46 protein-coding genes and 1 pseudogene are annotated in these 57,671 nt (G+C 68.0%); 26 read left to right on the top strand and 21 right to left on the bottom strand.

All coding sequences use genetic code 11. The features are described from left to right. Positions 1-45: 45 nt before the first annotated feature. The 6 genes from NA4_RS00005 (at position 46) to NA4_RS00030 (ending at position 17,848) form a co-directional block, all read left to right on the top strand. On the top strand, positions 46-1,137 hold the full coding sequence (locus tag NA4_RS00005; RefSeq protein ID WP_084496625.1) for an ABC transporter substrate-binding protein: 1,092 nt from the start codon (positions 46-48) through the stop codon (positions 1,135-1,137). Positions 1,138-1,284: 147 nt separating this feature from the next. Further along, positions 1,285-1,734 carry an AMP-binding protein gene (locus NA4_RS00010; protein ID WP_245671009.1) on the top strand — a complete coding sequence of 150 codons (450 nt, stop codon included), beginning with the start codon at positions 1,285-1,287 and terminating at the stop codon, positions 1,732-1,734. Positions 1,735-1,933: 199 nt separating this feature from the next. Further along, on the top strand, positions 1,934-15,232 hold the full coding sequence (locus NA4_RS00015; RefSeq protein ID WP_067461823.1) for a non-ribosomal peptide synthetase: 13,299 nt from the start codon (positions 1,934-1,936) through the stop codon (positions 15,230-15,232). After that, positions 15,229-16,215 carry a daunorubicin/doxorubicin resistance ABC transporter ATP-binding protein DrrA gene (locus NA4_RS00020; protein WP_067461825.1) on the top strand — a complete coding sequence of 329 codons (987 nt, stop codon included), beginning with the start codon at positions 15,229-15,231 and terminating at the stop codon, positions 16,213-16,215. Before NA4_RS00015 ends, NA4_RS00020 begins: the two co-directional genes overlap by 4 nt. Continuing rightward, the gene (locus NA4_RS00025; protein WP_067461828.1) at positions 16,212-17,030 is read left to right on the top strand and encodes an ABC-2 transporter permease; all 819 of its coding nucleotides are present in this window, start codon (positions 16,212-16,214) and stop codon (positions 17,028-17,030) included. The genes NA4_RS00020 and NA4_RS00025 overlap by 4 nt, the downstream gene beginning before the upstream one ends. Then, positions 17,030-17,848 (top strand): ABC transporter permease, encoded by an 819-nt coding sequence (locus NA4_RS00030; protein ID WP_067461830.1) that lies wholly within the window; start codon positions 17,030-17,032, stop codon positions 17,846-17,848. The genes NA4_RS00025 and NA4_RS00030 overlap by 1 nt, the downstream gene beginning before the upstream one ends. A gap of 6 nt (positions 17,849-17,854) precedes the next feature. Here the strand turns inward: NA4_RS00030 and NA4_RS00035 are convergent, their stop codons facing one another. After that, positions 17,855-18,898 carry an alpha/beta hydrolase gene (locus tag NA4_RS00035; RefSeq protein ID WP_067461832.1) on the bottom strand — a complete coding sequence of 348 codons (1,044 nt, stop codon included), beginning with the start codon at positions 18,896-18,898 and terminating at the stop codon, positions 17,855-17,857. 211 nt (positions 18,899-19,109) lie between these two features. On the opposite strand from NA4_RS00035, the gene NA4_RS00040 reads away from it, so the two are divergent. From NA4_RS00040 to NA4_RS00060, 5 genes are all read left to right on the top strand, one after another. Beyond that, positions 19,110-19,685, top strand: coding sequence for an RNA-guided endonuclease InsQ/TnpB family protein (locus tag NA4_RS00040; protein WP_067461834.1), 576 nt, complete (start codon positions 19,110-19,112; stop codon positions 19,683-19,685). 334 nt (positions 19,686-20,019) lie between these two features. Continuing rightward, a complete protein-coding gene (nrdF, locus tag NA4_RS00045; protein WP_067461836.1) occupies positions 20,020-20,982 on the top strand; it encodes a class 1b ribonucleoside-diphosphate reductase subunit beta in 963 nt (320 codons plus the stop codon). Positions 20,983-21,057: 75 nt separating this feature from the next. Further along, positions 21,058-21,384 (top strand): divalent-cation tolerance protein CutA, encoded by a 327-nt coding sequence (cutA, locus tag NA4_RS00050; protein ID WP_067461839.1) that lies wholly within the window; start codon positions 21,058-21,060, stop codon positions 21,382-21,384. A 65-nt stretch (positions 21,385-21,449) separates the two neighbouring features. Beyond that, on the top strand, positions 21,450-21,887 hold the full coding sequence (locus tag NA4_RS39975; protein ID WP_157128718.1) for a hypothetical protein: 438 nt from the start codon (positions 21,450-21,452) through the stop codon (positions 21,885-21,887). A gap of 26 nt (positions 21,888-21,913) precedes the next feature. After that, a complete protein-coding gene (locus NA4_RS00060) occupies positions 21,914-22,867 on the top strand; it encodes an alpha/beta hydrolase family protein (RefSeq protein WP_067461844.1) in 954 nt (317 codons plus the stop codon). Positions 22,868-22,932: 65 nt separating this feature from the next. On the opposite strand, the gene mgtE is transcribed toward NA4_RS00060, so the two are convergent. Next, complete coding sequence (gene mgtE / locus NA4_RS00065; protein ID WP_067461845.1) at positions 22,933-24,297, bottom strand: magnesium transporter; 1,365 nt, start codon at positions 24,295-24,297, stop codon at positions 22,933-22,935. Between the two features lie 671 nt (positions 24,298-24,968). Here mgtE and NA4_RS00070 point away from each other — a divergent pair. The 4 genes from NA4_RS00070 to NA4_RS00085 all read left to right on the top strand — a co-directional run bounded on the left by NA4_RS00070 (position 24,969) and on the right by NA4_RS00085 (position 28,903). After that, the gene (locus tag NA4_RS00070; RefSeq protein ID WP_067461847.1) at positions 24,969-26,051 is read left to right on the top strand and encodes an ABC transporter substrate-binding protein; all 1,083 of its coding nucleotides are present in this window, start codon (positions 24,969-24,971) and stop codon (positions 26,049-26,051) included. Continuing rightward, complete coding sequence (locus NA4_RS00075; protein WP_067461850.1) at positions 26,048-26,908, top strand: ABC transporter ATP-binding protein; 861 nt, start codon at positions 26,048-26,050, stop codon at positions 26,906-26,908. The genes NA4_RS00070 and NA4_RS00075 overlap by 4 nt, the downstream gene beginning before the upstream one ends. Further along, entirely contained in the window at positions 26,901-27,791 is an 891-nt protein-coding gene (locus NA4_RS00080) for an ABC transporter permease (protein ID WP_067461853.1), read from the top strand. Before NA4_RS00075 ends, NA4_RS00080 begins: the two co-directional genes overlap by 8 nt. 167 nt (positions 27,792-27,958) lie before the next feature. After that, positions 27,959-28,903 (top strand): TauD/TfdA dioxygenase family protein, encoded by a 945-nt coding sequence (locus NA4_RS00085; protein ID WP_067461856.1) that lies wholly within the window; start codon positions 27,959-27,961, stop codon positions 28,901-28,903. 61 nt (positions 28,904-28,964) lie between these two features. Here the strand turns inward: NA4_RS00085 and NA4_RS00090 are convergent, their stop codons facing one another. After that, entirely contained in the window at positions 28,965-29,498 is a 534-nt protein-coding gene (locus tag NA4_RS00090; protein ID WP_067461857.1) for a hypothetical protein, read from the bottom strand. A gap of 88 nt (positions 29,499-29,586) precedes the next feature. Between NA4_RS00090 and NA4_RS00095 the strand changes: the two genes are divergently transcribed. The 3 genes and pseudogenes from NA4_RS00095 to NA4_RS42365 all read left to right on the top strand — a co-directional run. Beyond that, entirely contained in the window at positions 29,587-29,967 is a 381-nt protein-coding gene (locus tag NA4_RS00095; RefSeq protein WP_084496615.1) for a type II toxin-antitoxin system VapC family toxin, read from the top strand. Positions 29,968-30,102: 135 nt separating this feature from the next. Beyond that, entirely contained in the window at positions 30,103-31,461 is a 1,359-nt protein-coding gene (locus NA4_RS00100; RefSeq protein WP_067461859.1) for a cytochrome P450, read from the top strand. A gap of 24 nt (positions 31,462-31,485) precedes the next feature. Then, positions 31,486-31,764 (top strand): annotated as a pseudogene (locus NA4_RS42365) (LLM class F420-dependent oxidoreductase); the annotation flags it as partial. On the opposite strand, the gene NA4_RS39985 reads toward NA4_RS42365, so the two are convergent. The 5 genes from NA4_RS39985 to NA4_RS00130 all read right to left on the bottom strand — a co-directional run bounded on the left by NA4_RS39985 (position 31,653) and on the right by NA4_RS00130 (position 37,988). Next, positions 31,653-32,732 carry a hypothetical protein gene (locus tag NA4_RS39985; RefSeq protein WP_067461869.1) on the bottom strand — a complete coding sequence of 360 codons (1,080 nt, stop codon included), beginning with the start codon at positions 32,730-32,732 and terminating at the stop codon, positions 31,653-31,655. The pseudogene NA4_RS42365 and the gene NA4_RS39985 overlap by 112 nt on opposite strands. 184 nt (positions 32,733-32,916) lie before the next feature. After that, a complete protein-coding gene (locus NA4_RS00110; protein WP_067461964.1) occupies positions 32,917-34,539 on the bottom strand; it encodes a serine/threonine-protein kinase in 1,623 nt (540 codons plus the stop codon). After that, positions 34,536-36,191: a DUF6777 domain-containing protein gene (locus tag NA4_RS43550; RefSeq protein WP_373862745.1), complete on the bottom strand. Its 1,656-nt coding sequence runs from the start codon at positions 36,189-36,191 to the stop codon at positions 34,536-34,538. The genes NA4_RS00110 and NA4_RS43550 overlap by 4 nt, the downstream gene beginning before the upstream one ends. A 223-nt stretch (positions 36,192-36,414) precedes the next feature. After that, the gene (locus NA4_RS00125; protein ID WP_067461873.1) at positions 36,415-37,047 is read right to left on the bottom strand and encodes a DUF1579 family protein; all 633 of its coding nucleotides are present in this window, start codon (positions 37,045-37,047) and stop codon (positions 36,415-36,417) included. Between the two features lie 38 nt (positions 37,048-37,085). After that, complete coding sequence (locus NA4_RS00130; protein ID WP_067461875.1) at positions 37,086-37,988, bottom strand: alpha/beta hydrolase; 903 nt, start codon at positions 37,986-37,988, stop codon at positions 37,086-37,088. Between the two features lie 60 nt (positions 37,989-38,048). On the opposite strand from NA4_RS00130, the gene NA4_RS00135 reads away from it, so the two are divergent. Continuing rightward, entirely contained in the window at positions 38,049-38,933 is an 885-nt protein-coding gene (locus NA4_RS00135) for a LysR family transcriptional regulator (protein WP_067461878.1), read from the top strand. A gap of 198 nt (positions 38,934-39,131) precedes the next feature. Here NA4_RS00135 and nrdE read toward each other — a convergent pair whose 3' ends face one another. From nrdE to NA4_RS00155, 4 genes are all read right to left on the bottom strand, one after another. Beyond that, positions 39,132-41,213 (bottom strand): class 1b ribonucleoside-diphosphate reductase subunit alpha, encoded by a 2,082-nt coding sequence (nrdE, locus tag NA4_RS00140; protein WP_245671010.1) that lies wholly within the window; start codon positions 41,211-41,213, stop codon positions 39,132-39,134. A 62-nt stretch (positions 41,214-41,275) separates the two neighbouring features. Continuing rightward, positions 41,276-41,737: a class Ib ribonucleoside-diphosphate reductase assembly flavoprotein NrdI gene (gene nrdI, locus NA4_RS00145; protein WP_067461885.1), complete on the bottom strand. Its 462-nt coding sequence runs from the start codon at positions 41,735-41,737 to the stop codon at positions 41,276-41,278. Positions 41,738-41,806: 69 nt separating this feature from the next. Then, positions 41,807-42,040, bottom strand: a complete 234-nt coding sequence (locus NA4_RS00150; RefSeq protein WP_039799742.1) for a redoxin NrdH — start codon at positions 42,038-42,040, stop codon at positions 41,807-41,809. Between the two features lie 376 nt (positions 42,041-42,416). After that, the gene (locus NA4_RS00155; RefSeq protein ID WP_067461891.1) at positions 42,417-42,983 is read right to left on the bottom strand and encodes an NAD(P)H-dependent oxidoreductase; all 567 of its coding nucleotides are present in this window, start codon (positions 42,981-42,983) and stop codon (positions 42,417-42,419) included. 141 nt (positions 42,984-43,124) lie between these two features. On the opposite strand from NA4_RS00155, the gene NA4_RS00160 reads away from it, so the two are divergent. Further along, a complete protein-coding gene (locus tag NA4_RS00160) occupies positions 43,125-43,730 on the top strand; it encodes a TetR/AcrR family transcriptional regulator (RefSeq protein WP_067461967.1) in 606 nt (201 codons plus the stop codon). 22 nt (positions 43,731-43,752) lie between these two features. Next, on the top strand, positions 43,753-44,577 hold the full coding sequence (gene nadE, locus NA4_RS00165; protein WP_067461902.1) for an NAD(+) synthase: 825 nt from the start codon (positions 43,753-43,755) through the stop codon (positions 44,575-44,577). 4 nt (positions 44,578-44,581) lie between these two features. On the opposite strand, the gene NA4_RS00170 is transcribed toward nadE, so the two are convergent. The 5 genes from NA4_RS00170 to moaA all read right to left on the bottom strand — a co-directional run bounded on the left by NA4_RS00170 (position 44,582) and on the right by moaA (position 48,127). Continuing rightward, the gene (locus NA4_RS00170; protein WP_067461970.1) at positions 44,582-45,811 is read right to left on the bottom strand and encodes an RNA polymerase sigma factor; all 1,230 of its coding nucleotides are present in this window, start codon (positions 45,809-45,811) and stop codon (positions 44,582-44,584) included. Between the two features lie 7 nt (positions 45,812-45,818). Beyond that, the gene (locus NA4_RS00175; protein WP_067461905.1) at positions 45,819-46,532 is read right to left on the bottom strand and encodes a YciI family protein; all 714 of its coding nucleotides are present in this window, start codon (positions 46,530-46,532) and stop codon (positions 45,819-45,821) included. Positions 46,533-46,639: 107 nt separating this feature from the next. Next, complete coding sequence (locus NA4_RS39990) at positions 46,640-46,807, bottom strand: DUF1801 domain-containing protein (RefSeq protein WP_218022219.1); 168 nt, start codon at positions 46,805-46,807, stop codon at positions 46,640-46,642. Positions 46,808-46,833: 26 nt separating this feature from the next. Further along, positions 46,834-47,076, bottom strand: a complete 243-nt coding sequence (locus tag NA4_RS00180; protein WP_067461908.1) for a MoaD/ThiS family protein — start codon at positions 47,074-47,076, stop codon at positions 46,834-46,836. Continuing rightward, positions 47,069-48,127, bottom strand: a complete 1,059-nt coding sequence (gene moaA / locus NA4_RS00185) for a GTP 3',8-cyclase MoaA (protein WP_067461911.1) — start codon at positions 48,125-48,127, stop codon at positions 47,069-47,071. Before moaA ends, NA4_RS00180 begins: the two co-directional genes overlap by 8 nt. 362 nt (positions 48,128-48,489) lie before the next feature. Between moaA and NA4_RS00190 the strand changes: the two genes are divergently transcribed. From NA4_RS00190 to NA4_RS00200, 3 genes are all read left to right on the top strand, one after another. Next, a complete protein-coding gene (locus tag NA4_RS00190; protein WP_067461915.1) occupies positions 48,490-49,737 on the top strand; it encodes a molybdopterin molybdotransferase MoeA in 1,248 nt (415 codons plus the stop codon). Positions 49,738-49,964: 227 nt separating this feature from the next. Continuing rightward, a complete protein-coding gene (moaCB, locus tag NA4_RS00195; protein WP_067461920.1) occupies positions 49,965-51,023 on the top strand; it encodes a bifunctional molybdenum cofactor biosynthesis protein MoaC/MoaB in 1,059 nt (352 codons plus the stop codon). Next, on the top strand, positions 51,010-51,444 hold the full coding sequence (locus tag NA4_RS00200) for a molybdenum cofactor biosynthesis protein MoaE (RefSeq protein WP_067461923.1): 435 nt from the start codon (positions 51,010-51,012) through the stop codon (positions 51,442-51,444). The genes moaCB and NA4_RS00200 overlap by 14 nt, the downstream gene beginning before the upstream one ends. Positions 51,445-51,564: 120 nt before the next feature. Here NA4_RS00200 and NA4_RS00205 read toward each other — a convergent pair whose 3' ends face one another. Together NA4_RS00205 and NA4_RS43555 are read right to left on the bottom strand one after the other, a co-directional pair. Further along, the gene (locus NA4_RS00205) at positions 51,565-52,602 is read right to left on the bottom strand and encodes a CobW family GTP-binding protein (protein ID WP_067461926.1); all 1,038 of its coding nucleotides are present in this window, start codon (positions 52,600-52,602) and stop codon (positions 51,565-51,567) included. Between the two features lie 95 nt (positions 52,603-52,697). Then, the gene (locus NA4_RS43555; protein ID WP_067461932.1) at positions 52,698-54,041 is read right to left on the bottom strand and encodes an N-acetylmuramoyl-L-alanine amidase; all 1,344 of its coding nucleotides are present in this window, start codon (positions 54,039-54,041) and stop codon (positions 52,698-52,700) included. Positions 54,042-54,525: 484 nt separating this feature from the next. Between NA4_RS43555 and NA4_RS00215 the strand changes: the two genes are divergently transcribed. Beyond that, complete coding sequence (locus tag NA4_RS00215) at positions 54,526-54,897, top strand: Rv1352/Rv1906c domain-containing protein (RefSeq protein WP_067461935.1); 372 nt, start codon at positions 54,526-54,528, stop codon at positions 54,895-54,897. Between the two features lie 7 nt (positions 54,898-54,904). Here the strand turns inward: NA4_RS00215 and NA4_RS00220 are convergent, their stop codons facing one another. Beyond that, a complete protein-coding gene (locus NA4_RS00220) occupies positions 54,905-55,777 on the bottom strand; it encodes a cyclopropane mycolic acid synthase family methyltransferase (protein ID WP_157128719.1) in 873 nt (290 codons plus the stop codon). 180 nt (positions 55,778-55,957) lie between these two features. Between NA4_RS00220 and NA4_RS00225 the strand changes: the two genes are divergently transcribed. Then, positions 55,958-56,359: a PaaI family thioesterase gene (locus tag NA4_RS00225; RefSeq protein ID WP_067461941.1), complete on the top strand. Its 402-nt coding sequence runs from the start codon at positions 55,958-55,960 to the stop codon at positions 56,357-56,359. Here NA4_RS00225 and NA4_RS00230 read toward each other — a convergent pair. Then, entirely contained in the window at positions 56,334-57,455 is a 1,122-nt protein-coding gene (locus NA4_RS00230; protein WP_157128720.1) for an MAB_1171c family putative transporter, read from the bottom strand. The two genes, NA4_RS00225 and NA4_RS00230, sit on opposite strands and share 26 nt — an antisense overlap. Positions 57,456-57,671: the final 216 nt, after the last annotated feature.

Consider the following 57,671-nt stretch of genomic DNA (forward strand, 5'->3'; position numbering starts at 1 on the left):
GCAGCGCCGCAGGCGCTGCAAATCCAACGCTGTACCCTCACCGGCATGCTGCTGAGCGCCGTCGTTCGCCTCCGAAACCGCACAGCCTCTTCCGCACACGCCGCTTCGGCGGGCCGCCGGGTGGTGGCCGTCGCCGCGCTGTGCGCGACCGTTCTCGCGGCGGGTTGTGGCGGGCAGAGCGACGACGACGTCTCCATCGTGCGCACCACGACGAATATCGCGGGCGCGGGGGTGGTCGGGCTGGAGCGCGACACCACCCGGGCGTGCGCGCTGCCGAGTGCGCCGGACCCGGCGACCGGGGCAACCCGCAGTGTCACGCATGCCGCTGGCGTCTCGGAGGTACCCGCCGACCCGCAGCGCATCGTCGTGCTCACCACCTCCGCGCTGGACGCGGTCTGCGCGCTCGGTCTCTGGGAGCGGGTAGTGGGCACGGTGACCATCGAGGGGCCGAGTCCGCAGCCCGCCTATCTCGGCACCGGCGTGCTGAAGATCCCCGGTGTCGGAACCGCCGCGGCGCCGGATCCGGCGCAGATCGCCGCTCTGCAGCCCGACCTGATCCTCGGCGAGATCCACACCGCCGCGGCCGGTTTCGCCGCGCTGCAGGCCATCGCCCCCACTGTGCTGGTCGGCGCGAGCGACGGCTGGCAAGCCGAATTCGCCGCGTTCGCAGCGGGTTTGGGGCGTCGCGAGGCCGCGGATACCGCGCTGCGGAACTATCGCACCGAGGCAAAGGACACCGCTACCGCCTTGGCGGCGGGACAAACCCAGGCGTCGGTCCTCCGCTTCACCGCCGATGCCAACCAGGTGCAGGGCGGCGACAGCTTCGCAGGCCGAGTGCTCGGTGACGTGGGCGTGCAGCGTCCCACCGCCCAGCGGGGCGCCTCGTTCGAGGTGGGCGCGGACGAGTTCGCCACCAAGGTGGAGGGCGACGTGATCTACGTGATCCTCGCCGGCGCCGAGGGAAAGAAGCACGGCGAAGCCGTCATGCGCGGCGACGAATGGAAGGAACTCAGCGCCGCTACCGATCGCCGTGTGTTCGCCGTCGAGGACACCGTCTGGCACGGCGACGGCCTCACCGCTGCCCGCGCGATGCTCACCGATCTGCGCAACACCCTCAACGGCTACGTGAACGACTGAGCTCCGCACCCCACCCTGGGTGAGGTTTTGCCCACCCTGGGAGTGCGCGGACCAACGCTGGGGTTGCTGTCGGAAGCCCCGCTCGAGGACGAGATTGAGAAGTACGCGAAACACCTCTCAATCGACACCCGAGGACACGACATGCACATGCTGACCGCTTCCGACAACCTGTCCGTCCTGCCGCTGGCCCAGCCCGCCGCCGAGGTGGATCCGGACGCGGTTGTGGTGTCCACCGCCGATTGCGACCTCACCTACGCGGAACTGGACCGCTGGTCCAACCGGATGGCCCGCCTGCTGCTGGAACTCGGCGCCTGCCCGGGCACCCGGGTCGTGCTGGCGATCGACCACCCGATCGAGTCCATCGTGGCCGAGCGGGCCGCGACCAAGATCGGGGCGAGCACGATTCCGGCCACCGGCGACGGCTCCTTCGCCCTCGGCACCACGGTCGGGGTCACCACCAAGGACCAGCGGCCCGCATCGGCCGACGGGATCGCCTGGCTGGTGCTGGACGAGCGCTCCACCCTGCAGCGCTACCTCGCCGGTTCCGATGCCCCGCTCAGCCCTGCCGACCTGGATCTTCTTCCGGAGTGCGCCTGACCGGGCACACCTCTCCCCCCGCGGCCCGAACAGCGATGTTCGGGTCGCTCAGTGTGCGCAATACCCCCGCAGCGCTGACCGCACCGGTTCAGAATTGAGTTGCCGCGATCTGTGCGGCGGCAGGTACTACCGGTACCGCGGTTGGCTACTGGCGGTCACTCCTGGGTAGCCCGACCGCGGTCAGAACGTAGGACACGTCATGCAACAGCCTTCCCTTTCGGCGATAGAAACGGACACAGTTCTTCCCGACGGGGCCTTCGCCCTGTCGGCGGCGCAGCGCGGCATCTGGTTCGCCCAGCATGTCGCCGGTGACACTCCGATTTCCATCGCCCAGTACGTCGAACTGAACGGACCGATAGACGCCGACCTGCTCGAGCGTTCGGCGCGTCGAGCCGGGCGCGAATTCGGCACCGGTTACCTGCGCCTGATCGAGGTGGAGGGACATCCGTTCCAATTCGTCGACACCACCCTCGACGACAGCCTGGAAATCATCGACTTCCGCGCCGAACCCGACCCGGACGCCGCCGCCGACGCCTGGATGCGGGCGGAGTATGAGACCCCGCTGGAGCTGACCCGCGACCGGCTGGTGCGCATCGCCATGCTGCGCGTCGGACCCGAGCGCTGGTTCTGGTACTCGCGGATCCACCACATCGTGCTCGACGGTATGGGCGCGTTGACCGTGGTGCAGCGCACCGGCGAGCTCTACAACGCCGCCGTCGAGGGTCGCGAACCACCGCCCGCGAAAGCGGAGGACCTGCGCAAGATCGTCGAGGCGGATCTGGCCTACCGCAGCTCGGACCGGTTCACCGCCGACCGGGAGTACTGGCTCGACCATCTCGACGGCATGACCGACCCGGTGAACCTGGCCGGTCGCACCGCGGGTGTGGACGGGCATCCGCGCCGGGTCGAGGGCGACCTGCCCGCCGACACCGCGCGGATGCTGGACGCCGTCGCCGAGCAGGTGTCCTCCGGCGTCGCGCCCACCGTGGTGGCGGCCTTCGGCGCGTACCTGTCCGCGATGACCGGATCGCCGGAGGTGGTGCTGAGTCTTCCGGTGTCCGCGCGCACCACGGCGACGCTGCGGCGTTCCGGCGGCATGATCGCCAATGTGGTGCCGCTGCGGCTGCGCCTGGAGCCGGCCACGACCGTCGGCGACGTGATCCGGGCCGCCCAGGGCGAGCTGACCGGGGCGCTGCGCAGGCAGCGCTACCGCCAGGAGGACATCTTCCGTGACCTCGGCTGGCCGATGGACGAGACCGGGTCGTTCGGCCCCTCGGTGAACCTGATGATGGTCGACACCAGGATCCAGCTCGGCCAGGTGACCGGACGGCTGCACGTGCTGACCTCCGGGTTGATCGACGATATGTTCGTCAACCTCTATCCCGGTGTCGGCGGCGAGAGCACGCACATCGATTTCCAGGCCAACGGCCACCTCTACAGCGACACCGAACTGGCCGCGCAGCACCACCGGTTCCTGTCGTTCCTGCACCGCTTCCTCGCTGCCGGGCCGGACGCGCCGCTGACGACCATCTCGGTGCTGTCGGACGACGAGCTCGCCGAGTACGCCCCCGCGCGCGGCGCCGCCGGTGTTACACCCCGCACGCTGCCCGCGATCCTCGCCTCGGGCGCTGCCCGCGATCCGCAGGCGACAGCGCTGGTCGAAGGCGCGACCGCGCTGACCTACCGCGAGGTCGACGACTACACCAATCGCCTGGCCCGGGTGCTGATCGCCGCGGGCGCCGGACCCGAGCGCACCGTCGCGATCTCGATTCCGCGGTCGATCCGGTCGGTGCTGGCCACGATCGCGGTGGCCAAGACCGGCGCGGCGTTCGTGCCGATCGACCCGACCTACCCGGCCGACCGGATCGAGCACATGGTCGGCGACAGCGGGGTCGTCGCGGGGATCACGGTCGCGGCGGCGCGAAAGTCGTTGCCGGACCGGGTGTCCTGGTTGATCCTGGACGACGAGAGCACCGAGCGGAGCTTGGCCGAACAGGACGCCGCCGCGCTCATCGAGGCCGAGCGAACCGCGGCGACACACCCGGACCAGGTCGCGTACATCATCTACACTTCCGGCTCCACCGGTCTGCCCAAGGGCGTGCTCGTGCCGCATCGCGGGTTGGCGAATCTGGTCGCGAGTTCCGGCGCGGGATTCGGCATCGACGCGGATTCCGTTGTCGCCCATGCCGTGTCACCCAGCTTCGACATCTCGGTCGAGGAAATCCTGGTCACACTCGCCACGGGCGCGACCATGGCCGTGGTGCCGCCGTCGGCGTACGCGGGTGAGGAGCTCGCGCAGGTGCTGCGCGCACACCGCGTCACCCACCTGAATGTCACCCCGGCCGTCGTGGGATCGCTGGACCCGGCGACGCTGCCCGATCTGCGCACCGTGATCGTCGGCGGCGACGCGTGCCCGCCCGAGCTCGTCATGAAGTGGTCCGGCCGCACTTTGCTGAACGGCTACGGTCCCACCGAGACGACCGTGACCGTGACGCTCAGCGCCCCGCTGACCCCCGACGCACCGGTCACCATCGGCGGTCTCGCCCGCGATGTGTCGGCCGTGGTGCTCGACCCGTGGCTGCGGCCGCTGCCCCCTGGCACCACCGGTGAGCTCTACCTCGCCGGTCCCGGTGTCGCTCGCGGCTACCACCGGCGCAACGGGCTCACCGCCGACCGCTTCGTCGCCAACCCCTACGCGACGGGCGAGCGGATGTACCGCACCGGTGACCTGGTGCGCTGGGTCGAGAACGACGGACGGATCGAACTGGAGTACCAGGGCCGCAGCGATTTCCAGGTGAAGGTGCGCGGCTTCCGCATCGAACTGGGCGAGATCGACGCCGCCTTGCAGCGGCATCCCGACGTCGACTTCGCGCTGACCCTCGGCGTCGAAACCGGTGCGGGCGCCACCGCACTCGTGTCCTACGTGCTGCGCAAGCCCGGCGCCGAGGTGCACCCCGAAGCACTGAAAGCTGCTGCCGGAGAATCACTTCCGGCCTACATGGTGCCCGCCGTGGTCATGGTGCTCGACAGCCTCCCGCTGACGCCGCTTGGCAAGGTGGACCGCAAGGCGCTGCCCGCGCCGGACTTCGGCGCGCGCACGATCACCAGCAGGCCGCCGTCCACGCCCCGCGAGCAGGCGCTCGCCACACTGTTCGCAGAGGTGCTGGGCCTGGACGCAGTGGGCGTCGACGAGAGCTTCTTCGCGCTCGGCGGCGACAGCATCGTCTCGATCCAGCTGGTGTCGCGCGCCAAGGCCGCCGGTATCGGGTTCAGCGCGCGGGATGTCTTCGAGCGCAAGACCGTCGCGGCGCTGGCCGCGGTCGCCACCGACGTGCCGACCGCGGAGGTGCGCGAACTGCCCGGCGGCGGGGTCGGTGCGGTGGAGCTCACGCCGATCGTGCACGCGATGCTCGACCACGGCGACACCTGGCGGCGATTCGCCCAGGCCGTATTGATCGAGCTGCCTGCCGGTATCGAGCGCGAACCGCTGGTCGTCGCGCTGCAAGCACTGTTCGACCGGCACGACCTGCTGCGCTCGACATTGCGCCACACCGGTGACGGCTGGAGCTGGGTGGTCGCCGAACCCGGCTCGGTCGACACCGATGGCTTGCTCGAAATCGTCACCGCGGACGCGGATCTCGAGGCGACCTGCGAACGCGAGTTGCAGCGCGCCGCCGATCGACTCGACCCGGAGTCCGGCGTTCTCGCGCGCTTCGTGTGGATCGAGCGCCCGGACGCCGCGCCGCTGCTGTGGCTGGTGCTGCACCATCTGGTTACCGACGGCGTCTCCTGGCGCATCCTGCTGCCGGATCTGGCCACCGCCGCGCTGGGCGGCGAGCTCGCGCCGGTCGGCACCTCGTTCCGGCGCTGGGCGCACGGACAGCGCGAGCACGCCGCGACTCGGGTCGCGGAACTGCCGCTCTGGCAACGCATCCTGGCCACGCCCGACCCGGCGCTCGGCTCCGCACCGATGGACCCCGAACTCGACGTGGTGTCCACCATGGCACATCTGACGACGGTGGTGCCGCCGGAGATCGCGCGGATCGTGCTCACCACCGCACCCGACCGATTCCACTGCGGCGCCGACGACGTGCTGCTCGCCGCGCTCGCGCTGGCGGTGGCCCGCTGGCGCGGCCGGACCTCGGCGCTGTTCACGTTGGAAGGTCATGGCCGCGCCGAGTCGGTCCTGCCCGGCGCCGACATCGCGCGCACGGTGGGCTGGTTCACCAGCGTCTATCCGGTCGCCGTCGACCTGACCGGAATCGATGCGGCGGACGCGTTCGCGGGCGGCGACGCGGCGGGCGACGCGATCAAGGTAACCAAGGAACAGCTGCGGGCACTGCCGGACAAGGGCATCGGGTTCGGCATGCTGCGCTACCTCGTCCCCGAGACGGCCGTGGCGCTCGCGGACGCGCCGACCCCGCAGATCAGCTTCAACTACCTCGGCCGCGCGACCACCGGCGGCGACGCGGAGCCTTGGCTGCCGCGCCGCTTCGCCGCGACCCAGGACGACCGCCCCCCGTTGGCCGCCGCGGTGGACATCAACGCCGTCCACACCGATTCCGGCCTCGAAGTGACCTGGGCCTATGCCGCACGCCTGTTCGAGGAAGCCGACCTCGCGGAACTCGCCGCGCTGTGGACTCAGGCCCTGGGCGCCCTCGCCGAGCACGCCGAATCCCCCGGGGCCGGCGGACGCAGCCCCTCGGACTTCGATCTGGTCGCCGTCACTCAGGCGCAGATCGATACGTGGGAGCGCGACTACCCGAACCTCGTCGACGTGTGGCCGCTCTCGCCGTTGCAGTACGGCCTGCTCTTCCACGCGCTGTACGACTCCGACACCGCCGACGGCTACACCGTGCAGTCGCTGCTCACCCTGTCCGGCACTGTGGATTCGGCCCGATTGCGCCGCGCCGCACAGGCTTTGGTCACCCGGCACGAGAACCTGCGCGTCGCGTTCGCCGAGACCGAGGACGGTCCGCGCCAGCTGGTCCTGGCCGACGCCGAAGTCGAATGGCACGAAGCGGATCTCACCGGCATCGCCGACGAGAACGAGCGCGCCCGCGAGATCGATCGGCAGATCGCCTGCGACGCGCGCACCCGGTTCGATCTCACCCGCCCGCCGCTGCTGCGCTGCACGCTGCTGCGGATCGCCCCGGACACCTACCGTTTCCTGCTCACCAACCACCACCTGGTGCTGGACGGCTGGTCGACGCCGCTGCTGGTGCGCGAACTGCTCACCCTCTACGTCACCGACGGCGACACCTCCGCGTTGCCGCCCGCGCACTCCTATCGCGAGTTCCTGACCTGGCTGCAGACCAGAGACGACGCGGAATCCCTTGCGACATGGGCCGAATCGCTCGCAGGCGTGGACACCCCGACCCGCGCGGTGCCGACCCTGGCCGGAATCGAATCGACCGAGACCGGCATGCTGTCGGTCGATCTGTCCCGCGCCACCGTGGCCCGGCTGGAGTCCGCGGGCCGGGAAGCGGGCGCCACGGCGAACACCCTGGTGCAGGCCGCCTGGGCGATGCTGCTGGCCATGCTCACCGGCCGCACCGACGTGGTGTTCGGCGGCACTGTCTCGGGCAGGCCACCGGAGCTGGCCGGGGTCGAGGAGATGGTCGGCCTGTTCATCAACACGCTACCGGTGCGGGTGCGGCTGGATCCGGCGGAGAAGGTGACCGACCTGCTCGCCCGCGTGCAGTCCGAGCAGGCGCGTCTGCTGGATCATCAGCACATCGGCTTGGCCGCCATCCACCAGGCGGTCGGCCTGCCCGAACTGTTCGACACCCTGACCGTGTTCGAGTCCTACCCGATCGACCGCGAGGCGCTGTCGCAGGCGCTGGACATCGCCGGCATGCGGGTGCTGGACGTGGAGGGCACCGACGCGACGCCGTATCCGTTAAATCTCATGGTGATTCCGCTGCGCGGCGCCGACGGGCAGGACACGCTGCGGATCACGCTGAAATACCTGACCGGCCAGCTTCCGCCCGAATCGGCTCGGCCGCTGCTGGATCGCTTCGTCCGGTTGCTCACCCAGCTCGCCGACGACCCGCGCGCGCTGGTCTCCCAGTTGCAGTACTGCGACGACGCCGAGCGCGCCGCGCTGCTGCCGGTGCGCGGCACGGAATCGGCGTGGTCGGCCACCTTGCCCGAGTTGTTGACCGCGGGCGCGCGGATCAATCCCGACGCGATCGCGGTCACCGCGGGTGAGCTCACCATGTCCTACGGCGAACTCGACGCGTGGTCCAACCGCTTCGCCCGCGTGCTGCTGCGCCGGGGTGTCGGGCGCGAGGTGTTCGTGGTGCTGGCGCTGACCCGGTCGCTGGAGTCGGTGGTCGCGGTGTGGGCGCTGGCCAAGACCGGTGCCGCGTTCGCTCCGCTGGACCCGAACTACCCGGTGGAGCGCATCGAGCACATGCTCACCGACTCCAAGGCGCCGATCGGCGTGACGGTCACCGCGACCGGCGAGAGCTTGCCCGGCTCGATCGACTGGCTGCTGCTGGACGACCTCAACACCGTCCGCCGCGCGATGACCGTCTCGGACGCACCGATCACCGACGCCGAGCGCGGCGGACCCATCGACCTGGACCAGACCGCCTACCTGATCTACACTTCCGGCTCCACCGGCAAGCCGAAGGCCGTGCTGCTCAGCCATCGCGGTATCGCGAATCTGGTTGCCGCGCAACGCGAGACCCTCGATCTCGACAACACCGCCAGCGCGCTGCAGGTGGCCTCGCCCAGCTTCGACGCCTCGGTGTTCGAGCTGCTCATCGCGCACGGCGCGGGCGGCAGGCTCGTGGTGTCGCCGCCGGACGTCTACGGCGGTGCGGAACTCGAACAGCTGCTGCGCGACCAGCGGGTCACCCACGCGGTGATCACGCCGTCGGCGCTGGCCACCATGGAACCTGCCGACCTGGATCACCTGCGTGTGCTCGCGGTCGCGGGCGAGGCGGCGACGCCGGAACTGATCGAGCGGTGGGCGCCCGGCAGGCGCATGGTGAACCTGTACGGCCCCACCGAGTTCAGCATCTGGGCGACCGGTCCTGGCGAACTGGTCGCCGGCGAACCCATCACGATCGGCGGGCCCATCCGCGGCGCCGCCACCATGGTGCTGGACTCCTGGCTGCGGCCGGTGCCGGTGGGCGTGCCCGGTGAGCTCTATCTGGCGGGTCCCGCGCTCGCGCGCGGCTACTTCAACCGGTTCGAGATGACGGCGAGCCGTTTCGTCGCCGATCCGTTCGGCGAATCCGGCGGTCGGATGTACCGCACCGGCGACATGGTGCGTTGGGTGACCGGGCCCGACGGCGGTTACGAACTGGAATATCTGGGCCGCAGCGACTTCCAGGTCAAGATCCGCGGCCTGCGGATCGAGCTGGGCGAGATCGACGCGGTGCTCTCCCGCGACGACGAGGTCGAGTACGCGGTCACCATCGGGCGCACCGGCCCGGCCGGGACCACCGTTCTGGTGTCGTACGTCCTGCCCGCCGAAGATGTACTCCTGGATGTGGAGCGGCTGCGCGCCCAGGTGGCGGCCGAGCTGCCGGGCTACATGGTCCCCGGGTACCTGGTCGTGCTCGACTCGATTCCGCTCACGCCGGTCGGCAAGCTGGATCGCAAAGCCCTTCCGGTACCGGACTTCTCGGAGGCCCACCGCCCCTACCTCGCGCCGCGCACGCCGGTCGAGGAGGCGGTGGCCGCGGTGTTCGGCGACGTGCTCGGCCGCGAGCGGGTCGGTGCCGACCAGTCGTTCTTCGAGCTCGGCGGCAACTCGCTCAGCGCGACCAAGGTGGTCGCGCGGGTGAACGCGGCGCTCGGGTCGCGGATCGCGCTGCGCGATCTGTTCGACGCGCCGACGGTGGCCCAGCTGTCCGCCCGGGTCGTTCCCGCTTCCGGCGCGGCGCAGGGAAGGTTCGAACTCGCGCCGCGGATTCGCCCGGACCGCGTTCCGCTGTCGCCCGCGCAGCAGCGCATGTGGGTGCTCAACCGGATGGATCCGGCCTCGCCCGCCTACAACATCGCGGTGGCGCTGCGGCTCACCGGCGATCTGGATGTCACGGCTCTGCGCGCCGCGCTGGTCGACGTGGTGCAGCGGCACGAGAGCCTGCGGACGCTCTATCCCGCGGACGCGGAGGGGCCGCGCCAAGTGGTGGTCGGCGCTGATGTGGCCGTGCCCGCCATGCCGGTGCTCGGCACCGAGGACGGCGCTGCGCTGCGCGCACGAATCTCCGAGCTTGCGGGAACCGGATTCGACCTGGCTACGCAGCCGCCGCTGCGGGTCGGCCTGTTCCGGATCCACGGACCGGCGGAACCGTCCGCGAGTGCCGCGCCGGTGTCGTCGGGTCCCTCCACGGGAGACGCCCCGGTCGCGTCCACCGCTGCCGGGACCGCCCCGGTCTCGTCGAGTTACACGGTGGCCGAAAGCATGGTGGCGACTCCGCCGGTGCACGTCGTCGTGCTGGTCGTGCACCACATCAGCGCGGACGGCGCCTCCATGGCGCCGCTGGCCGCCGATCTGGCCGCCGCGTACGCGGAGCGGTCCAGCGGCGGGCACGCCATCCGCGTCCCGCTGCCGGTGCAGTACGCCGACTTCGCGCTCTGGCATCGCGAAGTGCTCGGCGACGAGGCGGACCCGGAATCGACCGCGGCACGCCAGATCCGGTTCTGGCGCGAAACCCTGGCGGGCGCACCCGACGTCCTCGAGCTGCCCTCCGATCGTCCGCGGCCCGCGGTGCAGACCATGCACAGTGCCGACGCCGGCTTCATTGTCGACGCCGAAATGCACGCCGAACTGGTGGATTTCGCCGCGGCGCAGCAGGTCAGCCCGTTCATGGTGGTGCACGCCGCGCTCGCGGTGCTGCTCGCCCGGCTCGGCGGCACCGATGACGTGCTGATCGGCACCCCGGTCGCCGGTCGCGGGGAGGAGGCGCTCGACCAGCTGGTCGGCATGTTCGTCAACACCCTGGCGCTGCGCACGCCGGTCGATCCCGGAGTCGGCTTCGCGGCGTTCCTGGACACCGTCCGCTCCACGGATCTGGACGCCTTCGCCAACGCGGACGTTCCGTTCGAGCGGCTGGTCCAGGTGCTGGACCCGCCCCGCTCGACCGCGCACCATCCGCTGTTCCAAGTGTCGCTGTCGTTGCAGAATTTCGTCGAACCGGTGCTGGAGCTGCCGGGACTGCGTTTCGAGGTGGAGGATTTCGACCGCGACGCCTCCCAGTTCGACCTGACGCTGGATCTGCGCGAGCGGTTCAGCGAGAGCGTTCCGGAGGGCATCGACGGCGTGCTGACCTACGCGACGGATCTGTTCGACGAGGCAACGATGGCCGCGTTCGCCGCCCGGTGGCGTCGTGTGCTTGCGACCGTTCTGGCGCGACCCGACGTGCGCATCGCCGATATCGACATCCTCGACGACGCCGAACGCGCGATGCTGGTGCCCGTGCGCGGTCCCGAAACCGCCGGAACGACAACGCTTCCGCGAATGCTGGCCGCGACCGCGCAGCAGTATCCGGAGCGGCCCGCCATCGTGGCCGGCGGATACACCACCACGTACCGGGAGATCGACGCGCACGCCAATCGCCTCGCCCGCATCCTGCTCGAGTCGGGCGCGGGGCCGGAAACCGTGGTGGCACTGGGTCTTCCCCGCTCGGTGGAGCTGCTCATCGGCATGTGGGCCGCCGCGAAGGCCGGTGCGGCGTTCCTGCCGGTGGATCCGAAGCACCCGGTCGACCGCATCGACCACATGCTCACCGACTCCGGCGCGACGCTGGGGCTCACCGTCGCCGCGTACCGACCGATGCTGCCCGACAGCACGAATTGGCTGGTGCTCGACGACCTCGCCCTGGTCGAACGCTGGGGCGCCGCGAGCAGCCGCCCGCTGGACGAGCGCGACCTGCCCGGTCCCATCCGGCCGGACAACGCGGCGTGGATGATCTACACCTCCGGTTCCACCGGCACACCGAAAGGTGTCTCGGTGTCCCACCGCGGTCTCGTCGACCTGGTCGCGGCGCAACAGACCGCGCTCGGCTTGGACGAGCACTCCCGGGTGCTGCAAGTGGCGTCGCCGAGCTTCGACGCGTCGGTGTTCGAAGCGATCATGGCGTTCGGCTCCGGCGGTGCGTCGGTGGTCGCACCGCCGGATGTATTCGGCGGCAGCGCACTCGCCGAGCTGATCGACGCCGAGCAGGTCACGCACATGGTGATCACGCCGTCCGCGCTGGCCACCCTCGATCCCGACGAGGTGACCAGCGTGCGGGTGCTCGCGGTGGCCGGTGAGGCGGTCGGCGCCGAACTGGTCGAACGCTGGGCCACCGGGCGCAGCATGGTCAACCTGTACGGTCCGACCGAATCCACCATCTGGGCAACCGGTTCGGGATCGCTCGAGCTCGGCTTGCCGGTCACCATCGGCACGCCCGTCCAGGGCGCTGCCGTGCTCGTCCTCGACGACCGGCTGCGCCCGGTCCCGGTGGGCGTGGCGGGCGAGCTCTACCTCGCCGGTCCCTCGCTGGCCCGGTGTTACCACGCCCGAGCGAGCCTGACCGCTGCTCGTTTCATGGCCAACCCGTTCGGGGCGGCGGGCGAACGGATGTACCGCACCGGCGATCTGGTGCGCTGGATCCGGACCGAAGCGGGGCTCGAGCTGGAGTACCTGGGCCGCACCGACTTCCAGGTCAAGGTCCGCGGCCAGCGCATCGAGCTCGGTGAGATCGACGCGGTGCTCGGCCGCGCCGACGGCGTGGATTTCGCGGTGACGCTCGGCGTGCCCGGACCCACCGGGGCGACCGCACTGGCCGCATACCTGGTCCGCACACCAGGCTTCGAGCTCGACGTGGCGAAAGTGCGCGCGTTCGCCGCCGACATCCTGCCCGGCTACATGGTGCCTTCGGCGTTCGTCGTGCTGGACGAGATCCCGCTCAACGCCGTCGGTAAGCTGGACCGCAAGGCGCTGCCCGCACCGGAATTCACCGCCGACCGCACCGCGTACCGCGAGCCCTCCACGCCGACCGAAGAACAGCTGGCCGCGATTTTCGGCGAGTTGCTCGGTGTGACGCCGGTGGGCGCCGACGATTCGTTCTTCGCGCTCGGCGGCGACAGCATCCTGGCGATCCAGCTGGTGTCGCGGGCCAAGCAGCAGGGCATTACGTGCACCCCCTTGCAGGTGTTCGAGCATCGCACGGTCGCGGCGCTGGCGGCATCGATCGACGCCGCAGGCACGGCGGTGACCCTGGAGGAGCTGCCCGGCGGCGGCGTAGGCGAGCTGCCAGTGCCACCGATCGTGCACTACATGCTGCAGCGCGGTGGGAACTACGACCGTTTCGCCCAGACCGCCGTGCTGGAGCTGCCGGTGGGCATCGAGCGCGCCCAGATCGTCGCGGTGCTCACCGCCGCGGTCGACCGGCACGACATGCTTCGCGCCCGGCTGCTCACCGACGGCGAGGACGGCCCGCGCATCGTGGTCGGCCAGCCCGGCTCGGTCGACGTGGACGCGCTCGTGCACCGCATCGAGTTCGACGCCATCGAACCGATCGAGCTGCACGAATTCGCCATGACCGAACTGGACGCCGTCGCGAACCGGCTCGATCCGGCGGGCGGCACCGTGCTGCAGTTCATCTGGCTGGACCCGGTGGGCGCGGCGGGTGCGCGCACCGGCGCGGGACGGCTGATCGTGCTGGCGCACCACCTCGTCATCGACGGTGTCTCCTGGCGGATCCTGGTGCCGGACCTGGTGGCCGCCTGGGCTCAGGTGTCGGTCGGCAACACGCCGGTGCTGGCAGAGACCGGTACCTCGATGCGGCGCTGGTCGCACGCACTGGCCGAGGAGGCGCACTCCGAACGCCGCCGCACCGAATTGGCCTACTGGCACGACGTTCTCGCCGGACCCGACCCGCTGATCGGCGGCAGGGAGCTGGACCCGGCGATCGACAACACCGGCACGCTTCGCATGGTCGAGCGCGAGGTGTCCGCCGAGGTCACCACCGCGCTGCTCACCACCCTGCCCGGCCTGTTCCAGGGCAGCGTCAACGACACGCTGCTGGCCACCCTGGCCCTGGCGCTGGTGCGCTGGCGCGACAGCGAACCGACGGCGCTGCTGCGGCTGGAAGGCCATGGCCGCCAAGAAGAAGTCGTCCCCGGCGCCGACCTGTCCCGCACCATCGGCTGGTTCACCAGCATCTACCCGGTGCGAATGGACCTGGCGGGGATCGACATCGATGACGCGCTCACCGGTGGCCCCGCACTGGGTGCGGCCATCCGCGCGGTGAAGCATCAGCTGCTCGCAGTGCCCGACAAAGGCATCGGCTTCGGCCTGCTGCGCTACCTCGACCCCGAGACCGCGCAGCAGCTCCCGGAACGCCTTCCCGGCCGGGTCGGCTTCAACTACCTGGGCCGGTACTCCACCGGCGACATCCCGGCGGGACTGGAGGGCCTGGGCTGGCTGCCGACCGACGACCTGGGTGACGTGCACGTCCCCGAACATCCGGACGTGCCCCTGCAATCGGCGATCGACGTGAACGCCGTCGTCATCGGTGACCGCATGCGCGCGAGCTTCGGCTTCCCCGCGACCCTGCTCACCCACGACGAGGTGGCCGAGCTGGCCGATCTGTGGATCGAAACACTCGGCGCGGCAGCCCGTTTCGCGCAGACCCCGGCGGCACGGACCGCCGCCGAGGAAGAGGCCGCTTCCACCGCACCACCGGCCACTCCCGCCGCGGGCGGTCTCGGGCTCGACGTGGTCCTGCCGATCCGGCTCGGCGGCGACGAACCCGCACTGTTCTGCATCCATCCCTCGTCCGGGATGGCGTGGACCTACCTGGGCTTCGCCGACGCGTTGGCCCCCGGCCGTCCCATCTACGGCCTGCAGGCCCCGGACCTCAGCGGCAAGGAACCATCCGCGCGCTCGATCGAGGAATTCGCCGACCGCTATGTACGCGAGATCCGCCGCTTGCAACCGGAAGGCCCCTACCACCTGCTCGGCTGGTCCTTCGGCGGGCTCATCGCGCACGCGGCGGCGACGAAGCTGAAGGCCGAAGGCGCTGCGGTCGGCGTGGTCGCGCTGCTGGACGCCGACACGGCCGACATCGACGGCGACAGCATCGAGCGGCTCACCGCCGGTTCGTTCGTGAGCACGTTCGGCTCGGTGTTCGGCATCCAGGACGTGCCCGAAGACGCGACCGCACAACAGGCGGCGGACCTGATCCGGGAACGGCTCGGCGGTGTCTCGCTGGTCGACGCCGCCACCCTGGAACAGATGGCCGGGTCCTACAACGCGGCCGCACGGACCAGAACCGGTTATCACCGCCCGGTGTTCGACGGCGACATCGTGTACTTCAGCGCGACCGTCGACACCTCCGACATCTTCGGTCCGGACGGCTGGCGGCCGTACGTGACCGGCGAGATCATCAACCACGACATCGAGGTCACGCACGACGAACTGACGGCGCCGCAGGTGCTGCCGGTCATCGCGCGCGTGCTCGACGCACATCTTGGAGGACGAGGATGAACTTCGATCAGGGAGTCGTCGTCGAGGGAATCGAGAAATCGTTCGGCACGGTCAAGGCATTGCGCGGAGTCGACTTCGCGGCCGAGCCGGGCGAGGTGCTCGGCATCCTCGGACCCAACGGCGCGGGCAAGACCACCACGGTGAACATTCTGTCCACATTGATCCAGCCGGATCGCGGCCGCGCGGTGGTCGCCGGATACGACGTGGTCGCCGACCCGGCGGCGGTGCGCCGCAGCATCATGCTGACCGGCCAGTACGCCGCGCTCGACGACATGCTCAGCGGGTACGAGAACCTGGTGATGTTCGGCAGGCTGATGGGCCTGCGCAAGCGGGCCGCCCGCGCCAGGGCCGACGAACTGCTCGCCGAATTCGATCTCGAGCGCGCAGCGGGCCGCCGGGTCGGCACCTACTCCGGCGGCATGCGCAGACGCATCGACATCGCCTGCGGCCTCGTCGTGCGTCCCGACGTGGTGTTCCTGGACGAACCCACCACCGGGCTGGACCCGCGCAGCAGGCAGGGCGTCTGGGACCTGGTGACCGGCTTCAAGAAGGCGGGCATCACCACCTTGCTCACCACCCAGTACCTGGAGGAGGCGGACGCGCTCAGCGACCGCATCATCGTCATCGACCACGGCGTGGTGATCGCCCAGGGCACCGCCGACGAACTGAAGTCGCGGATCGGCGGCAGCTACTGCGAGGTGGTGCCGCTGGATCTGAAGGACCTGCCCGCCATCGCCGCGGCGCTGGGCTCGCTGGTGCCGGAGGAGAACCGAGCCGCGCTCATCGCCGAATCCGACCGGATCGCCATACCGGCGCCGGACGGCGCGAAGACGCTCGCCGAGGCGCTGCGCCGGCTCGACGGCTCGGGCCTGGACCTGGTGGACATCGCTCTGCGCCGCCCCTCGCTCGACGACGTCTTCCTCCAGCTCACCGGACATCTGGCCACGGTTGAGCAGGCCGCGGAGCCGGAGGTCGTGTCGTGACGGCGGCGACCTGGCTCAGCGAGACCCGCGCGGCCCCGCTGCGACCGCAGCAATGGTGGGTGCTCACCACCCGGCTGATCGCGCCGTCGGTACAAAGCGGCGAGGTGCTCACCTCGGTGCTGGCACCCGCGGCGTTCACCGCCAGCTTCTACATCCCGCTGAAGACCGTGATGACCTTCTCCGGCACGGGTTTCAGTAGCTACGCGCAATTCATGATGCCGCTGGTGGTGCTGCAGGCGGCCGCGTTCACGGCGGTCTCGGCGGCCTTCCGGGCCGCCACCGATTCGGTCGCCGGACTCAACCGGCGCTTCGGCGCGATGCCGATTCCGCCGCTGGTTCCGGTGGCGGCGCGCATGTCCGGCAATCTCTTCCGCTTCGCCATCGGGCTGATCACCGCGTTGATCTGCGGGCACGTCATCGGATTCCGCTTCTATCTCGATACCGCGCACACCACCGGCTTCGTGCTGTTCTCTTTCCTCATCGGGCTCGCGCTGATGCTGGGCGGAGACGTGATCGGTACCGTCTCGCGCAATCCGGAGGCGACCGCGCAGGCGCTGGTACTGCCGCCGTTGATCTTCGGCATGCTGTCCACTGGCCTGGCTCCGGCGCATCAGTTCCCCGCGTGGGTGCAGCCGTTCGTGCGCAACCAGCCGGTCTCGCAATGGGCCATCGCCTTGCGGGCGTTCGCCGGCGACAAGGGGCCGAACGCCGCCGAGGTGACCTGGTCACTGCTGGGCCCGCCGCTGGCATGGGCGATCGGCATCCTGATCATCTGCATTCCGCTGTCGATCCGGTTGAGCTCGAGGAGGGCGTGATGGTGCTGCTGGCCGATCGCAGGGACGATCTGCACACCGGCTCGGAAATCTCGATGTCGGCGCTGGTGCGGCATACGCTGATCCAGACGCAACGCTTGCTGATGCGCTGGGCACGCAACCCGGTGACGCTGCTGGAGACGCTGATCATCCCGTGCCTGTTGTTGATCATGCTGAACACCGTGATCGGTGGACAGATCGAGAAGTTCACCGGCGATAGCGCCCTGTACGGGTCGGTGCCGATGGTCGCCCTGGTCGCCGCCCTGTCCGGCGCGGTGGCCGGTGGCATTCTGCTCGGCCGGGAGCGGGACGCAGGCCTGCTCGCCCGCTTCTGGGTGCTGCCGGTGCACCGCGCCTCGGGCCTGGCCTCCCGCGTCCTCGCGGAGGGCTGCCGCATCGTCGGGTGCACCTTCGCCGTCGTCCTGGTCGGCTTCCTGCTCGGGTTCCGCTTCCATCAGGGCATCGCGGCGACGATCGCCTTCCTGATCATCCCAGTACTCTTCGGCCTGGCCTTCGCCACCATCGTCACCGCGGTCGCCGTCTTCACGGCGAAAGCGACACTGGTGGAAGGGATCACGATCATCACCTCGCTGATGATGTTCTTCAGCACCGGCTTCGTCCCGCTGCAGGCCTTCCCGAAATGGATCCAACCTGTGGTGCACAACCAACCGATGTCGGTGGCCGTGGACTCCATGCGCGCCCTCGCCTATGACGGTCCACTGGCCCGACCGCTCACGTTGACGTTCGTCTGGTCGCTCGGCGCGATCGTCCTCTTCGCCGTTCCCGCGACCATCGGCTACCGCAGGGCCAGCCGAAAATGATCGGCGTCACCGGGCCAGCCCGAGACCGGTGAGCCAGTCGAAGGTCCACTGATAGAACAACGGCGCACCATGGCTGACGTTGATCGAGTGTCCGCTGTCGGGCACCACGTAGTCGGCGGCCACGCTGTTCGGATCGGCCGTGCAGTCGCTATCAGCACAGGCGATCATGTCGTGCCTGCCCAGCACATAGGCAGTGGGAACCTCCGGCCCAGCCGGGCGCGCAGGGGCCGGCCTCTCTCCGGGCCGCGGACGCACGCTCTGTAGTTCAGCGCTCGCCAAGGTGTCCTTGTGTTCCTCTTCGACTGGCAGGATCGCCGGGTCGTAGACACCCGGATAGAGGAATGCCTCGGCCCGGGTGCCGGGCCGGGTGGTGAGATACCCGGCCGCCCACGGATGGTCGGCGAATTTGGGATCCGCGGTGGCGGGATGGAACCGGTAACGCTCGTCGTCTCGGTCGCCACGGCCGGGGCGCGGCGGGATTCCGCTGACGATCACCGCGTCGACCCCGCCCAATCGGGCCGCTCTGGTGGCCACAAGCCCACCCATGGAATGGCCGTTGAGAATCACCGCACGCGGTTCGGCGCCCAGCAGCCCCATCCGCACCTGTTCGATCACACCGTGCACAGCGGTTGCTCCCGCATCGAAGTCGAGCATCGACCCGTCCGGCCGACTGCTGCGGCCGTAACCGAGGCGGTCCAAGTTGAGTGTGGCATAGCCGGCCCGGACTGCATGTCGCACATAGGAATACGTGTCGGGCTCGTAGGGCCAGTCCCAGTAGGTGCGGTCGTAGGCGCCACCGTGCAGCAGCACCTGCCACGGCATATCCGGTCGCACGCCATTCGATGTGCACAGCTCACCGGCAATCCGCTGGTCGGCCGCACTCACCGTTGGCACGCGCACGGTGAAAACATGCTCTACGCAATGAATCCCGCGCTCGGTGCCTTCGGGCGTTGCGCACCCCGGCGATATCGCCAGCGTCAGCGCGGCCGCCACCACGACACCGATGACCGGTTGGATATCGACACGTCGTGCCGACCACCGTCTCCGCATGCTGTTCTCCCTCATCCCCACACCGGTGGACGCCGCGGCTCCGGGGATAGATCGCCGTTGTGCGGCACCGGGTTTGCTGTCTTCGGCCCGAACACTAAGGCGGCCGCGTCACGACGGTCCTCATACCGGGAGGTGAATTCGTACCCCTACCGGAGTGGGAGAGATGCTGTGGCGACAGCAAGTCCGTGCCGACAGTGGGCGCAGACGGCACATGACTGAGTATGCCGAGCTGATCGGCGATAGCTGTCGTGCGGTGTGGAACACCGGGTTGGAGCAGCGCCGCGAATACCGGCGCAGAGACGCCTGGATCAACTACTACGAACAGACCGGGCAGCTCGCCGCCGCGAAGACCGAGCATCCGTGGTTGAGCGACGCTCCTGGACATTGCCTACAACAAACCCTGTTGGATCTGGACCGGGCGTGCCGGGAGCGGGGCACCTGGAAGGTGCGGTGGCGGTCCGCCCGGCGGTGGCGGCCGTCGTTCCGGTTCCCCGAAGGCAGCAAGATCCGCGTCGAGCGGCTGGGCCGTCGATGGGGCAGGGTGAGGCTGCCGAAGTTGGGGTGGGTGCGGTTCCGGTGGTCGCGCGCGTTGGGTGGGGTGATCCGGTCGGCAACGGTGTCGCGCGATGGCGCGCACTGGTATGTGTCGTTCCTGGTCGAGGACGGCAAGCAGAGCCCCGAACAGCACTCGTGCGCGAGCGTGGTCGGTGTGGACCGTGGTGTCGCGGTCGCTGTGGCCTGCTCGGATGGCAGCATGCACGACCGCGCATTCACCACACCCGCATAGCATTCACTCCTTCCCAACGCGACACCTGTCCGGCCCAACGTAATCGCTGACCTGGTCGAATCGGCGCAGGTAGCCGGGGCGGGTCACGCTGTGGACCCAGCATCGGCAAACGGATAGCGATCGACCGGGGCATCGAGACCGATGTGGTCGCCAGCGGGCGCGTGCCGCACAATAGGGAGCCGCGTGCGGCGCGTCCCGGCGTTCTTCCGCACCCGGACACATGCCGCGGCGACACAAGGTGTTGTGCTACACGGACTTGTCACCCACAAGGAGTAGTGTTCACAGGGTAGGCATTCCGTGACGGCAGCGGGCTTGGGAAAGGCGTGGAGACAGGATGAAACTGATCGATCGGGTGTCGGCCATCAACTGGAATCGGGTGCCCGACGAAAAGGATGCCGAGGTCTGGGACCGGCTGACCGGCAACTTCTGGCTGCCGGAGAAGGTCCCGGTCTCCAATGACATTCCGTCGTGGAACACCCTGACCGCCGACGAGAAGCAGCTGACCATGCGGGTCTTCACCGGCCTCACCCTGCTGGACACCATCCAGGGCACGGTCGGCGCGGTGAGCCTGATCCCGGACGCGCTGACTCCGCACGAAGAGGCGGTGCTGACCAACATCGCGTTCATGGAATCGGTGCACGCCAAGAGCTACAGCTCGATCTTCTCCACGCTGTGCTCCACCCGCGAGATCGACGAGGCGTTCCGCTGGTCGGAGGAGAACCGCAACCTGCAGCGCAAGGCCGAGATCGTGCTGTCGTACTACAACGGCGACGATCCGCTCAGGCGCAAGGTCGCCTCGACGCTGCTGGAGAGCTTCCTGTTCTACTCCGGTTTCTACCTGCCGATGCACTGGTCGTCCCGGGCCAAGCTCACCAACACCGCCGACATGATCCGCTTGATCATCCGCGACGAAGCGGTCCACGGCTATTACATCGGCTACAAGTACCAGAAGGGCCTCGAGCAGGTCTCCCAGGCCGAGCGCGACGAGCTGAAGAACTACACCTTCGAGCTGCTGTTCGAGCTCTACGACAACGAGGTCGAATACACCCAGGATCTCTACGACGAGGTCGGCCTCACCGAGGACGTCAAGAAGTTCCTGCGCTACAACGCCAACAAGGCGCTGATGAACCTCGGCTACGAGGGCCTGTTCCCCAAGGACGAAACCGAAGTCAACCCGGCCATCCTCTCGGCCCTGTCCCCCAACGCCGACGAGAACCACGACTTCTTCTCCGGCTCCGGCTCCAGCTACGTCATCGGCAAGGCCGTCAACACCGAAGACGAAGACTGGGAGTTCTGAACGGCCAGCGCTCGGCTGGTCGCATCCCAGCCGAGCGCTGGCCGAACTGATCCAGACTCAGGGAAACTCGACGACATGGCCGAAGACGAAATCGTAGATGTCTCGATCACTGCCGGTGATGCGGCGTGGTTAGCCGAGTTCACGCGCGGGCTCGTCGACGATGGCTTGGCGGCGTGCGGCAACATCATTCCGGGCGTCCGGTCGATATACCGCTGGGAAGGCCAGATCCACGATGACGCACAAGCGCTCGTCGTGCTACACACACGCGCGAGCCTGGTTCCCGCGATCATCGAACGGGCCGACGCCGAGCACCCCGACGAAACTCCGCAAGTCCTCGCGGTCCCCGTGACCGTTGCCCATCCCGGCTACCGCCAATGGGTCCTCGACTCCACACGAAACTGATTGCGAATCCTGCGTTCTCACAGGATGCGGCCGACGGTCGCCAGATCGGTCCGGCGGGATCGAGAGTGAGTCCGATCGAGCCGATCTCGCTGGAGACGTCGACGATGCGGGCGCCGGTGAAATCCGCTGAAGCGGTGCCGATTCGCAGGCTCGGTGAGCAGCGGCAGCATGGCGTCGGCGACCGCGACGACGACGACGCCGACGCCGACGCCGACGACATTGGTCTCGTAGACCGCGCGCAGGTCGTCGAGTCGGGGTCGGCGGGCACGCGGGAGCTGATGGCGGCAGCCGGAATCGGTGACGGCACAAGCGTTCCGGCGGATGCGTTCCAGGTCGACCATCGGAGTGGGCTGAGTCCGAATCGGGCCATGGTGGACACCACGCTCTCCATCCGGACGACTGTTGACAAACCGGAACACGGTTCCATATTTTATGGAACAACGTTCCATTTGGCTCCGGCCGCAATGGGCGTTCCTGTCCATCGCACCCGCCGGCCCGACTGAGACCGGCACAGAAGGAAATCGACATCATGAGTGAATCGACGTATGCAACCGAGACCGCCAGCCCGCCCGTCCAATCGGTCAGTCCGGTGGTGCTGTCGGCTCCTGACCGCGCCGTGGATCTGCAGGTGCGAGTCTCCGCGCCCGTGACCGGCAGCGAACTGCCGATCATCCTCCTCTCACACGGCCTCGGCTACTCGAACAACCTTTCCTCGCTGAACGGCTACGCACCCCTCGCCAACTTCTGGGCGGCGCGGGGTTTCGCCGTCATCCAGCCCACCCATCTGGACTCGAAGACGCTGAGCCGGAATCCCGTTGACCCCCAGGCGCCTCCGCACTGGCGATCGCGGGCTGAGGATATGACGCGCGTGCTCGACCAGCTCGACGTGATCGAGGCTGCCGTCCCGCACCTGCTCGGGCGCTTGGACCGAAGCAAGGTTGCCGTGGCCGGGCATTCGATGGGCGGGCATACCGCGAGCCTGCTGCTGGGTGCGCGACTCACCGATCCGCACGACGGAACGGAAGTGAACCTGGCCGAGCCCAGGATCAAGGCGGGTGTGCTGCTCGCCGCGCCCGGCAGAGGCGGTGATGCTCTCACCGAGTTCGTGCTCGAAAACTATTCCTTCCTCTCGACCATGGACTTCTCCGAGATGACGACGCCCACGCTCGTGGTCGCCGGTGACAAGGACACCTCTGCCCACCTGACGGTTCGGGGCGCGGACTGGCACGCCGATCCGTATTTTCTCTCCCCCGGCCCCAAGTCCCTGCTCACGCTGTTCGACGCCGAGCACGGACTCGGCGGGATCTCTGGGTACGACGTCGCCGAGACGACGGACGAGAACCCCGAACGAGTCGCTGCGGTCGGGCGGCTCACCTCGGCCTACCTCCGCTCCGAGCTCTACCCCGAGGATTCCTCATGGCAGACAGCGTGTGACGCGCTGACGGCCGGACCCGACCCGCTCGGACGGGTCGAGTCCAAGTAAGCCGAATCGAGGAGCAGGCCACCTGCCCGGCGCGGAATCAGTTCCCGCACCGGGCATTCGAGTCCTCAGATGCCGAGAACTATTTTGGCCGTGGTGAAGTAGATGATCAGGCCGGTGGCGTCGACCAGGGTGGTGACCATCGGGGCCGAGACGACCGCGGGATCGATGCGCAGCTTCTTCGCCAGCAGGGGCATGGTGCCGCCGATGGTGGCGGCCCAGCCGCAGATCAGCACCAGGGTGATGCCGACGACCAGGGCGATGCGGGGGCCGACGAACACGGCGCCGATGCCAAGGCCCACGGAGGCCAGCAGGGCACCCAGCACCAGGCCGACCCGGCATTCCCGCCAGATCACCCGGAACAGGTCCGACACCCTGACCTCGCCGACCGCGAGCGCGCGCACGCAGGCGGTGGCGGCCTGCGCACCCGCGTTACCGCCCGCGCCGATCAGCAGCGGGATGAACAGCGCCAGGTGCGCGGCCTGCTGCAAGGTGCCCTCGAAGAAGTCGGTCACGCTCACCGTGAGGGTCGCCGCGAGCAGCAACAGCAGCAGCCACAGCGCGCGATAGCGGGCCAGCTGGAACACCCCGGCGGCCATGTAGTGGCCTTCCCACGGCGCGGAACCCGCCTGACGTGCGACGTCCTCGCTGTCGGCTGCCTCGATCACCTCGACCGCGTCATCGATGGTGAGCAGCCCGACCAGCCGGTCCTCGCTGTCCACCACCGGCAGGTTGAGGTCGTTGGTCTCGCGCATCAACCGGGCGGCCTTCTCCGCGGAGTCGGTCGCGCGCGCGAAGGCGGGCTCGGTGACGACCAGCTCCGACACCATCGTCCCCGGCTCGCTGAGCACCAGTTCCCGCAGTTCGACGATGCCGGTCAGGCGCCTGCCCGCGTCGACGACGGGCAGCGTGTACACCGTCTCGGCGTTTCCGCCCTTGGCCCGCACCGTGCCCAGCGCCTCGGCCACGGTCAGCTCACGCGGCAGCGCCACCACCTCGGGCGTCATGTACTGCCCCGCGGAACCCTCCGGGTAGCCGAGCAGGCTCGCGGTCATCCGCCGTTCGCGCGGGCTCAGCCCGGCCAGCACCTTCTTGGCGACCTTGGCGGGCGCTTCGCGCAGCATGCGGGCCCGGTCGTCGGGCGCCATGCCCTCGACCAGTTCGCGGAAACTCTGATCGCGCAGACCCTGCAGGATCTGCTGCTGATCCACCGGCTCGAGCTCTTCGAAGACGGCCAGCGCCAGATCTTTGTCGAGCAGGCGGAACGCCATCCCGGCGCGCACCGCGTCCATGCGGGCGAGCTGATCGGCGATGACGTGCGGCGGGTGGTTGCCGAGCCAGTCCAGCGCGGCGTCCACACGGTGGGCTTCGACGATGTCCTGCAGGGACTCGGACAGCGTCGGGCGTACTTCGATGATGTCGGTCTGCGACATGGGAGGACCTCAGCACATGCGTGAGTGAACAAGGAGTGCGAAATTCACACCGCGGGCGCCTGCCCCGCCGTCGCAGATCAATCAGGCATGCGAAGGGGCGGCGCCGCGCGGCCTTCGACTGGGAGGTTCGCTGCGCATCGCAACCCCACCTCCTACTCGTCGTTGCCGCGGATCCGGGTATCCGCCACCATTCCGATCAACATCCCATGGACGTCGAAAACGTCCGCGTGCAGCTTACCTCGCTTCGGGGAGAATGATCACCTCATAGTGAGCGCGGTAACCGAACCGGTTTTGCGCACCACCGTGAAACGGTGACTCATCGACGCCGGGATAGCAAGGTTTGACGCACCCGGCGTCGAACTGTTCCCCCCAGGCCGGAGAACAGGGACAGTGTGTACCAAGCAGGCTCGGACATCGCAGACCACGGGCCGTCACCCAGCACCGCTCACGGAAGTCTCGAAGTGTCGACAGCCACCGCACTGATCCGCCGTCGCGCGATCGACTTTATGCGCAATCCGCACGGAATCTGTCGCCGCTGACGCAGGGTCTCCCCTGAATCCCCGCGCGTCCACCGCCGCCCCCACACGCCGCCGTTTCCCGACAGTGGCGTGGCCGCCGCATGCCGAGCACTCCAGCTGCACGGCGCCTTCTCGTCTTCGAAAGAACGAACAATGCCCCATCCCTCACCCACCTGGCGCGTCACTCGCGCGCGCTCCGCCGCCGTCGCTGTGCTCACCGGCCTGTCGGTGCTCACCGGTTGCGGCGAATCCGCGCCCGCCAAGACCGCCGACGGCAAGTACGTGCTCCGCTATCAAGGCGCCACGGGCCAGGTCGGCGCCTATGAGCTGGCCCAAGACCTGGGCTACTTCGAGAAGATCACGCTGCACTGGGAAGGCGACACCACCAGCGGTCCCGCCAATATCCAGGCCGCCGCGACGAATCAGGTCGAATTCGGCAGCGCGTTCAACGGCGCGGTGGTGAAACTGATCGCGGGCGGGGCGAAGGTCACCTCGGTGCTCAGTTCCTATGGCGCGGACGAACAGTCGTTCACCGGCTACTACGTGCGTGAGGACGCCGGCATCACGTCGGCGCGCGATCTCATCGGCAAGAAGGTCGCGGTGAACACCCTTGGCGCCCATCATGAATTCATCACCAGGGAGTGGCTGCATCAGCAGGGTCTTTCCGAGCAGGAGCTCGAGCAGGTGCAGCTGACCGTCGTGCCTCCGGCCAACACCGAGGACGCGGTACGCAAGGGCCAGGTCGAGGTCGGCGCCCTCGGCGGCGTCTTCCGCGACACCGCGCTCGGACGCGGCGGCATTCGCCCGCTGTACACCGACAAGGCCATCTTCGGCACGGCCGGCTACGGCACCTACGTCTTCCGCGACGACTACATCGCCAAGAATCCCGAGGCGGTACAGGACTTCGTTCAGGGCACCGCACGCGCGATCCGCTGGCTCCAGGTGACGCCCCGCGAGCAGGTGCAGGCGAAATTCACCGAGATCATCGCCGAGCGCGGCCGCAACGAGAACGCCGGCTTGGTGCCGTACTGGCTGAGTTCGGGAATCCCGGCGCCGGGCGCCGTGGTCGCGGAGAAGGAAATCCAGATCTGGATCGACTGGCTGGTGCGCAACGGCGAGCTGCCGAACGGCAAGCTGAAGGCCACGGATCTGTTCACCAACATGTTCAACCCGTACGCGAACGGCACCTACCGGCCGGAGAGCGGCCCGACCGGCGAGGCGGTGGCGGCGAAATGACCACGACCGCGACGAAACTGTCGCTCACCGGCGTGCACAAGGAATTCGCGGTGCGCGGCTCGCAGGAACGGTTCACCGCTGTCAAGGACATCTCGCTCGAATTGCGCGAGGGCGAGTTCCTGGTCCTGGTCGGGCCGAGCGGATCGGGCAAGTCGACCCTGCTCGACCTGCTCGGCGGGCTGAGCAAGCCGACCTCCGGCGAGATCCTGCTGGACGGCAAGCCGATCACCGGGCCGGGCTTGGACCGCGGCATCGTCTTCCAGCAGTACGCACTACTGCCGTGGCGGACAGCGCGCGCCAATATCGAGTTCGGCTTGGAGGCCAAGGGTCTGCGCCGCACAGCGCGCCGGGAGCTGGCCGAGCACTATCTCGAGCTCGTCGGGCTCTCCGGTTTCGGCGACCGCTACCCGCATGAACTGTCCGGCGGCATGAAGCAGCGCGTCGCCATTGCGCGCAGTCTCGCGTTCGACCCGGAGGTGCTGCTGATGGACGAGCCGTTCGCCGCGCTCGACGCGCAGACCCGAGAATCCTTGCAGGACGAGCTGTTACGCATCTGGCGGGCTACCGGCAAGACCGTCCTGTTCATCACCCACGGCATCGACGAGGCGGTCTACCTCGGCCAGCGGGTGGCGGTGCTGACCTCACGGCCGGGCCGGATCAAGGCCGTCGTCGACGTCGAGATCGATCGCAACGCGGGCGGCGACATCCGCTCCTCCGAACGCTTCCGGGACTACCGCCACGAGATCTGGACGCTGCTGCAGAGCGAGGTCCAGCGGGCGGCGAGCTTGGAACGCGAGTCGCTGTCCGACCACCCTGCCCCTGCCGAATCCACCACCGAGAGGGCGGCCCATGTCTAGTGCGATTCAGCTCACCGAGCGCCCGATTCAGCAGAGCGCGGCCGAGCCGCCGCGGCCCGTCTCGGTGCGCCGTGCGTCGAGCGCGGCCCCGCTGGTCGCGAATGTGGTCCGCGTGGCCGGCCGGTTCGCCTGGCGGCTGTTCAAACCGACGTTCGTGATCGCGCTGTTCCTGCTGGTGTGGCAGTTCGCCCCCACCGTCGGGCTGGTGGACGAGGTGTTCCTGCCACCCTTCTCGGTGGTCGCCCAGGCGTTTACCGACCTGGTGGCGAGCGGGGAGATGTGGACGCACATCTCCGCGAGCCTGAACCGTTCGCTGGTCGGATATTCGATCGCGTTGGCCGTCGGCATTCCGGTGGGCGTTTCGATCGCCTGGTACAAACCTGTGGCGGACTTCCTCAACCCGATCCTGGAGCTGTTCCGCAACACCGCTGCGCTGGCGTTGCTTCCGGTCTTCCTGCTGATCCTCGGCATCGGCGAAACCTCGAAAGTCGCCATCGTCGTGTACGCGAGCTTCTTCCCGATCCTGCTGAACACGATCACGGGCGTGCGTACCGTCGACCCGCTGCTCATCAAATCGGCCGCATCGCTGGGCTTCTCGCCGCTGCGGCTGTTCCAGAAGGTGATCCTGCCCGCGGCGTTGCCGTCCATCTTCACCGGTCTGCGGATGGCGGCGGCCAGCTCGATCCTGGTGCTGCTGGCCGCCGAAATGTTCGGAGCGAGAGCCGGACTCGGCTATCTGATCACCGCAGCGCAGCAGAATTTCGCGATCCCGAACATGTACGCCGGAATCCTCGCCATCTCGCTGCTCGGTCTCGGGTTCAACGGGCTGCTGGTCACACTCGAACGCCGCCTGTCACGGTGGCGCGTCCCGGCCAACGCGTGACCATGTCCGCTCGATATCCGCTCACCGGGAGTCGGATCGGCATGACGCTGACGAAACGCCGCGTCATCGATTTCATGCGCGTCTGCCGCAGCGCTTGTCGTCCTGGCAACCCCCTGCTCCTCCGCTCCAGCACCGGCCTGATCTCTATCTCGAAGTGAGTTAACGAAATGACCGCCGTACAAGAAACCTCCACCTCCGCCGCGACCGACACGGTGCACATCGCACCGGTCGCCGGTTACATCGGCGCCGACATCTCCGGCGTCGATCTGCGTCAGCCGCTGACCGACCAGCAGGTCGCGGCGATCACCGACGCGCTGCACACCTACAAGGTGCTGTTCTTCCGCGATCAGCACATCGATCACGCCCAGCAGATCGCCTTCTCCCGCCGGTTCGGCGTCGTCACCCCGTCGCACCCTTATGACGATGACGCACCGACCGAGTACCCGGAGATCCTCGCAGTCGACAGTCGCCTGTACGAAAAGCGTTTCGGGGTACGGAAGTTCAGCTACAACAATCACTGGCACACCGATGTCTCGGCGCTGATCAACCCGCCCGCGGCCTCGATCCTGCGCGCCGAGATCGCGCCGGAACGTGGCGGGGACACCGGCTGGACGAACCTTGTGGCCGCCTACGAGAACCTGCCGGCGTCGGTCAAGCGGTTCGCCGAAGGACTGCGTGCCGAGCACCGGTTCGGCGGCAACCGGCCCGCCTGGAACTCCGACAGCGACTACGCGAAGAAGGTCGCGGCCGCGCCGTTGGTCACCGAGCATCCGGTGGTCCGGGTGCACCCCGTGACCGGTGAGCGGGCGCTGTTCGTCAATCCGGGCTTCACCACACGTATCGTCGGGCTGTCCCCCAGCCAGAGCGACGCGGTGCTGAAGCTGCTGTTCGACGAGGTGACCAACCCGGCGTACACGGTCCGGTTCCGCTGGGAGAAGGGCAGTCTCGCGTTCTGGGACAACCGCGCGACCGCGCACCTCGCCCCGAGCGACCTGAACCACCTCGACGTCACCCGGGTCTTGTACCGCACGACACTCGAGGGTGACATCCCGGTGGGCGTGGATGGTGCGCCGTCGAAGTCCATCGCCGGGGAGAAGTTCACCGGCGCGTAGGGAGCGGACAGGCGAGACCGGCCGAGCATCCTCGGGGCGCTCGGCCGGTCTATGTCAGCCGTCACTCCTGACGTTCTCCCTGCGCACCGGGCTCGATGGTCGCCTCCACCGCGATCTCGACCTCCTCCCAAGTGGGTACATGACGCACCCAGCCGGGAATCGGATCGGACTGCACCCCGAACAGGTACCGGTGCGGCACCAGATCGCGCAGCGCGCGGTGCACGTCGAGGCGGTCGTCGATCATGTGGGTGATGCCGAGTTCGGCGCAGTGCACCGCCTTGTCCGCCCGCGCGCGGCAGAAGCGCACGTTGTCGCGCGCGATCCCGGTCCGGTCGTAGAAGTCGTGGTGGTCGAACCACTGGCGGGTACGCTGCTCGACCCGAGGACCGCATTTCGAGATCACCCAGGCCCGGCCTCCGAAACGCCGGACCAGACGGGGCAGGACCTCGAACGCGCCCGGACTGGGCGGCGTGCGCAGTGCTTCGGCGAGGCCGCCGGACAGGAATACGGTGTCCTCGTCACCGGCCGCCAAGGCGGCTCCCTGGATGACTCGGCCGAAGTCGACGCCGAGTCGAGGTTGTCTTTCTTCGTTCATACGACGTCCAGCGTGACCGATCCGGGCCTCCCGACGCCAGCGAATTCCGCAGGACGGCCATCATCCGCGCGCCGGGCTGCCCGAAGCGATGGCAATCAGCGCGATCACCCTGGCGGAACTGTCGGCCGGACCGCATGAGGTGCGACGCAACGACGAACAAGACTCCTATGACGAGCACGTCGAGCGCGCCCGCCGCCTGGATGTGCTCCAGCGGGCCGAGAACGAGTTCGACCCGATCCCCTTCGGCGCGGAAGCCGCGCGAATCTACGGCAGGGTCTGCGCCGGCGTCATCAGCGTCGGACGTAAACCGCGCCGCCGAGTCGCCAATCTGATGATCGCCGCGGTGGCCATCGCCGAACAGTTGCCACTGTTCACGACGAACCCGGATGATTTCCGAGGACTGGACGAACTACTGACTGTGGTCGCCGTAACACGTCCTGAGGTGCCGACTGATCGCATACGCCGCTGAGCGTTGACCACTGACATGTGCCAGCCGGTCTCGCGGCACAGCTCGTGATCAACCGAATCCTGCTGCGGCAGTTGGCGTTCAACCATTTCGCCAAAGTTCGGCGGACATCCGGCCGGTCGGTTTTACTTGTCGCTTATGACTTCCACTTCCACCACCGTCACCGGGCTACCCCCGATGGCCGCAGGCCGCCTCCGCAACACCAAGCGCTTCGTGGCCGACCCGATTACCTTCCTCTCCGACTCTATGGCTCAGCACGGCAACGTATTTCAGTTCCAGCTGATTACCGGGAACATGGTCGGGATCACCCATCCCCACCACATCAAGTACATCTTGCAGGAACGCATGGCCAACTTCACCCGCGAGACCCAGATGTACGACATCATCGAACCGTTCGTTGGCCGCGGGCTGGCGACCATCGCCGACCACAACCGGTGGCGACGCAACCGACGCCTCGTCCAACCTGCCTTCCACCACAAGAAGATCAATGCGCTCAGCGAGATCATGGTGGCCGAGATCGACTCCCTGTGTGACGAATGGGCCGAACATGCCCGCGCCGGACGCACGATCAACATCGGCGAGCAGATGAGCCACCTCACATTGCGGATCGTGGTGCGGGCGCTGTTCGGATTGGATCCGCACGGCCCGGAGGTCACCGGCTTCTCACACGCGACGCAGAAGGTGAATGCCGAATTGGGGAAGTTCGTGCGAATGCCCCTGGTCCCTTTGAAGTTTCCGACGCCGAGCCACCGGCGCTTCTGGCGGGCTATCGCCGAGATGGATGCCATCGTCTACACGGTGATCGACAAGCTGCGCGACGCTGACAGCGGCGGCCTGCTCTCTATGCTCATGCGCGCCACGGACGAAGATACCAACGAGAGCCTCACCGACAGCGAGCTGCGCGACGAGGTCGTCACCATGCTCTTCGCCGGTCACGAGACCAGTTCCTCGGCCCTGACGTCGGCCATGCTGCTGTTGCAATTGCATCCAGAGGTGCGTCAGCGGCTGCGCGATGACGTTGACGCCGCCTTGCCCGGCGGGCACGCCACCATGACCGACCTGCCCGCACTGCCCTACAGCAAGCAGGTGCTGGAGGAGGTGTTGCGGCTCAAACCACCGGCATGGATGGGACAACGTCGCGCCGCCGAGGACGACGAGATCGGGGGCTACCACATCCCCGCAGGCACTCCGCTGATGTTCAGCTACTACCACGCACACCGGAACCCCGAGTGTTGGGACCAGCCCGACACCTTCGACCCGGACCGCTTCGCCGCCGACGCGGTCGCCACCCGTGACCGGAACGTGTATCTGCCCTTCGGTGCGGGCGGGCACCTCTGCATAGGCAACGCGTTCGCGATGATGGAGATGCAGCTCGCGCTCTCGACCATCATGAGACGGTTCGAGTTCACCATCGAGAACCCGGACCTCACCCCGACGTCCGCGCTGACCCTCAACACCAAGTTCCCAGTCATCGCGACGCTGACCGAACGGCGATAGCGCTGCGAACGCTGGCGTGATCGCAAATCCGAGATCCTGCGCACGCACTGCGCCGAGGTCGGCACCGACTTCGACGCGGTCGTGCGCTCCTCGAACTTCAACGTCGCGATCGGCGCGACCGAAGCCGCCTACGACACCTCCGGCATCGAACTCTTCGAACGGGAGGTGATACCTGCCCTGCGCAAACAGTGCTACCGCTCGATTGCCTGCAGCCGCACGATCGGCGGCGGTACGAGGAAGGCAATGCCGTTGGACTTGGCGGCGAAGTTCAGCCGTAACCCCGTCTTCGGAGTGCGAGCGTAGGGCACGCGGCGGACTACCACTGCCAACTGGTCCACACCCGCAACTGTCGAACACGGCAACGTGGAACGAAGTTCACCCGCCCACGTGTCTCCTTTGGCCACATACTGACCGTGGAATACGGGCGGCCCCACCAGTGTCGGTCGAACCGATCCACTCCACCACTCCTTGACGGACTCGATGGCATCTTCCCACCGCGACGGTGCAGCTGTGGACCGCGGGTCGACCGGACACAAGACGGCGCTGATCGGCCCCTCACGACTGGTCACCTCCACTGGGACGGCGACCGTACGGTTGGCTCGGCGCGCACCGGAGCGGTCATAGGCGACGTCGCCTATTCGCATGTCTATCCCCAGGCAGTGCGTCCACTTCCACCTCTCGGTGTCGACCACGAGTACCGCTGGCCATGCAGAAGTCGTGGTCGGATCCATGGGGAGAGCACGCCCTGCGACCTCGCCGTACGTCTGACACAGCAGCAGCACCTGCCGATATGCTCGGACGGCAGCCGCGCCCGCTCCGTCGAGAATCGATCGAGCGAGGGCGTCGCAGGCCCGGCGAAGTGTGCTCTGGACCTGCGGCAGCGATGGCACCCACAGCCAGCATCCGGCGACCGATACCTCTGCCTCGACCTGCCTGAGGAGATCACCCTGCCGTTCCGCGACGCTGCCGGCTCGGACGAACTCGCCGTGGGCAGCCCAGATGATGTGCCTCCGGTTGTCTTCGTTCCGCCACTGTGTCGGCAGGTCCTGCAGGAAGCGCCGACCTGCCAGCATGTGTTGCTCGTACTCACGGATCGGCATCATGTCGAGCTGATCGCTCTGCCGCGAAGCCGGGGTGAGCAGAGCACTGACGACCCCGGTGGCCACCCCGGCCCATTCCTCCGCGCCGGGGTCTTCACCGCTGACGAGTTTCTTGACAGCCGCAGTCGCCGCTAGGTTGATCAGCGCTATCGCCAATACGGTCAAGTCCATCTCAGCTCCCTCGTTGACAACCTTTTCGCCGCTCCAGTGCCGGTGGATGCGCCAGTGAGGGTTGGGGTGCCATCGGCTGGTCGGTATTCCGATAGCCGACAAGTCTGGTCCTGACGCACATGCTGGGCAGGGCACCCAAGGGCTGGAATCGCTCACTCCTAGGGTGAACCCTGGAGCCGGACGGTTATTTGAATGCGCCCTGCTGCTGCCACCAGGTGAACAATTGCGCGGCGCCGTCCGGGCTGTCGGCGAATGCCTCGCCGAGGGTAAGGGCGGGCTCCGCGCTCCAGACGATCTCCGGGACGGCAGGGCTTTCGATGGTGGCCATCCGGCAGGTCATCTGGCCGGTCGCCTGGGGCTGGCCATGCGACGCGTACGGGCCCGGCATGCTGCCATCCGGACACTTGACGACCTGACCGGAGGACTTGGCGGTATAGCCGCTGCGGAGTGCCGAGACGTCGGGGTACAGGGTGAACGAGGCGCGCGGGACGGACGCGGTTGCGGAGCAGAACAATCCGGCTGACTCGCCGGGTTGCGGCGGACTGGGCAGACAGTTGCTCTGGTCATATCCGGGTGGCAGCAGGCTCAGCAGTTGGCGCTCCGCGGATGTGAACCGGTTGGTCGCTGCGGTTTCGGTGGTCTGAGCAGTGTTCGCATCGGGCCGTTGCGAGAGCAACACCCCGAGGCCGACCGCGACCGCGAGCACCACGAGTCCCGCGGCGACCACGGGTATCCACACGCGCCGTTTCGGTCGGGCGGGCTGGGCTGGTCGGGGCGGGGTGGGCTGGGCTGGTAAGGGCGAGGCCGGTGAGGGTGGAACCTGAGGGGCGGGTCCAGGTGGCGGACCGAGCCACTCGGCAGGTGGCCGACTCGCTTTGGTCGGCAGCGGCTCCGGTTGCCACTGCGCCTTGTTGACGATCGTGGTGGCCAGTCTGCCGGCGAGGATTCTGGCGGCTGTGTGCTGGTCGGCGCTGTCGAGCGCGTCGTGGGCGGCGCGGGCCAGATCGCCCGCGCTGGGGTAGCGGTCGGCGGGGTCTTTCGCCATTCCGCGTGCGATGACGGAGTCGAACGCCACGGGGATTCCCGGGTTCACCGCGCTGGGTCGAGGGATCGGGTCGAACAAGTGGGCGGTGATCAGTAGCTCGAGGCTGTCAGCAGGATAGGGGCGAGTGGCGGTGAGGCATTCGTGGAGCACGCAGGCGAGCGCGTAGATGTCGACGCGGTGGGATATCTCCCCTTGCTGAAAGCGTTCGGGCGCCATGTAGGCGTAGGTTCCCACGGCCGTGCCCGTACTGGTCAGCACGGTACTGGTGGCCGAGTGGGCGATGCCGAAGTCGACCAGATAGGCGAAGTCGTCGTCGGTGACGAGGATGTTGGCGGGCTTGATGTCGCGGTGGATCAGTCCGTCGGCGTGTGCCGCATCCAATGCCGCGGCGACTTGGCCGATAATCGCGACGGCGCGTGCCGGGGCCATGGCACCGTGACTGGTGAGGAGACCGCGGAGATCCTTCCCCCGCACCAGCCGCATGTCGATGAAGAGCATTCCGTCGATCTCGCCGTAGTCGTGGATCGGGACGATGTGCGGTTCCTGCAGGCGCGCGGCGGCACGGGCCTCCCGGCGGAACCGTTCACGGTACTGCTTTTCGGCGGCCAGATGTTCGGGCAGGAGTTTGAGGGCCACCGTGCGATCCTTGGCGGTGTCGTACGCCTCGTAGACCTCCCCCATGCCGCCGTGGCCGAGCAGCGTTCTGAGCTGGTAGTGCCCGAAGTGGGCGCCTACCCGCGATCCTGGCGTGGGCTGGCTCATGCCATCGTCCACGGGATCTGGACGGTTGCGCCGCGCAGTTGTTCGGTTGGGACGCCTGCTGCGACCACAACAGACGGATCGTCTGACGCGATGTCGGTTCCGTCGATGAGCGTGCCCCGGGTCGGCGGTGGCTGTATCAGATACGTGGGCGCAGTTGTCTGACGCGTCGCGGGTGCCTGACGCTGGGGCGCGGGAGCCTGAGACGTGGGCGCAGGTGCCTGGGGCGCGGGCTGCTGCCGCTGTGTCGGCGCAGGTGCCTGGGGCGCGGTCTGCTGACGCTGGGGCGCGGGCGCCTGAGGCGCGGGCTGCTGATGCTGTGTCGGCGCAGGTGCCTGAGGGGCAGGCTGCTGACGCTGGGGCGCAGGAGCCTGAGGCGCGGTCTGCTGATGCTGGGGCGCAGGAGCCTGAGGGGCAGGCTGCTGACGCTGGGGCGGGGGCGCCTGAGGCGCGGGCTGTTGGTGCTGGGGCGCAGGAGCCTGAGGCGGAGGTGCAGGTGCCTGAGGCGGAGGTGCAGGTGCCTGAGGCGCAGGCTGCTGACGCTGGGGCGCAGGAGCCTGAGGCGCGGGCGCTCGAGGCGCAGGCGCGGGCGCCTGAGGCGCAGGAGCCTGAGGCGGAGGGGCAGGAGCGTCACGCGGGGGCGCAGGCGCATCACGCGGAGGGGCAGGCGCATCACGCGGGGGCGCAGGCGCATCACGCGGGGGCGCAGGCGCATCACGCGGGGGCGCAGGCGCATCACGCGGAGGCGCAGGCGCATCACGCCGAGGCGCGGGAGCCTCACGCGGCGGCCCGAAAGGTACCGGAGCTGGTGCAGGTGTGGGTCCGACCGGTGCTTGCGCTGGTGCCGGTGTCTCGGATGGGACGGCAGCATCCCTGTCCCCGGTGCTGTGGGCGGGGCGAGTGAATGTCTGTCCAGTGACGACATCGACGAGGACGAAAGTATTGATGACCACGTTCGGTTCCACGACTACCACCGCGCCTGGGTGGTATCCCTCCCACGGCTGGCCGATGTACACCGGAGCACGGGTCAGCGGAACCGGCGGGGTCAGTGGGTTGCCGCAGTAGCAGCGAGCGCGGGGAATGCCGTAGTCGTCGACGAGCACGGCGGTTCCGGCCTGCATCACGGCCTGGAAGGGAGTCGGGCGCTGACCGTCGAAGCCGTGATTGGTCACCCGGGTGTCCGCGCGGAGCAGGACCGGGGTCAACTCACGCAGATAAGCGGGCAGGTCGGACTCCGTCAGTGGACGTCCGCCACTCCAGTACAGCGTCGGATCGGCGTTGAGGGCCGCGACGAACGCGGCAGCCTCAGCGGGATGCGACATGAGGAAGGCGATCATCTGTTCGCGGTCGCAGCTGGCGTTGTCCAAAGTGCCGCCGTACAACCTCTCCCGGTCGCCCGGGTAAGGCTGCGAGACCAGGTCCGTGCCGTCGCCTTGTGGCGGGACCGTGGGAAACTTCGCATTCGTCGGCGGCAGCGAAGCAGTGGGCGGCGTGAAGGGATCCGGGCCCGGGTCGTCGATTCGAGCGAGCACCACCTCACCGCCACGCTCGTCGGACCCTGAAACGGTGAGATACAGTGCGGCCCCCGCGCCGCCGCCCAGTAACAGCAGCACCAACAGGGCCAATAGTGGCCAGTATCGTCGGACTACCACCACATAGCCTCCGGGCAATCACCCATTTCGGCTACTCCTACTCATCGTAGACCCGGCCGATCCGCCGATCCCTCCACCTGCCGCCAAGATCGCTTTTCAAGATCAACGGCACATGGCTGCGGCATTCGCGAGAAAGCCCCTCCGTCATGTGCCGCTGATCTTGAAGCCGCGCGGCGTTCTATCCGGCGCAGGAGGCGACGTTACGTGCGGACAGTCCGCAATGGCCCTATCTACGGCGGGTGAGTTCCACGCGGTCGGCGAGTTGTTCCGGAGCCCCTGGCGGTGAGAAGTAGATCTCCATGACCACGCGATCCTGCGATTCCACCTTGATCAACGTGCGCATCGGAATCGTCTTGCCGGTGAACTGCGGTCCGAGAATGCCGGGGTCGGTGAACTCGCCGGCCATGCTGATATCACCTCCACCGCCGGAGTTCTGGGCCCCTTTGTAGCTCATCGTCATGGGCGTGACGCTGTCGACGGTGGTCCATTCGTAGCGGTTGTCGGTCGGGGCGTAGCCGAGTAGGCCCAGCCGGTAGTACGGTGCACCACCGGGCGTTCCCTCCGCCTCCTCTTGGAGGAAGTTGTTGCCGGTCTTGCCGATCCAGTGCCAGCGCGACACGATCTCGCGACGGACCGGGCTGTCGGCCGTGCCTCCGGCGACGAAAGTCGACTTCGCGCCGGTCCATTCGCCGACGAGAACATTCAGCCGCTGGTGGCCCGCATCCTGCTGTTGGGGCCGCTCGGCGGTCGATTCGGCCGCTGCGGGCAGAGGCTGCGTCTGGTCCGAACAACCGGCGCCGAGAACCGTGAGCGCGGCCGAGGCGACAGCGGCCAGTGTTCGAGACAGTGTTCTGCGCAAGGAAAATCCTTCTGGGAGAGAGCGTCTGGGGAGACGCGTCAGCCAAGGGTGCTGCGGAAATGTCGCACGACGTGTTCCACGGCCTGGCTTACGGTCGGTTCCCGGTCGTAGAAGTCGAACTGCGTGCCCTCGATCCAGATCAGCTCTTTCGGACCGGCCAGCTGGGCGTGGAAGGCCCGAGCGCCGTCCGGAATCGCGCCGTTCTCGCTGTGCACCAACAGCGTGGGAATCGTGATGTTGCGGGCGACCGGGATGGCGTTGTAGGTCAGCCACTCGTTCCAACCCTGCACCGCGAATCGGTTCGCCCATTCCGGCACCGCGCCGCGAGTGACGTCGACGTAGTAGGGGAAGTCTCCGGACATCGCGGCTGAGGGATCGGTGGTGCTCACCGCTGCGACGTAGTCGACCCCGCCGGTGTTCTCGTAGCGGGCGCGAGCCGCGAAACCTGCCGCCAGCCGCTGGGATACGCCTTCCTTCCCGCCGTACATCAGTGCGACCAACTCCGGATCGTGCAGCCAGGGCGCGACCATCGCCAAGGACCGGACCCGCTCGTCGCCCGCAGCATTCACCGCCGTATAACCACTGCTGGCGCACACGCCCAGCGCGCCGATGCGCTGTGCGTCGACATCGGAGCGTCCAGCTAGGAAAGTGACCGCGGCACGGATGTCGCGACTCTTGCGCGACGGAGATTCGAGGTCACGCGGCTCACCACCGGATTCGCCGTAGTGGGTGAAATCGAAATCCAATGCGGTGAAACCTTGTTCGGCCAGTCGCCGGGCATACACCTGCGGCATCTGCTCCTTCACGGTGAGCCACGACCCGGTGACCACCACGGCGGGCAGCCGGGTGTCCGCTGCGTCGGCCGGGCGGTAGAGCCGACCGACCAGAAGGACGCCGTCACTGTCGAAAGTGACCTTTTCGACCTGAACCTCAGAAACCATGGCACCACTGTGTGCAGTGACCGCTGGACCGTCCAATAACAGCTGTGATAACCAATGGTTATGGAGGCACATCTGCGGGACCTGCGATACTTCACGGTTCTCGCCGAGGAACTGAACTTCACCCGCGCCGCCGAGCGCCTGTTCATCACCCAGCCCGCGCTGAGCAAACAAATCCGCCAGCTCGAACAACAATTGCGGGTCACCTTGATCGTCCGGGACAAGCGCGGCATCGGCTTGACCGCGGCGGGCGAGGCCCTGCTGCCGCAGGCACGAGTACTGCTGGAGCAATGGCGCGAAGCACAACGCGTCGTCGCTGACGCTGCCGAGAACTCGGTGCTCACCGTCGGCATGTCCACCAGCGTCGGCCGGGGACTGCTGTGTGCCGCGCGCGAAGGCTTCGTGCGGAATCGCCCCGCCTGGCGCACCAGAATGCGTCAGGTCAACTGGGACGACCCCACCGCCGGACTCGGCTCCGGTGAGGTCGACGTCGCCTTCGTCTGGCTGCCGTTCCCCCAACACGACTCGTTCGACGTGCGTGTGCTGGTCCGGGAGCCGCGCTGGGTCGCGTTCTGCCACGACCACTGGCTGGCGGGACGCGACGGCGTCGACTTCACCGAACTACTCGACGAGCCGTTCATCGCGATGCCGGACAGCGCCGGTTCCCTACGCGACCACTGGCTCGCCGTCGCCGAGCGCGGCGGCCGTCCCGCCCGGATCGGGGCGACGGTACGGAACGCCGAGGAAACCTTCGCCGCGGTCGAGGAAGGCAGCGGCATCGTCCTGTTGTCCGAGGGAAACGCGAAGATCTACCGCCGCCCCGGAATCGGCGTCACGCCGGTCACGGGCATCGAGCCCGCGGTCATGGCGATCGCCTGGCGCAAAGATGATCACCGCGCCACCATCCGCGACTTCGTCGAGGCAGCCGCGAGCGCCGCAGGCACGTAGAAAGGTCTCACCTGCGACCACATCAGGCAATAACCGCAGGTATAAGGACGTTCTGTTGCTGTCGTTCGGTCAGGCGGCGCGGGTGATCGATCAGTGCGCCGTCGTCCGGAACTTCGTCCAGGCAGATCCGAACGCGGGGCGCTTTAAACCGAAATAGCCGGCGCGAGACGGGATCTCACGCCGACCGGTACCCTCCGTCTACAGCATGCAGGACACGCAACCCTCGACTTCGGTTCCCTCCAAAGCCATTTGGCGCAGGCGGATGTAGTAGAGGGTCTTGATGCCCTTGCGCCAGGCGTAGATCTGGGCGCGGTTGAGGTCGCGGGTGGTGGCGGAGTCCTTGAAGAACAGCGTCAGCGACAGGCCCTGGTCCACGTGCTGGGTGGCCGCGGCGTAGGTGTCGATGATCTTCTCGTAGCCGATGTCGTAGGCGTCCTCGTAGTACTCGAGGTTGTCGTTGGTCATGTAGGGCGCCGGGTAGTAGACGCGCCCGATCTTGCCTTCCTTGCGGATCTCGATCTTCGACGCCACCGGGTGAATGGAGCTGGTGGAGTGGTTGATGTAGGAGATCGAGCCGGTCGGCGGCACCGCTTGGAGATTCTGGTTGTAGATGCCGTGCTCCATGACCGAGGCCTTCAGCTCACGCCAGTCGTCCTGGGTCGGGATATGCACGCCCGCCTCGGCGAACAGTTGCCGCACGCGATCGGTCTTCGGCTCCCACACCTGATCGGTGTACTTGTCGAAGTACTCGCCGCTGGCGTACTTCGATTCCGGGAAGCCACCGAAGTAACTGCCGCGCTCGATCGCGATCTTGTTCGACGCCCGGATCGCGTGGTAGACGACGGTATAGAAGTAGATGTTGGTGAAGTCGACGCCCTCTTCGGACCCGTAGTGGACCCGCTCCCGCGCCAGGTAGCCGTGCAGATTCATCTGCCCGAGGCCGATGGCGTGCGAGTGGTTGTTGCCCTGCTCGATGGACGGCACCGAGTAGATGTGCGTCTGGTCCGACACCGCGGTCAGCGCCCGGATCGCCACCTCGACGGTTTGGGCGAAGTCGGGTGAGTCCATCGACTTGGCGATGTTCAGCGAGCCCAGATTGCAGGAGATGTCCTTGCCCACCTTCGCGTAGGACAGGTCGTCGTTGAACTCCGACGGCGTGGACACCTGCAGGATCTCCGAGCACAGGTTGGAGTGGGTGATCTTGCCCGCGATCGGGTTGGCCCGGTTCACCGTGTCCTCGAACATGATGTACGGGTAGCCGGACTCGAACTGCAGCTCGGCGATGGTCTGGAAGAACTCGCGCGCCTTGATCTTCGACTTGCGAATGCGCTTGTCGTCGACCATCTCGTAGTACTTCTCGGTGACGTCGATGTCGGCGAACGGCTTGCCGTAGATGCGTTCAACGTCATACGGCGAGAACAGGTACATGTCCTCGTTCTTCTTGGCCAGCTCGAACGTGATGTCCGGGATGACCACGCCCAGCGAGAGGGTCTTGATGCGGATCTTCTCGTCCGCGTTCTCCCGCTTGGTGTCCAGGAACCGGTAGATGTCGGGGTGGTGCGCGTGCAGGTAGACCGCGCCCGCGCCCTGACGCGCGCCGAGCTGGTTGGCGTAGGAGAACGAGTCCTCCAGCAGCTTCATGATCGGGATGACACCCGAGCTCTGGTTCTCGATCTTCTTGATCGGCGCGCCGTGCTCGCGAATGTTGCTCAGCAGCAACGCGACACCGCCGCCGCGCTTGGACAGTTGCAGCGCGGAGTTGATCGAGCGCCCGATGGACTCCATGTTGTCCTCGATGCGCAGCAGGAAGCACGACACCGGCTCGCCACGCTGCTTCTTGCCCGAGTTGAGGAACGTCGGCGTGGCCGGTTGGAAACGGCCGTCGATGATCTCGTCCACCAGCTTGCTCGCCAGCACCTCGTCACCGGCGGCGAGGGTGAGCGCGACCATGCAGACCCGGTCCTCGAACCGCTCCAGGTAGCGCTTGCCGTCGAAGGTCTTCAGCGTGTACGAGGTGTAGTACTTGAACGCGCCGAGGAAGGTGGGGAACCGGAACTTCTTGGCGTAGGCCCGCTTGAACAGCTTCTTGATGAACCCGCGGCTGTACTGGTCGAGAACCTCCGCCTCGTAGTAGTTCTCCTCGATCAGATAGTCGAGCTTCTCGTCCAGGTTGTGGAAGAAGACGGTGTTCTGATTGACGTGCTGTAGGAAGTACTGGTGGGCGGCCTCACGGTCCTTGTCGAACTGGATCCGGCCGTCCGGGCCGTACAGGTTCAGCATCGCGTTGAGGGCGTGGTAGTCCAAGACCTCGCCCGCTTCCGCGCCGCGGACCGGTGCTTGCTCTAAGCGAGCTGCTTTTCCGGTCGGTGCTGTCGTTGCTGTTGCCAAAACAATCCCAATCCCTCTCGGACGCGCTCGACGTCCTCAGCGGTTCCCATGAGTTCGAAGCGATACAGGTACGGCACCCCGCATTTGCGCGAGATCAGCTCGCCCGCATAGCAATAGGTCTCGCCGAAGTTCGTGTTGCCCGCCGCGATGACGCCGCGCAGCAGCGACCGGTTGTGCGGATCGTTCAGGAACTTGGCGACCTGCCGCGGCACGAAATCCTTCTCGGAACGGTTGCCCCCGAGCACGTGCCGACCGCCCCCGTAGGTGGGGACGATCAGCACGTACGGTTCGTCTACGCGCAGTGAGTCGGCGGTGTGCAGCGGGATGCGAGTCGCCGGGAGACCCAGCTTCTCGACGAAACGATGTGTGTTCTCCGAAGCGCTGGAGAAGTAGACCAGCGCCGTCGTCTCCGACATGGTCGCCTTCCTCTTCTCAGGAGTGCCAGGCACTCGGCCCCTCGGATGAACCGGAAGCGATGGACGCGATCAGGCCGCCACGGTCGCGAGCGACTTGATGCGGTCGGGCCGGAATCCCGACCAGTGATCGTCCCCTGCCACCACGACCGGCGCCTGCAAGTACCCGAGCGCCATGACGTAGTCACGCGCCTCGTCGTTCTCCGAGATATCGATGACCTCGTAGTCCACCCCGGCCTTGTCGAGGGCCTTGTAGGTGGCGTTGCACTGGACGCAAGCGGGCTTGGTGTACACGGTGACGGTCATTGATGTCCCTCTCTCCTTGTGCCTGATCCACAGCTTGTGATCCGTATGTGCACGATCCGACATACTGCGCAAACTCCTGGATCCGGACTCGAAGCCCTGGTCAACCACGGTTGGCCGTCTCGTGTCTCGCGCCCTCTTCCAGTACCGAAGACACTACACCTAGTGGCCGACAGATTCATCCAACACGACATGTAGCGAGTCACATCGATGAAATTCCACGCGGAGAAGTACCAGGATGCTCGATTCCCCCTCCGCAAAAAGAGTGACTCAGATCACCCTTAGAGGCTTCAGCTAATCAACAGCAAACATCAGGCAAAAGCCGAGGGCCGTCGCTACCGCGGTAACGACGGCCCTCGGCGGAGACCGGGAGTGGAGCTTACACGGACGCCAGTTCGCCGCGCGTGGCCTCGACCAGGTCCCGCACCGAACTCGCCAGCTTGGTCAGCGCCTCCGCGTCATCGCGCGGATGCGAGGAGGCGAACCGCTCGCCGATCACGCCGAAGTGCAGGTGCGCGGACTCGACGACCTTCGCACCGGCCACGCCGAGCGCCTTGACCGCGTCCCCGTGCGCCCACTGCGCCGCGTTCGGGCTGATCGACGCGCTGACCACAGCGGCGGGCTTGCCCGTGATCGCGCCGGCGCCGTACGGACGCGACGTCCAGTCGATCGCGTTCTTCAGCACCGCCGACAGCGTGCCGTTGTATTCCGGCGTCACCAGCAGCAGGCCATCCGCGTCGGCGACCGCGTCGCGCAGCGCTTGGGCAGCGGCGGGCACGGAACCCGGAACGTCGATGTCCTCGTTGTAGAACGGGATGTCGGCGAGTCCCTCATAGAGGGTTACCTCGACACCCTCCGGGGCGGTCTGCGCGGCGGCTTCGGCGAGCTGACGATTGACCGAGGCGGCACGGAGGCTACCGACAAGTGCGAGGACGCGAGTGCTCATGAGAACTCCTGGTGTACTGAATGTGGTGTCCGTACGTTCACCACAGGCCAACCGGACTGCGGTCCGATTACTTCCCGCGGAGCTTGCGTGAGCGCTGTGAACTACCCCACATCCGACTCGCCGTCGCCACGCGGGCGCCAGCTGCTCGATGTCGGCGCGCCGCTGCCCGGCACGTCGCAGCCCGCCGAGCGTGCCGACGCGGCGCGCAACCGCCAACTCCTGCTGGACGCCGCGCAGCACGTGGTGCGCGAACAAGGTGTCGACAGCCTCACGATGGACGCGCTGGCCAAGCGCGCCGGGGTCGGCAAAGGCACGGTGTTCCGCCGGTTCGGCAGCCGGTCGGGGCTGCTGCTCGCGCTGCTGGATCACTCGGATCGAAAGTTCCAGGAGGCGTTCATCTTCGGCCCGCCGCCGCTGGGTCCCGGTGCCCCGCCGGTGGAACGGCTGGTCGCCTTCGGACGCGCCCGGTTGCTGGACATCGAAGTCGCGGGCGAACTGCATCGCGCGGCCGAACTAGGTGAGGCCGGGGACCGCTATTCCGGCGCGCCCTACCGTCTGCTGCGAGCCCACGTCACGATGCTGCTGCGGCAGGCCGAAGCACCTGGTGAGATCCCGCTCGTCGCCGACGCGCTCCTGGCGATGCTGGGCGCGCCGCTGGTCATGCACCAAATGCATGTCCAGGGGTACACCCGCGAGCAGATCGGCGACAACTGGGAGAGCCTCGTTCGGCGCGTTGTCACCCGATGAATCGCCAGTAGACTCGGGCGGCATGCGGAACGTGCGCGAACAGATCATCAGCGAACTGGGCGTCCAGCCCTCGATCGAGCCGAAGACCGAAGTGCGGCGGCGGATCGATTTCCTCAAGGATTATCTGAACGCCACTCCCGCACGGGGTTTCGTCCTCGGCATCAGCGGCGGGCAGGACAGCGCCCTCACCGGCCGGCTCTGCCAGCTCGCGGCCGAAGAGCTGCGCGCCGACGGCGCGGACGCGATCTTTCTCGCCGTCCGGCTGCCCTACGGGGTGCAGGCCGACGAGGCCGATGCGAGGATCGCGCTGAAATTCATCGAGCCGGACCGCCGAGTCGTGGTGAACGTCCGTCCCAGCGCGAACGCGGCAGCCGCCGAGGCGGCCACCGCGCTGGGCGTGGACAAGCTGCGCGACTTCGTGCGCGGCAACATCAAGGCGCGCGAACGCATGGTGATCCAGTACGCCCTGGCCGGGCAGGAGAACATGCTGGTGGTCGGCACCGATCACGCGGCGGAGGCGGTCACCGGCTTCTTCACCAAGTACGGCGACGGCGGCGTCGACCTGACCCCGCTCACCGGCCTCACCAAGCGCCAGGGCGCGGCGCTGCTGCAAGAACTGGGCGCGCCCCCCAGCATCTGGTCCAAGGTCCCCACCGCCGACCTCGAGGACGACCGGCCCGCGCTGCCCGACGAAGAGGCGCTCGGCCTGCGTTACAGCGAGATCGACGACTACCTCGAGGGCAACGAGGTCAGCGCGGAAGTCGCCGCCAAGATCGAATCCGTCTATCTGAACACCCGGCACAAGCGGACTGTCCCGGTGACCCCGCTCGACACCTGGTGGCGCTGAGTACCTAACGCGCCGACTCGACCTCCGCGAGACGGCGCGCCAGGAACCGCCGCACCTGGTCGTTGCCTGCCAGCTCCAGCGCCGCGCGATAGCTCTCCGCGGCCTCCGGACAGCGTCCGTCACGTCGCAGCAGATCAGCACGGGTCGCGGGTACCAGATGCGATCCGGCCAGCCGCGGGTCGGCGGCGACATCGTGGAGGGCGGCCAGCCCCGCGTCGAACCCGCGGGCGAAACCCACTGCCACAGCGCGGCTCACCGACACCGCAGGCGACGGAGCCAGCCGGAGCAGTTCGTCGTACTGCGCGACGATCGAGTGCCAATCGGTCTGCGCCCAACTGGGCGCCGTCGCGTGCGCGGCGGCGATGCGCGCCTGCACCAGGTACGGGCCGCCACCCTCCGCCTCGGCCGACCTCAGGCACTCCAGCCCCGCCCGGACCGCCGCTCGGTCCCACCGCGACCGATCCTGGTCCTCCAAAGGAACCAACTCCCCGTCGCCGCGCCGCCGTTGGTTTCGGCGGCTGTCCTGAAGCAGCATCAGCGCCAGCAGCGCACGCGCCTCGGGTTCGCGCGGCAGCAACCCGCACAGCAGCCTGCCGAGCCGAATCGCTTCATCGCACAGCTCGTCTCGCACCGCGGAAGGACCCGATGTCGCGAAGTACCCCTCGGTGAACACCAGATACACGCACGCCAGTACGCCAGGGACCCGCTCCGGCAGCAGATGCGGGGGCGGCACCCGCAGCGGGATGCCCGCCTGACGGATCTTCGCCTTCGCACGCGTGAGCCGTTGCGCCACTGTATGTTCCGGTTGCAGAAACGCACGCGCTATCTCAGCCGTGCGCAAGCCGCAGACCAGGCGCAGCGTCAAGGCCACCTGCGAGGGCCGCGACAGCGCCGGGTGGCAGCAGGTGAAGATCATCCGCAGTTGGTCGTCCGGCACCGGCGACACCTCGGCCTCCTCGTTCGGCGCACGCATCAGAACCGCGTCATGCTCCTTGACCGCCCTGGCCGACTCGCGCCGCAGCCGGTCCAGCGCTCTATTGCGGGCGGTCGTGGTGATCCACGCGCCCGGGTTGGACGGCAATCCACGCTCGGGCCAGGTGCGCAGTGCGTCGGCGAAGGCCTCCTGCACCGCGTCCTCGGCCAAGCCGATATCGCCGACCATCCTGGCCACCGTCGCGAGGGCCCGGCCGAACTCGGCGCGGTAGACGGCGTCGATCGTCGCGGCCGGACCCATGCGCACGTCAGTCGCCCAGGTCCACGATCTGACGCACCTCGGTGCGCCCACGCTCGCCCAGCGGGATGGCCGCGGCGATCTCGGCCGCCTGCGCTCGGTCCCGCGCGGTGTACAAGTACAGCCCGTCCACCACCTCGGCGAACTCCGCATACGGTCCGTCGGTGAGCAGCGTTTTCCCGTCGCGCACTCGCACGGTGGTCGCCGAGGACGGCGGTTGCAGCGCCCCGCCACCGCGAATCTCCGCCGCGTACTTCTCGCCGAAACGCTGGTGTTCGGTGACAGCGGCGTCCCACTCCGGAGTGTCCGGCACGATCACCGCGTCCGGAGCCTCCCACAGCAGCGCCAGCCACCAATCCGCGCGCGGCGTGTCGTGCGGCGACCACATCGCCATCGGGCGCACTTCCACCGCCCCGTCCTCGGCGGCGGGCACCTGGCGTGCCAGCCGGATCGCCTCGTCCAGATCGGCGGCTTCGAACACATAGAATCCGCCGACGACCTCGGCCTGCTCGGCGAACGGGCCATCGGTGACCAGCGTCTGCCCTCCGCTGCGCCGGATGTGCAGCGCGTCGGCGGAGGGGAACAGCGCCGCGCCGCCCGAGACCGCCGCGGCCTCGCGCTCCTCGAACGCCGCGTATTTCGCGACTTCGGCTTCGAACTCCGGCGTGCCGGGCCGGGTGCCGGGTACGTCTTCGCGTCCTACCAGTGTCGCCAGGTAGTGCATAGCGTCATCCTTCCTCGAATAGCCGGGGTGGGATACCCCGTTCTATTCGGACGACGAACGGCACATGCCGTTTTCTACACCCTCGTGGACCGAATATTCACGCGTCTTCAGCAGACCAGCCCGCCCCGTTCCGCCGCGGTGGCGCGGAGCAGATCGCGGATGAGCTCGAAATCGACCCGTTCCGGCGTGCGGAAGCGCAGGCATCCCTTGCCCATGTCGTGTCCAGCCAGGCGGTCGGCGAAGGCCGAGCGCACGTCGGTGCGCATAACACGCACGGCCGGAGCGAGGGGGAGGTAAGACCCTATCCGCCCGCGAACGGCGGGAGCACGTCGACGCGTGAGCTGAGGGCGGCCGTGGGGTCGCGGGTGAGTTCGTCGCCGATCAGGTACGCGCATACCGACAGCATCTTGTCCAGGCTGGGGCCGTAGACGTCCGCCAGGGTGGCGCGCAGGTCGGCCACCGTGGCGCCGGCCGGAAAGTCCAGGGTCTCGCTGTCCTTGCCGACCGCGTCGGCGATCGCGGCGAAGTAGCGGATCTCAACCACCGATGGCTCCCATCGTCCGCTCCGGCGGGATGAAACCCGCGGCGTCGATGCCATGTCCCGCCCACTTGTTCCACATCGCGCCGCGCCAGAGCGTCGCGAGCTCCTCGTCGTCGACGCCGGAACGCATCGCCTGGCGCAGGTCGAATTCCTGATCGCTGAACAGGCACGACCGCAGCATGCCGTCGGCGGTGAGGCGGGTGCGGTCGCAGGTGTCGCAGAACTTGCGGGTGACCGTCGCGATGATGCCCACGGTGCCCGGCCCGCCGTCGACCAGCCACTTCTCCGCCGGGGCGGACGGATCGGCGCGCCCGGCCTCGGTGAGCTGGAACCGAGTGCCGAGCACGTTGAGCAGTTCGGCGGCGGTGACCATGTTGGCCCGGGCCCATTCGTGATCGGCGTCGAGCGGCATCTCCTCGATGAACCGCAGCTCACAGCCTTCGTCCAGGCACCAGCGCAGCAGATCCGGCGCGCCGGCGAGGGTTTCGCGCATCAGCACGGCGTTGACCTTGATGGGGGCGAGTCCGGCGTCCCGCGCGGCGCGGATGCCGGCGAACACGGATTCGAGGCGATCGCGCCGGGTCAGCTGCTTGAAACCGGCCCGGTCGACCGTATCCAGCGACACGTTCACCCGGTGCAGCCCCGCGGCCGCGAGCCTGCGGGCGCGGTGCTCGAGCCCGACACCATTGGTCGTCATGGCCAGCGGGATGTGCGGGACCTCCGCGTGGCAGCCTGCGATGATCTGCTCCAGCTCGCGGCGCATCAGCGGCTCGCCCCCGGTGAAGCGGACCTCGCGCACCCCCAGATCGCGCACCGCGAGACGCACCAGCCGCACGATCTCGTCCACGGTGAGCAGTTCGTGCCGCGGAATCTCCGGCAGCCCCTCCTCCGGCATGCAGTAGGTGCAGCGCAGCGAGCACTTCTCGGTAATGGAGACGCGCAGGTCTCGGGCGACGCGTCCGAAACGATCCAGCAAATATGGGGTGTCGGGACGGCCGTCGAGCGAGGGACGCCCGGAACGTACGGCGGGAATCCCGATCTCGACCAGAGTCACACGTCCATTATGACCGGCGAGCCCGAATCGGGAACGAGCGGAAGGTCCCAGATGACTCACCGCGCCGGGGCTCCGACGGTGAGGCAGCCGCCTCGCCTTCGCTCGGCCCGGCACCGGGTATGGACGGACTTCGTCTGGCTGCGCCGATCCTGTGGCCGCCTGCCTTCGCCCGGCCCCACGCGGACTGCAGACAGACTCCGTCCGGCCGCGCCGCTCCTGCGGCCACCTGCCCTCGCCCCGCCCGGCGCGGACTGCACACGGATTCCGTCCGGCCGCGCCGTTCCCACGGCCGCCTCGCCTTTGCCCGGCCCGGCGCGGGCTGCGAAGGTACTTGGTCCGGCTGCGCCGATTAGGCTGACGGCATGAAACACCGGCCCGCGAGCGTTTCGGCGAGGTCCGTCGACGACTACCGCGACAACATCGAGCAAGTGTTGCGTCCGCTGGCCGCGCGCGCCGTCGAATCCGTCGCGGTGTCGCGGGCGCTGGGCAGGCAGCTGGCCGAGGACGTCCGGTCGCCGATCGACCTGCCGGTGTTCCGCAATTCCGCGATGGACGGGTACGCGGTGCGGGCGGAGTCCGTGCTGGTCGCGCCGGTCACGCTGCCGCTGGCCGGTGTGGTCGCCGCCGGAGCTCCCGGCCGCACACCGCTGCCGCCCGGCGCCGCCGTGAAGGTGATGACCGGCGCACCGCTGCCGCCCGGCGCGGACTGTGTGGTTCCGGTGGAGGACACGCACGCCGCCGACAACGTGGTGACCATCGAACGAGGCCGCAGCGCAGGCGAATTCGTGCGCGAACCGGGCACCGACGTCCGGGCCGGCGACCTGCTCGTCCGCGCGGGAACCACGCTTGCGCCCCGGCACGTCGCTGCTCTGGCCGCGGTCGGCCTGCCGACGGTGGCGGTGTTCGGCGCCGTGCGCGGCGCGGTGATCACCACCGGAGACGAGTTGGTCGCCGCGGGAGCCGCGTTACGCCCCGGACAGATCTACAACTCCAACGGCGTCGCGTTGGCCGCCGCGCTCGCCGCCAACGGGGTCGAGGTCGTCTCGGTGGCGCACAGCCCCGACGATCCGGCGCGATTCCGCGCGCTGCTGTCGGCCGCGACCAAGGCGGCCGATGTGGTGTTCACCTCCGGTGGCGTCTCCAAGGGCGACTTCGAGGTGGTCAAAGAGGTGCTCGAGCCGCTCGGTGGTCAGTTCGGCTCGGTCGCGATGCAGCCAGGGGGACCGCAAGGACTCAGCGTCGTCGAGGGCGTGCCGGTGCTCAGTTTCCCGGGCAATCCGGTCAGCACGATGGTGTCGTTCGAAGTGTTCGCCCGCCCGGTCTTGCGCCACCTCGCCGGCTTACCCGAGGTGGACTGTTTCGAGCTTCCGCTGCTCACCGCCGTGCCGCGCTCCCCGGAGGGCAGGCGGCAATTCCTGCGCGGCAAGCTGGTCCGCGCCCAGTCGGAGGAATCGCGCCCGCTGCACCGCCACCCGAAGGCGGTCGAAGTGGTGTCGGGGGCCGGCTCGCATCTGGTGGCGGGCATGGCCGGGGCCGACGTGCTGATCGATGTGCCCGCCGAGGTCACCGCGCTGCCCGCGGGCGCGCTTGTGCGAGTGTGGTCACTATGAGCGAGCGAACAATGGACACAGCCGAGTGCTCGCTCGTGCCGGAGCCGAGCGCCAGCGAGGTGGAGGCATGAGCGAGCGTAGCGAGCGAACAATGGACACAGCCGAGTGCTCGCTCGTGCCGGAGCCGAGCGCCAGCGAGGTGGAGGCATGAGCGAGCGTAGCGAGCGAACAATGGACACAGCCGAGTGCTCGCTCGTGCCGGAGCCGAGCGCCAGCGAGGTGGAGGCATGAGCGAGCTGTCCCATGTCGACAACGAAGGTCGCGCCCGCATGGTCGATGTGAGCGCGAAGAGCGAGACCACCCGGATCGCCGTCGCCGCAGGCGAGTTGCACACCACGGCCGAGGTGGTCGCGCTGGTGCGGGCCGATGATCTGCCGAAGGCGGACGTGCTGTCCACCGCGCGAATCGCGGGCATCGCGGGGGCCAAGAAGACCTCGGAGCTGATCCCGCTGTGTCATCAGCTGGCGCTCTCGTCGGTCCGGGTCGAGTTCGGCTTCACCGAAACCGCCATCACGATCGAGGCCACCGCGAAGACCAAGGGACCCACCGGGGTCGAGATGGAGGCGCTCACCGCGGTCGCGGTCGCCGGTCTCACCCTGCACGACATGGTGAAGGCCGTGGATCCCGCGGCGACGCTCACCGGCGTGCGGCTGCTCGCCAAAGAGGGCGGCAAGCACGGGCATTGGGAGCGGCCGGCCACCCTGGAACAGCCCGTAACGACGACTCCGCAGCCTGAGAACGCCTCGGCCGGTGAGGTCGCCGCGGAGGAAATCTCCGAGCACACCGAGCCGGAACTCGGCGAGGTCGGACGCTCGGCCGTGGTGCTGGTCTCCTCCACGGGCGTCGCGGCGGGCACCCGCGTCGACACCACCGGCCCGGTCCTCGTGGGATGGCTCGCCGATCTCGGCTTCTCCGTGCGTGGTCCGCTGGTCTACGCCGACGACGATATCGAGTACGGCCTGGCCGATGCGCTGCGTTTCGAGCCAGCGCTGGTGATCAGCACCGGCGGGACCGGCGCCTCCCCCACCGACGGGACCCCCGAAGCCACCCTCGCGCTGCTGGATCGCGAACTCCCCGGCGTGGCGGAGGCGATCCGGCAGCGCGGCACCGCGAAATTCCCGCTCGCCGCGCTGAGCCGCGGGGTGGCCGGGCTCGCGGGCCGCTCGGTGATCGTGAACCTGCCCGGATCGCCCGGCGGCGTCAAAGACGGCATCGCGGTGCTGGAACCGCTGCTGGATCATCTGCTTGCACAAGTAGCCGGAGGTGGTAGTCATGACAACGGCTGAGGCCACGGTCCGGCTCGCCCGGATCAGCGACCAGCCGCTGGACCCCGACGAGGTGGAGTCGGCGGTGACCGGACCGCACTACGGCGGGGTCGTGGTGTTCACCGGGAAGGTCCGCGATCACGATAGCGGACAGGCCGTTTCGGCCCTGGAATACTCCTCGCACCCACAGGCGGAGCGATTTCTGCACACCGTCTGCGCGGAAGTCGCCGCTTTGCACGGTTTGCCGGTCGCCGCCGTGCACCGCGTCGGCTCGCTTGCCGTCGGCGATCGCGCGATTGTCGTCGCGGTGGCGGCGGCGCATCGCGGCGAGGCGTTTGCCGTGTGCGCGGAACTGGTCGATCGGATCAAACACGAAGTCCCGATCTGGAAACGGCAATTGTTCGCCGATGGCCTGTCCGAATGGGTGAATGCCTGCGGGTGACCGGGGCTCTCGGCGACGATCGCGAGAGCGTCGAAGCCATCGCGCGGCGCCCTTGGCCGCATCGATGACGTTACGGGGGCGAACCGGCGCCCGGTCGCGGCGAAACGTGACGAGCTGCATTCAGTGCGGTGTGTAGCGCCAGACGCCGAGCATGCTCTGCGGGTCGAGGGGGGCCTCGGCGTCGTGCACGGTTTCCCGTAGCCGGGCCAGGGCTGCGTCGGTGTGTAGGCCGGCGCCGATGAGTACCAGCTGCGCGCCACGGGATTCGCCTCGTGACCAGCTGCCCGGTTCGAAGACGATGTGGCGGCCGACCATGTGCAAGATGAACTTCCTGCGTTCATCGGCGACGCCGAACGCGGCGAAGCCTTTGGCCCGGAACAGGCCCGGCGGCGGGTCCTCCAGAAAACCGATCAGTTTGCGCGGGTCCAGCTCGTGCCCGCTGGTGAACGAGACGCTGGTGTAGTCGTCGTGCAGATGGCGGTGCTCGGTGTGGTCGTCGTCGTGGTCGTGTTCGGCGAGCAGTTCGTCGAAGCTCAGTTGTTCGGCCACGCGAGGCACTTCCCGCAGCGGTTCGTCGAAAAGCAGCCCCGGATCGATCCGTCCGTGCGACGTCGCGTACACCGGCGCGGGGCCGACCAGCGCGGCAACATCCGCACGCAGCCGGGCCAGCTGCTGCGTGGATACCCGGTCGGCCTTGTTCACCACCACGAGATCGGCCAGCCGCAGGTGCGTGAGCAGCTCGGGGTGGCGTGCGCTGCTCTCCGGGAACTGTTCGGCGTCGACCACTTCGACCAAGCCGCCGTAATGGAGGCGCGGGTTGTCGCTGCCGACGACCATCCGGATCAGATTGCGCGGCTCGGCCAGTCCGCTGGCCTCCACCACGATCACGTCGATCTTGGCGCGCGGCTGTGCGAGGCGGGTGAACAACCCGTCCAGCTCGGTGACGTCGACCGCGCAGCACACGCAACCGTTGCCCAGCGAGACCATGGCGTCGACCTGTCCCGCGACCAGCATGGAGTCGATGTTGATCGCGCCGAAGTCATTGACCACCACGCCGATCCGGGTGCCCCGATTGTTCCGCAGCAGGTGGTTGAGCAGCGTGGTCTTTCCGGAACCGAGAAACCCCGCGACGAGCACAACAGGAATCCGGTCAGCCATTCCGCTCACCCTACTGCGCGGCAGGAGCGTGCGAGAAAGCCGGACGCCATCCTCGATGCGGGCGAGGATGGCGTCCGGTGGGTTCGGTGTGCGGACTATTTCGCGGGGCCCAGCAGCATGCCCGCCAGCGTGTAGGCCAGGTTGATCAACTCCGCGCTGACGGCGTTGTCATCCATGCCCAGCGATTTCGCCAGCGGCAGCAGCAACTCCATGATCGAGCCCGGTGTCACGGTGAATCCGGGTACTTCCTGAGAATTCGGTGCGCTCGGCGACTGAGCGGTGCCCGGCGACCCCGGCGCGTTCGGTATCGCCGGAGTGCCCGGCGTGGACTGCGACTGCGGTGTGCCCGGGACCGTCTGGCCCTGTGGCATCCCAGGGACCGTCTGGCCCTGCGGCACACCAGGGACCGTCTGCCCCTGCGGAATGCCCGGGGTCGTCTGCCCCTGCGGCATCCCAGGGACCGTCTGGCCCTGCGGCATCCCGGGGACCGTCTGGCCCTGCGGCACACCGGGGATCGTCTGTCCTTGTGGAGTGCCCGGGGTCGTCTGCCCCTGCGGCGTGCTCTGCTCCCCCACCGGACGGTCGGACGACGTACCCGGTTGCGGAATGGACTGCACCGCAGACTGATCCGACGGCGCACCCGCCTGCGGTGTGCCGAGCAGGTAGCCGACCAGCCCCGTCGTGAGGGCGATCGCGTGTTTCAGCTGGCCTTGCGGCGTCTCGAGCAGCGCCGCGTCCTCGGGATTTGCTCCGTTGCCCATCTCCAGGAAGACGAGCGGCACCGCGGTCAGCGCGGGCCCGGCGACATCCTTGCGGGTCTGCAGTCCCTCGGCGACGCCGCCGTAGTTCGCCGGGGCGAAGCCTGCCTGCCGGTACGCGTCGCGCACCGCCTGCGACGCGGCCAGGCCCGACCCGGACTGGACCTGATTGACGACGGCGTTCGGGATGGGCAGTTCGGGAACGATCAGATGGAAGCCGTGATACTCGGTGGGCGCGCTGTCGGCATGGATGCTCACGGCCACGGCGGCGCCGGAGTGCGTCGCCGCGTTCGCCCGCTCATCGATGCAGCCACCCCAGCCCGTGTCGTCCTGGCGGCTCAGCACCACCCGCGCGCCCAGTCCCTCCAGCGCGGTTCTGACCATCTGGCTGACGTTCCAATTGATGGTGTGCTCCGGAACGCCATTGATCGTGGACATCCCGGTGGTCTGGCAGTCCTTGGTACCGCCCCGACCGTCGCCGACCGGTCTGGCAAGGTTTTCGGAGTGATTCGACCCTTGGTGTCCTGGGTCGAGAAATACGGTTCTACCAGCGAGTTTGTTCGCCATATCCGGCGATGTCGGGTCAGCATGTGCGGTGGCGGGCAGCAACCCGGACACCGTCATCGTTACCGCGGCCGTGACGGCGGTACAGATACCGGCCTTGATGATGCTTGGCTTCATAGTGCGGTCGGTGCCCCGGGACGGGGCACCCCTCCCTTCCCACTTGTAACACCAAACCCACGATTCACTTTGGCAACGCCTGTCCCAGCAAGGCAAGGCGCGTTATCGAAGTGTTACGGCCTGCGCCGCGCATTGCCATCAGGCGCGCTCCGGCAGTTTGCGCGGAGATCGCAGAACGTAGTGCACCAAGCTGAGGACTGTACCGGTCGGCACGCCGAATGCGTTGGCAACTCGCTGGTAGCACCAGATGACGTCGGTCAGCGATGCCCCTCGGGCGACCGGCGGCAGCGCCGATAGCTGGGCATCGCGCGATTGAGCACGCGGCGTTGTCGCACAGCACAGGAATCCCGGATTTCGGGCACACCACCGGGTCTGTTCTGGTAAGTGTGGCCGCGCGGAGATGCGGGGATCTCCCGATTCCGCCGCGCCGGCGGGAGAACGACAGCCGCGACGCGGCGGTAGCACAGTCGAGGAGAACACCCTTATGCGTGCAAGCACGCTTCTACTCGCGGGGGCCACGGCCTCCGCGGTCACCCTGATCGCCGCCGGAACGGCGGCGGCCGAACCCGCGAACACCATGCCGCAGGACGGCGTCTACCTGATCGGCGTAGACATCCTCCCCGGCGTGTGGGAGGCGCCGGGGACGCCCGATCCGGCCTTCGGTTGCGACTGGCGCAGGCTGTGGAAGGTCGAGGGGGACAACACGAACATGCAGAACATCATCGCCAACAACTACACCCGGCTCAGCCCGGTTCGCGTGGAGATCAAGCCGACCGACGTCGCGTTCCGGACCGAGAACTGCGGCCCGTGGCGGTTGCTGCCGTCGCGGCCGCCGACCGGATCGTTCGGCGGCTGAACGGCGGCTACTGAGAGACACCCTCCTTCACCAGCGTGAACTGCATGACGTCGACATGCCCGCTGCGGAAGTTCGCCGCGCAGCCGGTGAGGTACTTCAGGTAGCGCTCGTAGACCTCTTCGGACGCGACCGCGATCGCTTCGGCACGGTGCTCGCGCAGCGCCTGCGCCCAGCAGTCGAGGGTGCGCGCGTAGTGCGGTCGCAGTTCCTGGATCTTCTCGGTGCCCAGACCGGCGCGACCGGCGAGCCGGGTCACCTCGGCGGGCTGCGGCAGCTGGCCGCCCGGGAAGATCTCCCGCTTGATGAAGGCGTGAAAGAGCGCATGCTCCCTGGTCACAGGGATATTCATGCGCCGGAGGTCGGCGAGGGTGTGGCCGACGATGGTGTGCAGGAGCATCCGCCCGCCCGGCGGCAGCATCCGATGACAGCGTTCGAAGAAGGTCGTGTAGCGCTCGCGCCGGAAATGCTCGAACGCGCCGATGCTGACGATGCGGTCGGCGTTGTCGTCGTATTCTTCCCAGCCCTGCAACCGGACCTCGACGCCCGCGAGGCGCTTCTGGTCGATCATGGCCTGGACATAGTCGTATTGATTGCGGCTGAGCGTCAGGCCGACGACCTTGGCGCCGTACTCGGTGGCGGCGCGCAGCATCGTCGCGCCCCAGCCGCAGCCGATGTCGAGCAGCGTCATTCCCGGTCGCAGGTCGAGCTTCCCCAGCGCGAGATCGATCTTGGCGCGCTGCGCTTGTTCGAGCGTCATGTCGGGGCGCTCGAAGTAGGCGCAGCTGTAGGTCATCGAGGGGTCGAGGAACAGCGCGTAGAACGCGTCGGAGACGTCGTAGTGCTCTTGCACCTGCCGATAGAACGGCCTGAGGTCGGTCATCGCGTTTCTCCTGTTCAACGGGTTCATGTCCGGATACCCGCGGGCATGGCGAAGCGTTTCAGCCCGCTGGGGACCGATACCGAACCGATGCCGAGGTCTCCGTTGCACAACACGCGAGGAGACATCCGATTACCTACGGCGTAATCGACTCCGGACACGGCGTCGGGCAGGATCGCGCCCATGATCGACGAAACGGGCACCACGCTGTTCCACCAGACCATGCCGTTCACCGAACGTCTCGGCATCGAGGTCCTCGCACACGGACCCGAGTTGGTACGCAGCCGACTGGCCTGGAACGAGTCGTTGTGCACCCTCGGCGGCGTGCTGCACGGCGGGGCGCTGATGTCGCTCGCCGACGCGACCGGCGCGGTGTGCGCGTTCCTGAACCTGCCCGACGGCAAGCAGGGCACCACCACGGTCGAGTCCAAGACGAACTTCCTGCGCGCCGTGCGCTCCGGCTACGCCACGGCAACCGCGATTCCGCTGCACGCCGGACGTTCGTTCATCGTGGTCGAGACGTCGATCCACGATGACGCGGACAAGCTGGTCGCGAAGATCACCCAGACCCAAGCAGTACTCTAGGAGGCTGCTGAACAACCGTGGCGCGGGCAGTGGGCCACACCCGGGCGAGAGCCAGCAGTTGCCGCAGTCCGGCGTCGAAATCCTTCGCGGGCACGGGCAACCGGGCCGGGGCCGATCCGACCTGTGCGGACCCCGACTTCCGCGCGAGCGCCGCCTGCGCCACCTGATGTGCGTAGTCGGTCAGCGGATCGCCCGACCGGGCGGTGGCCGGAGCGTACCGGCCGAGGTGCAACAGGGCGTCCTGGATCTCCACGGTCATCCGCATCAGCCGGGACTTCGGGTCGGTGCGATCCTGCGGGCCGGGTCGAAGGACGATCTCGGGAACCGCCGCGGTGAGATCCCGCCACAATGGGCGCAACCTGCGGCAGGTTCGCCCGGCGCGGTCGAGCTCCACCGCGGCGAGCTGCGACTTCACCAGCGGAATGGCAATGAACATCGCGTCGAGCACGAGGCACGCGGTGACCGACGCTTCAACCCTGGTGTGGTGCGCTCCCCCGCCCTGCCACCCGGTGACCATCTGCACCAGTGACAGCGCCAGATTGATACCGAAGAGGATTGCTGCCCAGGCCATTCCGCCGGAGACCAGCTTTCCCTCCACGCCGATCCCACCGGACCGCAGCTCCCGCATGCACATCCGGGCCAGCAGCGCGGTGTTCACCAGCAGGGGCAAGCCGAACGCGGTCCACACCACGATGTCCCCTGGGCTTGCGGTCAGGTCGACCAGTCGCCCTTCCTGGCGCGCCGACGTGCCCGCCAGCAGGATCACGGCGGCACATGCTGCGGCGAGCACACCGCAGACGCGGTGCCTGCGCCATACTTCGGCCGGGTCCGCGTCGAAGGCCCAGACACGGACGATCCCCTGCAGGCACATCGACGACATCACCGTGCAGCCGAGCGCCAGCTGATGGGCCAGGCTCGCGAGACCGGGCGTCATGGCGCAGCGGTACAGCAGCAGACTCAGCAAACCCCACAGGAACAGCCGGTTGAGCAACTGATCGACGACAGTGTCGCGCACGAGCACCGACCGGCCCGCGAGCACAGCGGCGACCAGGCCGATCGCGGGCCAGGCGATGGCTCCCGGAATCGGTGACAACATCGATAGACCTCCCACCCACGAAACTGTCCCCTATGGACGATACCGTTGCCGGGTGTTTGTGACCGCCCCCATACCGAACCGGCAGCAGCCGGCCACCGAGGCGCGTCATCCCTGCCCTGGCGTTCCCGCCGTTCCGGATCCGGGCCACGCCCGGATCCACGCGGCGGCTCGCTCCACACCAGCTAGTCCGAGGTCGATCTTGACAAGTACGCGATC

The organism is Nocardia amamiensis NBRC 102102 (assembly GCF_001612745.1).
Taxonomy (GTDB): domain Bacteria; phylum Actinomycetota; class Actinomycetes; order Mycobacteriales; family Mycobacteriaceae; genus Nocardia; species Nocardia amamiensis.

Excerpts from the sequence above, each read along its gene's own strand:
- NA4_RS00005 (WP_084496625.1), top strand. The coding sequence starts at position 46 with ATGCTGCTGAGCGCCGTCGTTCGCCTCCGAAACCGCACAGCCTCTTCC.
- NA4_RS00010 (WP_245671009.1), top strand. The coding sequence starts at position 1,285 with ATGCTGACCGCTTCCGACAACCTGTCCGTCCTGCCGCTGGCCCAGCCC.
- NA4_RS00015 (WP_067461823.1), top strand. The coding sequence starts at position 1,934 with ATGCAACAGCCTTCCCTTTCGGCGATAGAAACGGACACAGTTCTTCCC.
- NA4_RS00020 (WP_067461825.1), top strand. The coding sequence starts at position 15,229 with ATGAACTTCGATCAGGGAGTCGTCGTCGAGGGAATCGAGAAATCGTTC.
- NA4_RS00030 (WP_067461830.1), top strand. The coding sequence starts at position 17,030 with ATGGTGCTGCTGGCCGATCGCAGGGACGATCTGCACACCGGCTCGGAA.
- NA4_RS00035 (WP_067461832.1), bottom strand. The coding sequence starts at position 18,898 with ATGCGGAGACGGTGGTCGGCACGACGTGTCGATATCCAACCGGTCATC.
- NA4_RS00040 (WP_067461834.1), top strand. The coding sequence starts at position 19,110 with ATGACTGAGTATGCCGAGCTGATCGGCGATAGCTGTCGTGCGGTGTGG.
- nrdF (WP_067461836.1), top strand. The coding sequence starts at position 20,020 with ATGAAACTGATCGATCGGGTGTCGGCCATCAACTGGAATCGGGTGCCC.
- cutA (WP_067461839.1), top strand. The coding sequence starts at position 21,058 with ATGGCCGAAGACGAAATCGTAGATGTCTCGATCACTGCCGGTGATGCG.
- NA4_RS00060 (WP_067461844.1), top strand. The coding sequence starts at position 21,914 with ATGAGTGAATCGACGTATGCAACCGAGACCGCCAGCCCGCCCGTCCAA.
- mgtE (WP_067461845.1), bottom strand. The coding sequence starts at position 24,297 with ATGTCGCAGACCGACATCATCGAAGTACGCCCGACGCTGTCCGAGTCC.
- NA4_RS00070 (WP_067461847.1), top strand. The coding sequence starts at position 24,969 with ATGCCCCATCCCTCACCCACCTGGCGCGTCACTCGCGCGCGCTCCGCC.
- NA4_RS00075 (WP_067461850.1), top strand. The coding sequence starts at position 26,048 with ATGACCACGACCGCGACGAAACTGTCGCTCACCGGCGTGCACAAGGAA.
- NA4_RS00080 (WP_067461853.1), top strand. The coding sequence starts at position 26,901 with ATGTCTAGTGCGATTCAGCTCACCGAGCGCCCGATTCAGCAGAGCGCG.
- NA4_RS00085 (WP_067461856.1), top strand. The coding sequence starts at position 27,959 with ATGACCGCCGTACAAGAAACCTCCACCTCCGCCGCGACCGACACGGTG.
- NA4_RS00090 (WP_067461857.1), bottom strand. The coding sequence starts at position 29,498 with ATGAACGAAGAAAGACAACCTCGACTCGGCGTCGACTTCGGCCGAGTC.
- NA4_RS00095 (WP_084496615.1), top strand. The coding sequence starts at position 29,587 with ATGGCAATCAGCGCGATCACCCTGGCGGAACTGTCGGCCGGACCGCAT.
- NA4_RS00100 (WP_067461859.1), top strand. The coding sequence starts at position 30,103 with ATGACTTCCACTTCCACCACCGTCACCGGGCTACCCCCGATGGCCGCA.
- NA4_RS39985 (WP_067461869.1), bottom strand. The coding sequence starts at position 32,732 with ATGGACTTGACCGTATTGGCGATAGCGCTGATCAACCTAGCGGCGACT.
- NA4_RS00110 (WP_067461964.1), bottom strand. The coding sequence starts at position 34,539 with ATGAGCCAGCCCACGCCAGGATCGCGGGTAGGCGCCCACTTCGGGCAC.
- NA4_RS00130 (WP_067461875.1), bottom strand. The coding sequence starts at position 37,988 with ATGGTTTCTGAGGTTCAGGTCGAAAAGGTCACTTTCGACAGTGACGGC.
- NA4_RS00135 (WP_067461878.1), top strand. The coding sequence starts at position 38,049 with ATGGAGGCACATCTGCGGGACCTGCGATACTTCACGGTTCTCGCCGAG.
- nrdE (WP_245671010.1), bottom strand. The coding sequence starts at position 41,213 with ATGCTGAACCTGTACGGCCCGGACGGCCGGATCCAGTTCGACAAGGAC.
- nrdI (WP_067461885.1), bottom strand. The coding sequence starts at position 41,737 with ATGTCGGAGACGACGGCGCTGGTCTACTTCTCCAGCGCTTCGGAGAAC.
- NA4_RS00150 (WP_039799742.1), bottom strand. The coding sequence starts at position 42,040 with ATGACCGTCACCGTGTACACCAAGCCCGCTTGCGTCCAGTGCAACGCC.
- NA4_RS00155 (WP_067461891.1), bottom strand. The coding sequence starts at position 42,983 with ATGAGCACTCGCGTCCTCGCACTTGTCGGTAGCCTCCGTGCCGCCTCG.
- nadE (WP_067461902.1), top strand. The coding sequence starts at position 43,753 with ATGCGGAACGTGCGCGAACAGATCATCAGCGAACTGGGCGTCCAGCCC.
- NA4_RS00170 (WP_067461970.1), bottom strand. The coding sequence starts at position 45,811 with ATGGGTCCGGCCGCGACGATCGACGCCGTCTACCGCGCCGAGTTCGGC.
- NA4_RS00175 (WP_067461905.1), bottom strand. The coding sequence starts at position 46,532 with ATGCACTACCTGGCGACACTGGTAGGACGCGAAGACGTACCCGGCACC.
- NA4_RS00190 (WP_067461915.1), top strand. The coding sequence starts at position 48,490 with ATGAAACACCGGCCCGCGAGCGTTTCGGCGAGGTCCGTCGACGACTAC.
- moaCB (WP_067461920.1), top strand. The coding sequence starts at position 49,965 with ATGAGCGAGCTGTCCCATGTCGACAACGAAGGTCGCGCCCGCATGGTC.
- NA4_RS00200 (WP_067461923.1), top strand. The coding sequence starts at position 51,010 with ATGACAACGGCTGAGGCCACGGTCCGGCTCGCCCGGATCAGCGACCAG.
- NA4_RS00205 (WP_067461926.1), bottom strand. The coding sequence starts at position 52,602 with ATGGCTGACCGGATTCCTGTTGTGCTCGTCGCGGGGTTTCTCGGTTCC.
- NA4_RS43555 (WP_067461932.1), bottom strand. The coding sequence starts at position 54,041 with ATGAAGCCAAGCATCATCAAGGCCGGTATCTGTACCGCCGTCACGGCC.
- NA4_RS00215 (WP_067461935.1), top strand. The coding sequence starts at position 54,526 with ATGCGTGCAAGCACGCTTCTACTCGCGGGGGCCACGGCCTCCGCGGTC.
- NA4_RS00220 (WP_157128719.1), bottom strand. The coding sequence starts at position 55,777 with ATGACCGACCTCAGGCCGTTCTATCGGCAGGTGCAAGAGCACTACGAC.
- NA4_RS00225 (WP_067461941.1), top strand. The coding sequence starts at position 55,958 with ATGATCGACGAAACGGGCACCACGCTGTTCCACCAGACCATGCCGTTC.
- NA4_RS00230 (WP_157128720.1), bottom strand. The coding sequence starts at position 57,455 with ATGTTGTCACCGATTCCGGGAGCCATCGCCTGGCCCGCGATCGGCCTG.